This window comes from Phyllobacterium myrsinacearum (assembly GCF_014138285.1).
Lineage (GTDB): Bacteria > Pseudomonadota > Alphaproteobacteria > Rhizobiales > Rhizobiaceae > Phyllobacterium > Phyllobacterium myrsinacearum_A.
Window position 1 is genome coordinate 228,736 of the sequence record NZ_JACGXN010000007.1, and the last position, 47,190, is coordinate 275,925.

Sequence of the window (47,190 nt, forward strand, 5' to 3'; positions counted from 1 at the left end):
CCTGACCGAAGCCAAGGCGAAAGCCGAGGGCTATGACATCCGTGTCGGCCGCTTCCCGTTTGTAGCCAATGGCAAGGCGATTGCTCTTGGTGAAGATCAGGGCATGGTCAAGACAATCTTCGACAAGAAGACCGGCCAGCTTCTTGGTGCCCATCTTGTGGGCGCGGAAGTGACCGAGTTGATCCAGGGTTTCGTGATTGCGATGAACCTTGAAACCACTGAAGAAGAACTGATGCACACGATCTTCCCGCATCCGACCATTTCGGAAACGATGAAGGAAAGCGTGCTCGACGCCTATGGACGTGTGTTGAACGCCTGATAGCGAGAGGATTTTCGTCCCGTTGGTCACGATCAAGGACAGCAAACCCTGGATTCGCCTGTCATGGGCAATCCTCAAATGGTCGACCCTGCTCGGCTTTGGGCTGGGGTTTGCTGCATCTGCCTTGAGTCTCGTTTCCGGCAACACCATATCCATCAATGGCACCGCTATTGGTGGATGGACCGGTGTCTGGATCGTGACGTTTGCCTGTGGGTTGGGTGGCTTCCTTTTCGGTGCTATATGGGCTCTGGTGTTTCGTGCCATAGCGATTGCGTCGGGACGATAGAGGCGAGCGAGGAAAAATGGATCAGCCAGTCGGTATCATGAGCATGCCCGGTGTCGGTTTCTTCGGAATGCTGCTGATCGGTTTTATTGCCGGTTATATCGCAGAAAAGGCAATGAGCCGGAATCATGGCTTGTTCACCAATATCCTTGTTGGTATTGCCGGGTCTTTCGTGGGTGGCACCCTTGCCGGATTGTTGAATTTCAACTTTTACGGCTTTTTTGGAAATCTGATCGTTGCGACGGCGGGCGCAATTGTCATTCTGTGGATTTTTGGCAAAGCCAGATCCTCGAATTAAACTAGGAAGTCCTGATGGTAACGGTTCTCGATACGATCGATCAAAAGCAGCGCCTGCGGCACCCTGAAAAGGCGCATCGTCCGGATACGGAAATTCTGAAGAAGCCGGACTGGATTCGCGTCAAGGCACCTGTTTCGAAGGGTTATGCGGAAACGCGCGAGATCGTGCGTTCGCACAGCCTTGTGACGGTTTGCGAAGAGGCCGGTTGTCCAAATATCGGCGAGTGCTGGGACAAGAAGCACGCAACATTCATGATCATGGGCGAGATCTGTACCCGTGCCTGCGCGTTCTGCAATGTCGCGACCGGATTGCCGACCGCGCTGGACCCGAACGAACCGGAAAATGTCGGCAAGGCCGTCAAGAAGATGGGCCTGACCCACGTGGTGATCACGTCGGTTGATCGGGATGATCTTCCCGATGGCGGTGCCCAGCATTTCGCTGACGTGATCAACGCGATCCGCGAGATTTCACCCGGTACGACAGTCGAAATCCTTACGCCTGATTTCCTGCGCAAGGACGGTGCGCTTGAAATCGTTGTTGCCGCACGCCCCGATGTGTTCAACCACAATCTGGAAACCGTACCTTCCAATTATCTGAAGGTGCGTCCGGGTGCCCGTTATTTCCATTCCATCCGCCTGCTGCAGCGGGTGAAGGAACTCGATCCGACAATCTTCACCAAATCCGGCATCATGGTTGGCCTGGGCGAAGAGCGGAACGAAGTTCTGCAGCTTATGGATGATCTGCGCACCGCAAACGTGGACTTCATGACCATCGGCCAGTATCTGCAGCCGACGCGCAAGCATCATCCGGTTCTCAATTACGTCACACCGGACGAGTTCAAATCCTATGCGACGATTGCCAAGACCAAGGGTTTCCTTGTGGTCGCATCGAGCCCGCTGACACGCTCTTCGCACCATGCGGGTGATGATTTCGCCAAGCTGAAGGCTGCACGCGAGGCGCTGCACGCCAACAGAAGCTAACTGAATGCCGAAATTCGATACGACACGCCCCGTAGTGCATCGGGCCGAGCAGATGTTTGATCTGGTGGCGGATGTGGAAACCTATCCGCAGTTCCTGCCCATGTGCGAGAGCCTGAAAGTGCGCTCGCGCAAGGAGCGGGATGGCAAGACCCTTCTCATCGCCGATATGACAGTCGGTTACAAGCTGATCCGCGAAACGTTCACCAGCCAGGTTCTGCTCAAGCCAGACGAGAAGGTGATCGAGACCAAATATGTCGATGGCCCGTTCCGTTATCTCGACAACAAATGGCAGTTTGTCCCATCGGCCAACCCGGAGCATTCCGAGGTCAAATTCTATATCGATTACGAATTCAAAAGCCGTACGCTCGGCTTTTTGATGGGATCGATGTTTGACATCGCCTTCCGGAAATTCACGGAAGCCTTTGAGAAACGCGCCGACCAGATTTACGGCCGGAATAGTTGAAGTTGATTTTCTGGCTAAGTAAATAAGTTCTGTTTTGAATCTGCGTTTTCGATGTGTGCTTAGGTTGGTCGCATGGGCACCGTGCGCGGTTCGACAAGCTCACCATGAGGGAGAGTGGTGCCGTCATGCCAATCGGAAAGATTGCAGAATAGAGCCCCTGCCATTTACGCTCCCTCATGAAGAGCCTCACTCTCCCTCATGGTGAGTTTGTCGAACCACGGACCACGCACAGCGGCAAACGCAATGCGTGGTCTCCACTCTATCTGAAACTGACCAAACTCAATCCTTCAGCGTTGTGCTGAAACCAGCAGGAACATCGGGCGTTCCAGTTCTTCGACAAGCTCGGGTCTCGCAAAAATCTGTTCGTTCGTTGGCTTCCATTCCTCCACATGGGAGATGGAAAAACCAGCAGCGATCAACAGATTAAGAATAGTCCCGATCGTCCGGTGCTGCTTGACGACACCTTTGGCGAGCCAGTCCGTTGTGCGCGCGCCCTCAACCAGATAACCATCAATGGGCCATGACTTGCGACCGTCCGTGTCAACGGACCAGCCGGGACGGGATGGCGCCATGAAGATCGGATGCTCCATCGAGAATATGAATTTCGCACCCGGAACAAGGGCGCTGTGAACTGTCTTGAACAGCTCAGCCAGATTTTCGATGTAATGCAGGGTGAGTGAGCTGTAGGCAAGGTCGAACGCTGCTTTAGGCAAATCTAGAACTTCAAGATCGGCCTGATCATAGCGAATGGCCGCGTCTTGTGTCATTGACCGCGCCCGAGCCAGCATGTTTTCCGAAACATCAAGGCCGAGTACCTCAGCAGCCTTGTTCTCGCGCGCCCAACGGGCAAACCAGCCAAAGCCACAGCCGAGGTCCACTACGCGCAGGCCATCGAGGTCGGGCATCAAGGCTTGCAGGGAGGGCCATTCGGCAGCGCCAGCAAGGCCGTCGACCGAGCGGCCCAACTGGCTGTAACCCTCGAAAAAGGCGGGGGTATCATAAATATTCTGTGTCATTTCATTCTCCATCTTCATGCGGATGGACGGCGCGCACCATAAAAAAGCCCCGTCCGTTGCCGGCGGGGTTTGCTGGTGACGAGGTACGCTTTTCGATCAGCGTGCACGAAGTCCCTGCATCCCGCCTGTTGGGATGCCGGCAACCCGGGCAACAATCAAAACGTCATTCTCGATCATGGGACCGGTATCCCATAATGCCGGTGACGATGTCAAGAATGGCAATTTTCCCGCTTGGGATGATTGATCGGAGCGCGTGGATTCAGCTAAAGCTGAGCCGCAACCAGCACGGGAGATAATGATGAGCGACGCTGAAACGGAATATACGCTTCATATGGAAACACCATCTGTTGAGGATTATTGCCTGTTGCGTGTGATCTCCGGTTTGAGCCCGAAGAGCAAGGAGGCGGCTACCATTGGTCTTCCGAACACAGTTTGTGGCGTAACGATCACGCTGGACGGCAAGGCCGTCGGCATGGGTCGGATCGTCGGGGATCGCGGGTGTTTCTATCAGGTGGTGGACATGGCGGTTGATCCCGTGCATCAGGCGCGTGGGCTTGGCAAGCAAATCATGTCAGCGCTGATGAATTATGTGGAAGCGGAAGCACCCGATGGCGCCTATGTCAGTCTGGTCGCTGATGGTCCGGCCAAGCATCTCTATGCAAAGTTTGGCTTTGAACCGGTCACACCGAAATCCATCGGCATGGCGTTCCGGGTATCGCGAACCTGATTTTCAGGCCAGCGTTTCCAGCACCAGATCGAGCGCTGTTTCAACGGCATTCTGCCGGATATGCGCGCGGCCATGATCCGAAAAGATATGACGTACAGCCCGTGGTGCCTGTCCTTTGAGCGCCACGCCGAACCAGACGAGACCCACGGGCTTTGCTTCTGATCCGCCGCCGGGGCCCGCAACACCCGTCACCGACACGGCAATACCGGCGCGTGAGTGCTCTAAAGCACCCGCTGCCATGGCGAGAGCCACTTCCTCCGATACGGCGCCATGGACGGCAATCAACTCCATGGGAACGCAGAGCATGTCGTGCTTGGCTTCATTGGAATAGGTGACAAAGCCGCGATCCACCACATCGGATGAACCGCCAATGTCAGTCAGGGACGCAGCAATCAACCCGCCGGTGCAGGATTCGGCCGTTGCCAGCAGAATGCCTCTGGCACGGCAGGCATCCAGAACCGCGATGGCCTTTGCCTCGGCGATCAGCCCGCTCATTCCGGCAATCCGCCGGGATAGATCACGGACGCCGTTGCAATGGCTGCAATGCCTTCCCCACGGCCGATAAAGCCCATCTTCTCATTGGTCGTCGCCTTGACCGACACGCGATCAGGCGTAATCCCAAGCATTTTCGATAACGCTGCGGTCATTGCCTCGCGGTGCGGCCCGATCTTCGGTTCTTCGCAGATCAAGGTGATATCGGCATTGGCGATGCGCCCGCCCGCCGCTTTGACGATCCTGACCGCGTGTTCGACGAAAATATACGAGGCCGCGCCTTTCCATTGCGGATCGGATGGCGGGAAATGCGTTCCGATATCGCCAGCACCGCGCGTAGCCAGAAGGGCATCAGTCAGCGCATGCAGCGCTACGTCCGCATCGGAATGACCGTTGAGCTTGCGGTCGTGTTCGATAAAGACACCGGCCAGCGTCACGCCATTGCCGGGTTCGAAAGAATGCACATCATAGCCGTTACCGGTGCGCACATCCGGGAAGGCGGCATGTTTCTGTGACAGGCGGTCATCAGCCATATCGATATCCTTTGCCCAGGTGAGTTTCGTATTATCAGCCGACCCCTCGACGATCCGCACCGGCAGGCCCTGCCACTCGGCAATGGCGGAATCATCGGTGAAATCGGCACGCCCGATGGCGAACGCCGCATCGTGTGCCGCCATGATCGGTCCATAGGGAAATGCTTGCGGTGTTTGTGCCGCATAGAGCCCGGCTCGCGGCACCGTGGCGCTGACCATGGCGTCGTGTCCCGCAGCTTTGAGCGTATCCGAAACCGCAAGCACCGGCAAAACGCCGATATGCGGTGTCAGATTGAAAATCACCCGCTCAAGCAGATCAGCTGATATGAATGGCCGTACACCATCATGGATCAATACATGGTCGGGCGCGTGGTCTTTCAGGGCGAGCAGCCCAAGCCGGGTTGATTCCTGCCGTGTCGGCCCGCCGGTGACGCATGTGACCTGCGCCGCATAGTCTCCGGCTGCCTGAGAAAAGAGGGTTTCGTCTTCCTTATGGATGACCACAACGACGTGATCGATGAAAGGGCAGCCGAGAAAAGCCCGCAGCGTATGCGCCAGAACCGCTTCACCGCCGATCTTGCGATATTGCTTTGGTCCCTCAACGCTTTGGCCCGCGCGTTCTCCGCGACCAGCCGCCACAATGACGGCTGCTACCCGCATCTGCTTGTCGTCTGTACCTGCCGCCACACTTCTCTCCGTAACTCCAAACTGCGTTACCTGTTGCCGAGGCGAAAGACCAGAGCTTTAAAAGAGAACAACGTCGAAATCTCGTCACGAGAAGGCGCTCTTTGCCTTGCCTAGTCGGGTGTTCCTGTCTAAAGGATAGGCGATTGGAAAATTGCATACGAAACAGGCAATGCTGACGTGACTGATCTGAATCAACCACTCGAGATAGGCGGCGTGCGCCTGCGTAACCGGGTGTTCCTTGCGCCGATGTCCGGTGTTTCCGACCTACCGTTCCGTCAACTGGCGTGGAAGGCCGGTGCTGGCATGGTCGTGTCCGAAATGGTTGCGAGTGCAGAGCTGTGCACGCGCGAGCGCAGCAATCTGTTGCGGCTGCGCGGAGATGGTCTTGGCACGCATGTGGTGCAAATTGCCGGGCGTGAAACCAGATGGATGGCGGAAGCTGCGCGCATTGCCGAAGGCGAGGGCGCACACATTATTGATATCAATATGGGCTGCCCGGCCAAGAAGGTAACCGGCGGCTTTTCCGGTTCAGCCCTGATGCGCGATCTCGATCATGCCTTGACGCTGATCGAGGCGACCATTGCCGCCGTCAAGGTTCCCGTGACGCTCAAAATGCGCCTGGGATGGGATGACGACACCATCAATGCACCGGAACTTGCCTTGCGGGCCGAACAGGCCGGTGTGCAGATGGTGACGGTGCACGGACGCACGCGCTGCCAGTTTTATGAGGGCAAGGCGGATTGGCGTGCCATCCGTGCCGTCAAAGCAGCCGTTTCCATCCCGCTCGTTGCCAACGGTGACGTACTGAACCGCGATGATGCCCATCGCATCCTCGAAGCATCCGGTGCCGATGCCGTCATGGTCGGGCGTGGCTCCTATGGGCAACCCTGGCTGCCCGGGACAATCGTGCATGGTATGCAGAACGGACAGGGCGGAAGCGTGATTGCCGATTATGCCGTCGCCCATTACGAAGCGATGCTGGCGCATTATGGCGAGCAAACCGGTATTCGCCATTCGCGCAAGCATCTCGGCTGGTATCTGGAAAAGCATGGCGTTGATGTCAGTGCGGCCGAACGCGCTTCGATCATGACTGAAACAAATCCGCGTCTCGTGGCAGGCCGCCTGCATGCCGCACTCTCTCGCACGGAAGAACACGACATGAAGAAGGTTGCATGATGACATCGGCAGACAATGTTGCAATGGACGACAAGCTGGCCGGGATCGTTCTCAATGCGATCCGTCATCCGGTAATCATGCTCGATGAAACCGGGCATATTTCCTATGCCAATGCCGATGCGGAAGCGTTTTTCCGCTCCAGTGCCAGCATATTGAGCCGCAATACGCTGGAAATGCTGCTGCCGTTCGGCAGCCCGTTGCTGGCTCTGGTCAAGCAGGTGCGGGAAAGTCCGTCACCCATCAATGAATATCGCGTCGATGTCTCATCGCCGCGGCTCGGGCAGGACCGGATTGTCGATCTCTATGTCACGCCCGTCAGCGAAGCCCCGGGATCGATCGTCATCCTGTTCAAGGAACGGTCAATGGCGGAAAAGCTCGACCGGCAGATGACTCATCGCGGCGCTGCCCGTTCGGTGACCGGTCTTGCTTCCATGCTGGCACATGAAATCAAGAACCCGCTATCGGGTATTCGCGGTGCGGCGCAGTTGCTGGAAACGGGTCTCAATGATGATGATCGCGCACTGACGCGGCTCATCACCGACGAGACAGACCGGATTGTCTCGCTTGTCGACCGCATGGAAGTGTTTTCCGACGAGCGCCCGATCGAGCGCGAGGCGGTAAACATCCACGTTGTGCTGGATCACGTCAAAGCGATTGCCAGGAACGGCTTTGCAAGCCACATCAAGTTCCACGAGGATTACGATCCGTCGCTGCCCTACGTTTTCGCCAACCGCGACCAGCTGGTGCAGGTGTTTCTCAATCTTGTGAAGAACGCAGCAGAATCCATCGGGACAAGCGAACCCGGCGAGATCACGCTCTCGACGGCCTTCCGTCCCGGTATCCGCCTGTCCATCCCGGGTATCCGCAATCGCGTATCGCTGCCACTGGAATTCTGTGTGCAGGATACCGGTTCAGGCGTTTCGTCTGATATCATGCCGCATCTCTTTGATCCCTTCATCACGACAAAGCCGAATGGTTCTGGCCTGGGCCTTGCGCTTGTTGCCAAGATTGTCGGCGATCATGGTGGGGTTATCGAATGCGATTCCGTACCACGCAAGACCACATTTCGCATTCTGATGCCCGCATGGCAGAGCGATCCTTCGGACGACGACCATGCGGATGAAATGATTATATCGAAAAAGACAGGATTCTGATCATGAGCTTGGGCAGCATTCTCGTTGCGGATGACGACGCAGCAATCAGAACGGTCCTCAATCAGGCGCTTTCGCGCGCCGGTTATGATGTGCGCATCACATCCAATGCAGCCACCCTGTGGCGCTGGATTTCCGCCGGTGACGGCGATCTTGTGATCACCGATGTGGTGATGCCGGATGAAAACGCCTTTGACCTTCTGCCGCGCATCAAGAAATCGCGCCCTGATCTGCCGGTTATCGTCATGAGCGCGCAGAACACCTTCATGACGGCAATCCGTGCTTCGGAGGCAGGCGCCTATGAATATCTGCCAAAGCCATTTGATCTGACTGAACTTGTCAGCATTGTCGGCCGCGCATTGGCCGAACCGAAGAAAAAGCCGGAAAAATGGGTTAACGAAGAACAGCCGGATACCATGCCTCTGGTCGGCCGTTCGCCTGCCATGCAGGATATCTACCGTGTTCTTGCCCGCATGATGCAGACCGACCTGACCGTGATGATTTCGGGCGAATCCGGCACCGGCAAGGAATTGGTTGCAAGCGCGTTGCATGAATATGGCCGCCGCCGCAAGGGGCCGTTCGTTGCCATCAACATGGCCGCGATTCCACGCGACCTGATCGAATCTGAACTGTTTGGTCATGAACGGGGTGCATTCACCGGTGCGCAGAATCGTTCGAGCGGCCGGTTCGAACAGGCCGATGGCGGCACGCTGTTCCTTGATGAAATTGGCGATATGCCGATGGAAGCACAGACACGTTTGCTGCGTGTCCTGCAGCAGGGTGAATATATGACCGTGGGTGGACGCACCCCGATCAAGACAGATGTGCGTATCGTTGCGGCAACCAACAAGGATCTGCGGACGCTGATCAATCAGGGCATGTTCCGTGAAGATCTCTATTACCGCCTGAATGTCGTGCCGCTACGCCTGCCGCCGCTGCGTGAGCGCGGCGAGGATATTCCTGATCTCGTCCGTCACTTCTTCAAGATGGCGGCAAAGGACGGACTGCCGGAGAAACGCATCACTGCCGATGGCCTCGACTTGATGCGCCGCTATCCCTGGGCCGGCAATGTGCGCGAACTGGAAAATCTGGTGCGCCGCCTTGCAGCGCTTTATCCGCAGGAAGAAATCAATGCGGATGTGATCGAGGCGGAGCTCAAGGCTGACTTGCGGCCGACCGAGCCATCCTCCTCGTCGATGTCCAATGAAGACATCACCATCGCGCAGGCGGTGGAGCTGAACATGCAGCGCTATTTCCTCTCCTATGGCGATGATCTGCCGCCGGTTGGGCTTTACCAGCGTGTGCTTGAGGAAGTGGAATATCCGCTCATCCTGTCATGCCTGACGGCCACCCATGGCAACCAGATCAAGGCGGCTGAACTGCTCGGCCTCAACCGCAATACGCTGCGCAAGAAGATCCGCGAGTTGGGCGTGAATATCTATAAAAACACCAAGAGCGATATGGGGCGGTGAATTATCCGCATGCTGAATGAGCGGCGGATTTAAGAGCTGGTTTTCTCAGAAATTGCTATTTTGTACAAACGGGACCGTACGCGCACACGATCCCGTTTTAGTTTCATTCAGCCTTGAATGTCTGATCAACTGAAAGCTCTACTCTTTGATCGCAGGCCATTGTGGCGAAGTATCGTCCTAAACTCTTGCCATTACTTTTAACGTAAACTGTGACTTCCCAGCCGTGGATGCCCGAATTGTATCCAAAATCCTCGTCGAGCTCGAGGTCGTCATACTGAAAGTCATTTTTTGCAATTTTAGTGACGTAAGAAAGTATGCCGTACTTAACTGTTGCGGTTGGCATCTCCGGGCATTGCGTTGTTCTGTCTCGGAGCAATGGGATGCCGTAGACGACAAACACTGCAAACAGGAACAACACCACCACAATGGTTACTGTCACGCCAAGGACCCATTTCAATAGTTTCCACATTAATGGCCCTCCCAGGAGATGGGAATGGAACCTGGCATTGCTATGTCATACTTCGTGCCCGGTAAGAGATTTACTGTTCTTGTGAACAGTTCCTGCATCATTCCACGGTGATCGCTCGGATTGAAATCATAATGATCATCATAGGCGCGAATTTCGCCTTTGAAGTTCCATGTTCCGTCTTGATGACGGGTCATGTCACCTTCTACCTTCAACGAGATGTTCCCTAGGTACGCCGCTGCAATTGCATTATCTTCTGCTGTGTTGTGATTAAATTTCTCGACTACAATGTGTTTCGTTCCGATAAACTTTGAGTCATTAGTGTACTGACTTAACTGATTAGTTTCTCCTATTTTTACTTGATCTGGCCGAAGGTTGAGCCCGATCTGGTTTAACGGGACGCTCAATGCTTCTCCATGGCCTTGAAGATAATGCGCCATGGCCTTGAAGGGTGATGCTATTCCGCCGGATAATGTGGTGTCATTTTTATCATAAGTCTTCGCGCGTTCCGGCTCTGACTCCACACCATTTATCAAGTCCAGAGGCGTGTTCCGTTTGCTGAGGACATTATCGAGAAATGAAAGGCCATTAAGCCAGGTGATGAAATCCCCAGGCGTATCCAGCAGCGCATTCAGACCACTTACAATCCATTTGAGCCCGGGCAGACTGTTGAGAGAATCCCAGAACGCTTTTTGCATATATTCCTGATACTGATCCCACAATCGCTCCATTTCCGTATGCGGATCGTATAATCGGCCCCCGGCCCAACCGGTGAATGAATTACCGGGACTACTGTCTTCCCAAGATTTAATGATGATTGGTCTCAAGACTATTGTTTCAGGCATGCTCAAATCTCCTTATTAAAAACAAAAAACATCAAAATGAAAATCCGACTTTCCAGCCTTTATGAGAGCTGGCTCAATCAGTAAGCGGCACTGGCGAATTTGAATCGGGACAGGAGCGTTAGGATTCTCGGAAAATAAATGTTCTAAATAGGCACATTATTGGTAAATATGATAATTTTAGTCAAGAATTAATTGCATGGATTTATCGCGTAGGTCATTGTCGAAGTCACTTCTTCGGGCCAGCGCCCCCACCAGCCGCTCAAAAATCCAGCGGCGCGTCGTCGATGACTTCCTTCATGACAAAGAATGTTCTTGTCTGGCGAACGCCGGGCAGGGCAATCAACTGGCTGCCATGGATTCGGTTGAAATCGGCCATGTCCTTGACACGGATTTTGAGAAAATAGTCGAAATCTCCTGCAACCAAATTGCAGTCGAGAACAAAGCTCAACTTGGTCACTGCCTGTTCGAACTGCGCAAAGCTTTCCGGCGTTGAGCGGTCCAGCACCACGCCAACCATCACCAGTGCGCCCCGGTCTAACATTTGCGGTTGCACCATCGCTCGCACGGTCCTGATATAGCCTTCGTCGAACAGGCGTTGCGTGCGCCGGTGACAGGTGGCCGGGCTCACATCCACCAGGGTTGCCAGCTCGGCATTGGTCAATCGCCCGTTCTTTTGCAGGAGCCGCAGCATCTTCATATCAATACGATCGAGATCTGCAGGCATGAAAGAACCTTCCGTATATGGTTTAATTTGTAAAATTATAACGCAATTTTTGAACTTGGAAATGAGCTTATAGTAATGTGAGAGCCCAACTATGAGAGCACCTTTCTTTTGAAGGATGATAGCGTTTTGCCAGCAACAACCGCTTTTCAAGGGGAAAACAATGCTGAAAAAATTCGAACGCTATCCGCTCACATTCGGGCCGACACCCATAGAAAAACTGAGTCGATTGTCTGAGCATCTCGGCGGCAAAGTCGAGCTTTATGCCAAGCGTGACGATTGCAATTCTGGTCTCGCCTTTGGTGGAAACAAGCTGCGCAAGCTTGAGTATATCATACCGGATGCCATCGCTTCAGGCGCGGACACGCTCGTATCCATTGGTGGCGTACAGTCGAATCACACGCGGATGGTCGCTGCAACAGCGGCAAAGATCGGCTTCAAATGCCGGCTTGTCCAGGAGAGCTGGGTCCCACACGAGGACGCCGTCTATGATCGCGTCGGCAATATCCTTCTGAGTCGGATCATGGGCGCTGATGTGGAAATGGTCGATGAGGGTTTCGACATTGGCATTCGCGAAAGCTGGGAAAACGCCATAGAGGACGTGAAGGCCAAGGGCGGCAAACCCTATGCAATCCCGGCAGGCGCATCGGTCCACAAATATGGCGGCTTGGGCTACGTCGGCTTTGCCGAAGAAGTCAGGGCGCAGGAAGCCGAACTCGGCTTCAAGTTTGACTACATCATCGTCTGCACCGTCACCGGTTCGACCCACGCCGGAATGCTCGTCGGCTTTGCGAGCGATGGGCGTCAACGCAACGTCATCGGCATTGACGCCTCGGCCACGCCGACGCAGACCAAGGCACAGGTGCTGGAGATCGCCCGCCGCACCGCGGACCTTGTTGAACTGGGCAAAGATCTGACCGAGGCAGATGTCATCCTCAATGAGGACTACGCCTATCCGATTTATGGCGTACCGTCAGAGGAAACCAAGCAGGCCATTCGCCTTTGTGCACGGCTGGAGGGTATGATTACGGACCCTGTTTATGAGGGAAAATCCATGCAAGGCATGATTGATCTCGTCGGCAAAGGCTTCTTCCCGGAAGGCTCAAAAGTGCTTTACGCCCATCTCGGCGGTGCTCCGGCGCTGAATGGTTACGCCTATACGTTCCGCAATGGCTAGTCATGTGTCCGGTGAGTTTATTGGGCGCGGGGGAATGGCAATAATGTTTCCCCGCGGTTACATTGTATAATTATCCGACTAAGTATTGTTGCTGCTCTCATCATGCGGGCGGGATTGAAGTTCAATTGCGGATAATTCGTCTTTCCATCCTGAATATGTATTGTGTTTTACATTATAATAATGCAATCGATGCCGTGATTTTACGACGGGAATCGAGGTATTGTCATTATGTGGAACTTCAGCATCTTCTGTAGCCTGATCACCTTGGCGCGAACATGGCCCTTTGTCTTGCTGCGATTGGTCGTGTATCTCGCTATACCCATCGCCTATTGCACTATTATCGCATGCGGAGCAGGGGTGGGGTATGGTATTGGCCATATCTTCATCCTGTCGGATGCAGATGCCCCTGCGCGATGCGCGGGTATTGGCGGCCTTATCGGCTTCATTACAGCCACAGCTCTGGTCTACGGCTTGCGCGAATACCTGCTCTATATACTCAAGGCAGGACATATCGCAGTGCTCGTGCATCTGATCGCGGGCGAAGCAGTTCCAGGCGGGCAGGGGCAGTTGACCTATGCGCGCAAGATGGTCACCGAACGGTTCCTTGAAGCCAATGTATTTTTCGTGTTCGATCAGCTTATCAAAGCTGTTCTGGGATCGATTAGCACGCTGACGACAGGTTTGGCTTCGCTTATACCGGTTCCGGGATTGATGGCTGCTGCAAACCTCATCAACAGCTTTATCCGCATGTCGATTACCTATGTCGATGAAATCATTCTCGGTTACAATATCCGCATGACAGGTGCCTCGCCGTTCGAGAACGGCATGCGCGGCGTCGTGCTTTATGCTCAGAACAGCAAGATCATGGTGAAAAATGCAATCTGGCTGTCATTCATTGTCTGGACCATGACTGCAGTCATTTTCGCAGCGACGCTGACGCCGGCGGCGGCCATGGTTTACTGGATACCAGGTCCCGGTGCTGGATACGCGGTTCTCTTCGCCCTGGCGCTGGCATGGGCGTTAAAACTGGCGCTGCTTGAGCCCTTTGCCATTACTGCTCTCATGACGGTCTATTTCAGCGCCATTGAAGGACAGGTTGCCGATCCGGAGCGGGAGCAACGGCTAAGCCAGACGTCCCAGGCCTTCCGCAACCTGAAGGACAAGGCGCTGGGTGGTCTTGCCGCCGTTTGATCCTACAGCGGCCCCTTGAAGACGAAGAACGCACCGGCGCAGATCATTGCAAAACCCACAAAGTGGTTGATCGTGATTTTTTCGCCCAGATACATCACGGAGAAGCCGGCAAAGACCAGAAGCGTGATCACTTCCTGAATAGTTTTCAACTGGGCGGCGGAATAGATCTCGTGGCCGTAGCGGTTTGCCGGAACAGCAAGGCAGTATTCGGCAAAGGCGATCATCCAGCTGACGAGGATGACGAGAAAAAGCGGCCGGTTCTCAAACTTGAGATGGCCATACCAGGCAAACGTCATGAAAACATTTGAACCAAGCAACAAGAGAATAGGGCGGATATAATCAAAGGAGGGCATGGAGTGTCCTTGGCTGTAGCGTACCAGAGTGCATGCAGTAACGTTCAATCGGTCAAAACGATCCAGACAGCAGGCTTAAGTCAAGTCATGCGCAGCGGAAAGCGGGATTTGCGGTTTGGCAACAAGACATAAGCGGTGTGACCGAAAGGCCATAGCCCCAATCAGGCGTTGACAGGCTGCCGTGGCGTGCGCGTCAGATACATGAAAGCAAAACCGGCCGAAACAAGCGCCATCGCAAAGCCCAGAAAAGAAAACAAACTGGTCAGATGCCCGGGGACATCGCCCCAGCGTGGCTTGATGATATCCGCAGTGTTGTACGGATCGCCGCTATACTGGCACATGACGAACGAACCGCCATTGCGCACCAGGTCGGCATCAAGATCAGAGATCAGCGCGCCAACCGCCTCCTTGTTGTCGGGCATATCGCGCATATACACGAGAGTAGCCTTCGCCGCGGCAAGATAGGCGTGCGAGCATTCATTGAACGGGCTTTGTTCATCACTGATGCTGCCGGGAACAATGCCCCAGAGGCAATAGCTGTATTGAATGTTGGTATAGTTCACCAGTCGCCGGAATGTTTCGTCCGTGCGGGTCATGCGCGCCGCCAGATCGAGGATCGGCTTGCGGTAACTGGCGATGATAGCCATTTCCCCGTGCGAGAGGCTTGGAATGGAAATGCCCGACGTATCGGTGCCAGTACTGCTGCGATGTGCCCATCCGCTTGTGGTCGACAACACGTACAGACACGCAGCCAAAGCCAGAAGCCAGCCTGCCGAGCGTCGCGTATGGGCGATGTGCTGCGATCTCATTGGACAATCCGGAGGCCTGAACGCCGCAAGACGGGCGTTCAGGCAAGTTTGATCAACGTGCCGTCTGCAGGCGATAACGCGGGCGGTTTTCGGCCAATACCCGTTCAGCCAGTCCACCGAACAGCAGTCCAAGAGTCGTCCAGATGATCAGATGTATGCCGAGCGAGGCAACACGGAAGTTCCACAGGACCGTCGGTGAGAACTGTTCAGGAACTTCATTGATTGCAGGCAGAAGGTACTGAACAAGCGCGATGAACACGACATAGGCTGCACCGGCAATCAGGGCCGCATTCCACGTGCCATGCTGGACACGCAGACGCTTTGCCAGACCGACGGCCGCGGCGAGAGCACCGAGAGAGACCACCAGCATGACGAAGAACAGTTCGGTTCTGGCGCCGATGGTATCCGGGTTGCCGACCGCCGGCGGATTCATCGGATATTTGATGGCAGGCACCAGGACAATGGCGACGAAACCGGCCAAAGCAAGCAGACCAGCCGTAGCGCGAGGGCTCAACGAACTGATACGGCCGTGCACAAAGGCAAATACCAGCGAGAACAGTCCGCCCAAGGCCGCACTATAGACGACGACACCCGTGAAAAGACCGATACCGGCCTGCGTGTCACGGGAGACGATTTCAGGTTCAGCCGCTTCTCCGGCCGCCTGACTCATCTTCTCCTCGAATGCGATAGCACTATCAACCTGCGGTTCGCCAAAGACGCGTGCAAAGCCAAAAGCCAGCAAGCCAGCAAGCAAACCCGCGATCATGCCGCGGATTAAAAGATTTCTTGTCATTGCATCATCTCCTTAATGGCAGGGAAAGCCGAGGAGATGACGACCGTCGTGAACGAATTCATGCACGTACATGCCCGAGAAGAGCGACATTGCACCTTCTTCCGCGCCGATGAAGTAAATGGCAAGCAGCAGGAGCAAGCCGCCGAAAATGGCCCAAGGCAACACTTCGCCGAGGGGAATGGGTGTGACGCCGGCTGCAGGCGCTAGAGTGATATCGGACATGGAACTTTCTCCCAGAATGACGCGTTCGATGACGGAATTGATAAGGTTACGGTTAGGGTCTGGCTTTCAATCAACGTATGAACGGCTGATTAATTACAGTGGCGCGACCGCTCCGGAATTTCACCGGCTTCCAAACCCGCAACTCCATCGTTATATCTGTGCGCGCGGCAAACTGTCAATGAACGGTCGCGCTGCTGTTTCGGCCTTTTTCTCAAGTGTTTGCGGGGAATATTTTGGCAAAAGCCACGCGATTGACCCTTGTCTGCCACGGCGCGACCTCTGCGACGCGGACGGGCGCTTTTCCGCTCGATGAACCAGTCGAACCAAGCGAAGTGCAACGTGCCAAGGATATTGCCGGTTATTTGCGCCATGCGCACCGTTTTGTGACCAGTCCCGCACAGCGCGCGCAACAGACAGCGCAAGCATTAGGGCTTGAAGCCGCGATTGAGGCCGTGATCTCGGACATGGATTATGGACGGTGGGCAGGAAGGTTGCTAGCTGATATCCACGCGACTGCTCCGGGTGACGTCGAGAATTGGATGAGCAACCCCGCTTCGGCTCCACACGGCGGCGAATCCTTCAACGACCTTCTTCACCGCGTCTCGGGTTGGCTCACCACACATATGGATGACGGCGGCCATACGATCGTCGTCACGCACGCCTTGGTCATCCGTGCCGCCATTATCCATACGCTGCAGGCACCTGTTTCGGCTTTCTGGCGGATTGATGTCGAGCCGCTGAGTTTCACCGAATTGAACAGTGACGGCCAGAGATGGATGATGCGGGCCTGTGCCAATTCGCCGCCGAGCAGCGCAGGCAGCGCGACATGATCCCGGCCAAAGTCGGGCGTAATTTCCATGCCTAACCCAACAATTGCGTTTCTCCCTTTACCCCCATCTACTCAAGGAGTTCTCATGTCGAAGCTGTCCCATGTATTTGTCATTGCAGCCATTCTCAGTGCTGGCATGGCGGGCGAAGCGTTTGCCCATGCCCATCTGAAATCCGCAACGCCGGCTGAAAATGCCGTTGTGACACCATCATTCGCCGAGCTCGACCTGACGTTCTCCGAGGGACTGGACATCAAATTCTCGGGAGCAACGATAACGCAGGAGGATAAATCTGCCGTTGCGACCGACAAGGCAAGATTGGCCGCTGGCGACAACAAGACCCTGATGATCCCGGTTCCAGCACCTCTTCAGGCAGGCGCTTACACCGTTGATTGGCACGTGCTGTCTATCGACGGTCACAAGACCAAGGGCAGCTATATGTTCACCGTCAAACCCTGATGGAGCCGGCAACTGCGCTCATTTTTTGCAGGCTCGTGCACTATGCGTCGACGATGTTCCTGTGGGGCGCGTTTGCCTATCTGACATTGCTTGTTCCCAAGACTCTGGCGTTGGATACGGGTCGGCGCCTTCATGCCGCACGCGTAGCGGCTATTCTCCTTGCTCTAACGTCGACATTCCTGGCGCTTCCGCTGCAAGCTGGCGCAATCGGGCAGGGGTGGAGCGACGCGGCCAACCTGACGACAATCCGGGATGTGCTTTTCGAGACCAGCGTCGGTCATAGCTGGCTCTTTCAGGCAGCCACTGCCTTGCTGCTCATTCCCGCTCTTTTCTTGCCGGTGCACAAAGCACACGCTGTTGCTGCGGCCGCATCCGGATTACTTCTAATGAGCCTGGCTTTGACGGGACACGCTGCGATGCAGGAGGGCTGGGCGGGCGTCGCCCATCAGATCAATGACATGGCGCATGTCCTCGCCGGTGGTGCATGGATTGGGGCGCTTGTCCCGGTCATGCTGGTTCTTGGAAAATTGTACCAGCCCACTCTGCATGCGAGTGCTCAACTCGCGCTGATGCGATTTTCCACGGCAGGCCACATCGCCGTCGCGCTTGTGATTGCTTCCGGTATCGTCAATACCCTGCTCATTCTCGGCCACATTCCGGCGGATTTGTCCTCGCCCTATCAGTTTCTGCTGCTGACGAAGATCGTTCTTGTCATTCTCCTCACGGCGCTCGCCATCATAAACCGTTACGTCTTCGTGCCGCGGATGCGGTTCGACGAGGCAAGCGCCGTACAGGCAATCTGGTATGGAACGCTTGTCGAGATCGTTTTGGGAATTGCCGTGCTCGGCCTTGTTGCCTGGTTCGGCATGCTGGAGCCGGCCTAGACAAAAATATATGTTTATCACGTCACGCCGGTTCGCTCTGTCGCGTTCCAGCGTACGGGCGACATCCGCATGATCCATATCCTGAAAGATTGGATGTCCCGGCGATTCCTGCATTGGGCCTCCCACAGAGTTGGGTAACCACAAAACGCAATCTGGTTCTAGGATAAGTGGCAGAACCGGAATCCAGTGCCTGCTTTTGCCGATGTTTTAACCGCGCTTTCGTTTCAGGCTCCGCGCCAATGCCCTATGCTCGGGCCAATCGTAAAAGAATGGCCCATGAAAAGCGTATCCGACTTGAACAGCAGATTTTCCGGACAATCCGGGAGTAAAGATCCGGTTGAACAAGGCCAGCAGGCATTGCTCTCCGGTTTGGTCGGACGTTCATCGAAATCGGCGAAGCGCACAATGAGCCAGTATTTCAAGACGTTGTCAGATGTTGATACAGCCAGAAATCAGGTCGAGAAGGCACGGCGGGCCGCTGATGAAAGCCTCAATCGTGCCAAGGCGGCGCCAAGACCCCACGAGGTGACCAACCCGGCCTTTGTCGCTTTGTTCGAAGCCCACCAGCACGATCGCGAAGTGCTTTTCGCAGCCATGCGTACGCTTGATCGGGCTCAGGAGGTCTTGCAGGTCGAATCCGAAAAAATCGATAATTCCACACGAGATGGCAATCTTTCGCCATGAGTTTGCGGGAATCTAAAGGTGCATAAACGATCGGCCTGATTGTATTTTGCAGACTTTTGCGTTTCGCCAGCCTATCAATCCGGTGTTCGATATCATCAACAACGGAAAATCTGCGTGAAAAAACTCATTTCCCTGATCCTGGCGGCTGGTTTTGTCTGCTTCAACCTTGCCGCAACAGCACGGGCGGATAATGCCGCAACCGAGCTGTTTCAGAAATATCTCGCCAACGGCCGTATTGGCGAAGCTGATGAGCAGTTGCTGGCTATGGCTGCCAAGGCCACCAATAACGCTGATGCCCAACTGGGTCTGGGTCTTGTCCGGTCGGCGCGGGCCTTCGAGAAATTGTCTCAGTCACTCTACAAATATGGATTTGGCTCCAAGTCCGATGGCTACGAGATGTTGCTGGGGCGCGGCTCCAGCGAGATTGCCAAAAACTACAATCCGGAACCCGTCACCTATGAACAGTTTCGCGGGATTCTTGCCACGTTCATCGCCGATCTGGATTCGGCCGACAAGGCGCTTGCAGCCGTTGGCGACAAGCCGGCAAAGCTGAAAGTGGACCTCTCCGTTGCCGGGTTCGACTGGAACGGCGACGGTACAGTCGGCCCGGAAGACCACATTGGCCGTGCCTTTGCCGATACGAACGAGAATGGCGAGCCCTTGCCGTTTATTGTTGGTTTTGACACCGCCGATGCGAAATGGCTGCAAGGTTATGACAATCTTCTGATGGCGGTCGCCAAAGCGTGGCTCTCCCACGATTTCTCGGAGAGCTGGAACAGCAGCTTCAGCGTCGTGTTCCCGCGGGCGGTCTCAACTATGTCGGAAGCCAACGGCAAGGGTGCTGAAGAAGAGACAATGTTTGGTCTCAACAAAGCGCAGGCCGACGATATCGCCGACGCGATAACGCTTCTCCACACCATCCGCTGGCCCGTTGCGGACAAGGCGATGTGGGGTGAAGTGCGAGATCATCTGAAGAAGGTCATCGTTCTCAACCGCGAGACCTGGGCGCTGATCGACAAGGAAACCGACGACGATCACGAATGGCTGCCTGGACCGAAGCAGAAGAGTGGCGTTCTGCCATCTTTTGATGTGACGCCGGAGCGCATCCAAGCATGGCTCGCGGTTCTGTCGCAGTTTGAAGCGGCGCTGGACGGCAAGATTCTTGTCCCTCATTGGCGTTTTGACAAGGGCATCAACCTTGCAAAGGTTTTCGACGATCCCAAACCCTTCGACCTTGTGCTGTGGATAACCGGCCCGGCAGCTGTGCCCTATCTTCAGGATGGTCCTGCCATGAGCAACGGCGAATGGCGCCAGATTACCAACATCTTCGAAGGAAACTTCGCCGCATACGCCTTTTATTTCAATTAAAGTAGAGGCAAAAGAGCCCAAAAATGGAGCTGTGGTAACGGGATTCAGGGGCAATCATGCCATTCCCTTGCTTCAGTTGCTCCGCAGGAGGGACTGGTCTCTTTACTGAAGTTCGATGTGAATCAGTTGAAATCGGCCCTCTTTTTCGGGCCTTTTTCTTTTGTTCCTTGTAAAGGAAATGGTGCCGTCTAAAAGTACGGCAAACAACAGGAGAAACGCCATGAAAATCAGTGCACGCAATCGGCTGAAGGGAACAATCATCGAAGTGACCAAGGGCGCGACCACCGCCCATGTCCGTATCGATGTGGGCGGTTCGATCGTTACCGCATCCATCACCAACGAGTCCGTTGATGAATTGCAGCTGAAGGTTGGAAACACTGCTTATGCCGTCGTCAAGGCGTCGGACGTCATGGTTGCCATCGATTGATCAATACAGAGCGCCGTGTGTCTGCACGCGGCGCTATTTTTTGGCGCGGCGCAACAATTCCAGCGCAACGTGCAGCACATCTTTCTCCTTGATGCCTACAGTGACATCCTCGACATCATCGATGGTTTCGCCATCAACGAGACGGATTGGATTGTGTCCCTTGGCAACGACCATCGTTCGAACTCGCCGCGGAATGGCCGGCAACAGAAAACGTTTGACGCACTCGACAAGGACTTCGCGCTTGTTGGGAGCCAGCCTGCCGAGCTTTTCGCGCAGCAGAGACCCGAACATGTTACCATCAGCAAAACCAAATTTGCTATCAAGATCAAAGGCATGCAGTTGGTATTCAATGTGAGCCATTTTGCTCTCCCATCGGCATCTGTCAAAATGACAATGTTGATGCCTTGATACTTCCAGAGATATGGGGATTACCCCACGGGTTTTCACGCTCTTTTTTATCGTTCGACACCAGATGTTACATTGAGCCTGAAATCTTGATAATTCAATTGCTCTTTAGTCAGAGCTTTCATTGTCACGGGGAGCCGGGTAGGTTACAGGAAGTACATCTGCAGTGCGCCTTGATACGGCGCGCGTCGCGTCAACGGCAAATGCCGGGGACGTCTCCAGCGGATCTCAAAAATGACCCATACAAGGACTACCCCGGTTTGAAACATCTCAATGAATTCGCCGATCGCCGCAAAGCGGCGGCCGAAGCCAAGCAACAGCTTCTCAAAAAGTTCGAAACAGCACCTAAGCCAACCGATCCTGAAATGTTGGCAAAGCGTGCAGAACGGGAAGCAATAGCCGCTGCACGGGCGGCCCGGCAGGCAGAGCGTGAGCGTACAAAGCAGGAAGAGCGTGATCGCAAGCTCGCCGAAGCAACTGCGGCAGCAGAGGCGGCAGCTGCGGCTGCCAACGCACTTCAGGCGGAGTCCAGCAACCGCATCGCCCGCGTCGTCGCCGACGAAGCAGAACGCAAGGCGGAACGTGATCGCCGCTACGCTGCCCGCAAGGCGAGGCAGCGCTAACGGGTCTTAACCGATTCAGTTAGTTGCTGTAGGCACCCAGATAATCAAGCTTACCGATGGGTACGCCATTGTGCCGCAAGATGTCGTGGGCGGTTGTGATGTGAAAGAAGAAGTTCGGTAATGCGAACTTCAGCATATAGTCATGTCCGCCCAGATGCGCCTTGTTCGGGCCAAAGCTTAGGATAACCTCCCGGGTATCACTGCTATCCAGCACAGACGCATCAAGACCTTCCAGGAACGCGACAGTATTGGCAATGCGTGCTTTCAGATCGGCAAAGCTCGTCTCCTCGTCGGGAAAGCTTGGTGTCTTGACATCTGTCAGCCGGCCGATGGTGGCTTTCGACGTGTCGCTTGCCCGTTGAATCTGCCCGGCGAACGGCAGCATGTCGGGTGCGAGACGTGCATTGACCAGCACCGAAGGGTCGATCTTCTTTTCCTGGGCATAAGCTTCGGCTTTTGCAATCAGTGCCGAGAGGATCGAGAAACCGCGGATAAAGACCGGGACTGAAATCTGGTACATAGAAAGTGACATGGGTGTTCCTTCCGGGAGCATGCTTGTTTGGGCGATCGCGTTTCCCGGCTTCGGGAACAACCATCGCGTCAGGCGAATATATGCGGCTCACCCAGGACTTCAATGCGCACATGATCCCCGGTTGCCGGAAGATTGACCGCGGAACACTTGATCTGCACCGGCGAAGTCGTCTGGCCGTGACGAGTGCCATGGTTACCGACGATTGCAAGGGCCACGGTGCACACGGCTCCACCGAATTCGATGTCGATTACCTTGCCATAACCAATATTGCTGTCAGGTGCTGCCGTGGCATCCTTTTCGGGCACGGCGACGAGTTTCAACTGTTCGGGACGCAACATTATTTCCGCTGTGCCACGACGCTTGTTCGTCGCCGATGACAACCGGCCAAAAACGCAATCAATCCATCCGTCGCCGAGCTCTGCAGGCAAAAGAATGGCATCACCAAGAAAGGACGCCGTTGTACGGTCTGCCGGGTTCAGGTAGAGCGTGCGCGGCGATCCGGCCTGCACCAGTTTTCCCTGTCGCATGACGGCAACCTGATCAGCGAAGGACAGGGCTTCCGCCTGATCATGGGTGACCAGAATGGTCGTGATGCCGGCTTGCTTCAAAACCGCGGCAACAGCCTTGCGCATATTCTCGCGCAGGCCCGTATCGAGCGCGGAGAACGGTTCGTCCAGCAGCATCAGCTTGGGTTGCCGCGCCAAGGCGCGAGCGAGAGAAACGCGTTGCTGTTGCCCGCCTGAAAGCTGATGCGGACGACGACCGAGCATGACGGTATCAAGTTCGACCATATCCATGAGTTCAAGAATACGCTGGGGTCGGTCAGGGTTGCGCTTGTCGAGCCCAAAGCCGATATTGTCAGCAATGGTTAGATGCGGAAACAGTGAACCATCCTGAGTCACAAATCCAACACTGCGGCGATGTGCAGGAACAATTGCCGGCCCATCGGCCAAGATCTCGCCATTCAACGTCATCTGACCGCTATCGGGAGCTTCGAAGCCACCGATGAGGCGGAGCAAGGTCGTCTTGCCTGATCCTGACGGACCGACAATCGCCGTGCGACTTCCTGCTGCAACCGAAAGTGTCACATCATCAACGGCAGTGGTTACACCGTATCGTTTGGTTACACCGCGAATGTCGAGGAAAGTCATCGTCCAATAATCCGTTTCGACTGGGCATGCAGCAGGAGCGTGAGGGGCAGGGACAGCACGACCATCATCAGTGCATAGGGCGCAGCAGCCACATAATCAATCTCACTGGTCAATGACCAGAATTCCGTGGCCAGTGTGCGTGTACCATTGGGTGCAAGCATCAGTGTGGCCGTCAATTCATTGGTAATGCCGAGCGCAACCAGCGCAATACTTGCCGCTGCGCCAGGCGCTGCCAGCCGCATTGTAATGCGCGTGACGGCCTGTGCAGGTGTGCGGCCGAGGGCCATGGCTGCCCGTTCCAGTTCGACCGGTGCCTGGGCAATGCTGGCGCGCAGGCCAACGAGCGCGCGCGGCAGGAAAAGCAGGCCGTAGGCGAGCAGTAGTGTCGCGGCTGTCTGATAAAGCGGCAGGACGGCGCGCACCGTTATCGTCACAAGCGCCAATGCAACCACGACGCCGGGCAGGGAGCCGACATAATAATGGCAGGCCTCAAGCGCGCGTTGAATCCGGCCGGGAGCCCGCACGGAAAGCCAAGCCATTGGGATGGCCGCGACGGTGGCAAGGAGCGCACCGGCAATAGCCAGAAGCACAGTGGTGCCGAAAGCAGTACCAATGGCACCGAGATCCCAGACCGCTGTGCCTCCGGCAATAAGCCAGCGGCCCAAGGTCACGAAAGGAACACCGAGTGCCAATGCGGTTGTGATCAGCGGGATCAGCAGGCAGGGCAGCGCAAGCCAGCCAAGCCGATGCCTCGTAGCGGGGCGGGCTGAGCCCGAGCCGACACGCGCATACCGTTCGTTGCCGCGGATCAGGGCCTCAAGTGCCAGCAAACCCGCGCAGCACAGTACAAGGACGCCTGCCAGCATATTGGCAGCCGGGCCATTGAAGGTCGACTGGAACTGGTCGACGATCGCCGTCGCAAATGTATCGAAGCGGATCATCACGAAAAGGCCGTACTCTGCTAAAAGATGGAGACCGATCAGCAGGGATCCGCCGCAGATCGCAAGGCGCAGTTGCGGCAGGAGCACGCGAAAAAAGACACGCCATGGGCCAAGGCCAAGCGATGCTCCGACATCTTCCATCGCAGGATCGACCCGCCGCATCTGCGCGGCAACAGGAAGATAGAGGAACGGGAAATAGGCGAGAACAGATACCAGTACACCGCCGAACAGACCGTGCAGGCTGGGAGCAATGCTGATCCACGCATAGCTGTGGACAAATGCAGGAACAGCCAAAGGCGCAACCGCAAGCCAAGCCCAGAGCCGGGCACCGGGTAGATCGGTACGCTCCGTCAGCCAAGCCAGACTGACTGCCAGAATGATCGAAAGCGGGATCGTCCAGACTTCCAGTAGAACCGTGTTGACCAGGAGTTCGCCAACCCGGGCGCGAAACACCAGTGCTACGACCGCATCCCATCCGGTTTGCATGGTAACCCAGATGACGAAACCGAGCGGCAGCAGACTGAAAAATGCGACAATCCCTGCAAAGCCGAAAACAGACAGAGACGGCAAGCGGCGTCGGGCTTTCAGGAACCGCGCGACATCAGCGTCGGGATCTGCACCGTTTATTGATCCGGTTGATAACAATTCACATTTGCTTTCATAGGCATGGGCGCTTTGTCGCGACCTGATCAGTCTTCTTATCCGAAGCCAAATCGAACAACACCCCCCACAGGACCAAATGTCGCTGCAGGAGGTGCGAGCTGTTCTTTCCGTGCCGGATAACCGGCGCGGCGGTTAAAGCAATCCTGCTGCCGTCATCAGGTCTGTGACCTTCTTGCTGTTCAACTTGGAAGGTTCGACCTTTGGAGCCTGCAGGTCAGCCAGAGGAACAAGCGCTGCATTGGATGCCGCATCCTTGCCAACCGCATACTCGAAAGAATCTCCGTCCTTCAGTACAGTCTGGCCACTCTTGCCTGTAACCCATTTCAGAAATGCCTGCGCATCTTCCTTGTGCTTGCTGGAAGCCAGAACGCCACCGCCTGAGATGCTTACGAATGCACCCGGATCTTCATGCTTGAAGTAGTGCAGCGAAACGTTCTTGCTGTTCTCGCCGGTTTTGGCCTGATCGCCGAAATAGTAATAGTGATAGATCACCGCGCCTTCGATCTCGCCAGCATTAACGGCCTTCATGGCAACGCTGTTGCCTTTGTATGCCTTGGAATTTTCTTTGAGTGCCTTCAACCACTTGGCCGTTGTTTCCTCACCTTTCAGTTCCAGAAGGGCGCTGACGATGGCCTGGAAGTCTGCACCAGCAGGCGCTGCGCCCCAGCGACCCTTCCAGTTCGCATCGGCAAGGTCGAGAAGTGACTTTGGCAGCTTGTCTTCGGTCAGCTTGGTCTTGTCATAGGCGAATACGGTCGAGCGGGCGGCGACTCCGGTCCAGCGTCCATGCTCAGGACGGAAGTTGGCTGGAACCTGGTCAAGTACCGCCTTGTCGAGCGGTGCGAAGAGCTTGGCATTGTCAACGAGAACCATTCCGGGCGAGTTTTCCGTCAGAAACGCGTCAGCCGGGGAGGCCGTACCTTCCTGAACGATCTGGTTGGCAAGTTCCATGTCCTTGCCGTTGCGGATCGTCACCTTGATACCGGTTTCCTTGGTGAAGCCATCAGCCCACTCTTTCGTGAGGCTCTCGTGCTGGGCATTGTACACAACGATGCCATCGGCGCTCTGCGCCATCGCCGGAGTGGTGATTAAAGCAACGACAAGCGCCGCAGCACTCGCAAAAGTCGGAAAGTTGATTTTCATGAAAACCTCTTTAGTTTGTATGGCTTGCAGAGCAAATTTCGGTCGTGCCAACAAGGACCCGGAACACCTCAGCCATACAAAACATGAGATATTTGGTCAACAAAAATACCCCCTGTTTATACCCGTGGAACCACCATCACGAAATAGTTATCGCTGTCATCACCGAGTGTGATTTGCGTTAGGGACAAAAGAGGAATTTACTTCCTTCTCATCTGCGGTTTTCATGCACCATGACGGGGTGACAACGCAGGTACTGTCAAAGCCTTAGCCATCTCAGGGAGTGTGTCATGCCTTTTACAAGCAGGGACCAACGTATTCACTCCACAACCGACTGGGAGATCATGCAGCAGGCCCACAATCAGGCATCCAAGATGCTTGATCGCTGCCCGAAAACCCATGCGCGTTGTAACCATCTCGCCAAGATCGTGATCGCCATTTATGAAAGCGGCGTTCAGAATATTGACGAGCTGGCCGTGATGGCGGCAAACCGTGAACTGAATGTCCTGGCCGAGAAGGGATATTTTCAACAGCCGTTTCGTGTTGCATCAATCAACCAACGGCCTGACGCGCGTCACTCATAAAGATTTATGCTGGCAGTGCTGATAACTGGAGGCTGGCTTTTATGCTTCCGCCAATCTGATATCATCGTTCGCGCCGTATCCGATCGGATTCGCCTGCGGAGAGATACTCATGAACATGCAATATCACTGGCTCAATGAGCCAGAATCCCACCACGGCGATGCCCGTCAGCTTGCGCTTTCAACAGCTGAGAACACCGATTTCTGGCAACAGACATTTTACGGCTTCGAGCGCGACAACGGCCACGCCTATCTGACGCCCGTCAGTGGCGATTTCAGCGCCAGCGTGACTGTGCGGGGGTATTACAAGGAATTGTACGATCAGGCGGGATTGATGCTTCGGATCAATCCCCAGAACTGGATCAAGACCGGCATCGAATATACCGATGGTCTCATGCATTTCAGTGTTGTGGTCACCAATCGCATTTCCGATTGGTCGGTTATCCCCTTGCACACAGCTGGAACTGAAGACGATGTGCATATCAGGCTCACCCGCCATGATGACGCGGTGCGCGTTCAGTTTGCGGTCAATGACGCGCCGTGGCAGCTGGCGCGGCTTGCGCCTTTCTCCAATGCGGACGCATCAGTGGGCATCATGGCCTGTTCACCGCAACGGGGTGGATTTGAAGCACAATTCCGGGATCTGAACGTGGGGCCGGCAATCCCGCGTGACCTGCACGCGGATTAGACGTGGCGGCGAGGAGTGTTTCTAGCTCGCGAAAAGTTCGGGTCGCTTGGTTTGCAACTGCAGCAGCATTTTGCCCATTTTGGAAATATGATCTTCCATTGTTGCAACTGCCCGCTCAACGCTGTTGTCCGCGATGGCCGCAACAATCGCTTCATGCTCTTTCAGCGTTTCAACCATGCGTGTTTCGTAGTGCAGGAGCAGCCGTCGCACGCGGTCGATCTGGCTGCGCTCTTTCGAGGCAATCTCGCGCAATCCGACCAGACCGGCAGCATCGCAGATCATATCGTGAAGTTCTTCATCAAGCGCGTAAAAACCCTCGAAATCCCTGATCTCTGCTGCCTTGCGCTGCCGATCCAAATTGTTGCGCAGGCTATGCACGGTGTCTGCTGAACTTCGCTCCGCTGCACGCCGGATCGCCGCCGTTTCAAGCGCAATGCGGACAAACTGCGCGGTCTCGATCTTGTCCAGCCGCAACCGCGCAACGAAGGTTCCGGTCTGCGGGTAAATCTCCACCAGCCCTTCATCAGCAAGACGGTTGATGGCATCGCTGACCGGGGTACGTGATACGCCGAGTTGCAGTGCCACCAGTTCCTTGCGGATGGCTTCGCCCGGTGCGAGCTGCGATGAAATGATGGCTTGGCGCAGGATGGAATACACCTGATCCTTGCGTGTGACCGCGACGACTTTTTGTTCTCTGTAACTTTTGCCGCCTGTCCCCAATTGCACGTTCCATGCTCCCCGAAATGCCCAATTTCGCGAAATCGTCATGACCTCATTAGATGGAATGAAGCATTTGACTCCTGTTCAATAACATCTAACATGTTACATATTAGCTTGAAAGAATGTTTTGGGAGGAACATTTTGGATAGTCGGCTGCCGATCGTATCGATGCGCGGCATCAGCAAGTCGTTTGCCCATATTGTTGCTCTCCGCAGCGTTGATCTCGACATCTATCCGGGCGAGATTCATGCTGTCATGGGAGAAAACGGTGCGGGGAAGTCGACACTGGTGAAGATCCTCAGCGGCGTTCACCGTCGCAGCGGCGGTGATATGCATGTGCGGGGACGGGAGGTTGATTTCGCGTCTCCCAAGGAGGCAGAGCGCAATGGCATTGCCATCATCCATCAGGAACTCAATCTCATTCCGAGCCTGACCGTATCTGAGAATATCTTTCTTGGCCGAGAGCCGCTGATCGGCGGCTTGTTCATTGATCGCGGCAGCATCGAGAAAAAGAGCGCCGAACTTCTCAACCGGTTCGGCATCGACATTGATCCGCGCACCGATGTCGAGAATTTGCGCGTCGGGGAGCAGCAGCTTGTCGAGATTGCCCGTGCGTTGTCCCTGAATGCCGATGTACTGGTTCTTGATGAGCCGACGTCGGCGCTCTCGGAAGCCGAGGCGCAGAGACTTGCGAGTTTCGTACGGGAGCTGGCCCGTGACGGCGTTGCCATTGTCTACATTTCCCACCGCATGAATGAGATTTTTGCTCTGGCTGACAAGATTACTGTTCTGCGTGATGGAAACTTTATCGCCACGCGCAAAGCGCAAGACGTAAGCGAACGCGATCTCATCCGCATGATGGTTGGTCGCGACCTGGCAGCGCCGGAACCGAAGGTAGACGTATCAGACAGAGCTGTGGTGCTTTCTGCGCGCAATCTCGGCCTGCGTCGCCCCAACTCACGCGGAAGCATGCATAACGTGGTCAATGATGTGAGTTTTGAGGTTCATGCGGGTGAGATTCTCGGCATTGGCGGTTTGCTTGGTTCAGGTCGTACAGAAGTGCTCGAACTGATTTTCGGAGCGGCGACCGGAGAACGCTCCGGTACGATCATGCGTGGCGGCGTTGTTCTTGATGCACGCGCGCTAACACCCAGGCGATCGGTGGCAAAAGGAATCGCCTTCCTCACGGAAGACCGAAAGGGCACCGGGCTTCTTATGGATGCCGATATCCGCTCCAACGCCGTGCTGCCCTCGTTACCCTGGCTTGCACCGTTTGGCTGGATCAATCGACGCCGTGAAAATCCTGTCGCCAGTCGCGTCATCAAATCGATGCGTGTGCGCTGCGATGGCCCGGATCAGAGGATCGACCAACTGAGCGGCGGTAACCAGCAAAAGGTGGTGCTCGGCAAATGGCTGGAAACCCGGCCAAGCGTCGTGCTTCTGGACGAGCCGACGCGCGGCATCGATGTGGGCGCAAAAGACGAAATCTACGACCTTCTTAAAAAACTCGCACATGCCGGTGTCGCCGTCATCATGGTGAGTTCAGAGTTACCCGAGCTTCTTGCGCTCTCCAGCCGTATTCTCGTGATGTGTGAGGGCAAGGCATCAGGCATTCTCGAAAACGCCGAGTTTTCCGAAGAGCGTGTCATGGAATTGGCGACGCCCACGGGAACAGCCCTTTCGAGGGACGCGGCATGACACAAACAAGCGAGCAGACCATGCAGTCATCCCGAGGCAATCTCGGCCGAATCCGAACCCTATTGAACGCGACCAAACTCTATTGGGGACTGGTGCTGCTGTTTCTGGTCGGCATCCTGTCTTCACCCGTCTCGTCCAAAGGACACAATATCTTCCTGTCCTACGGCAACATCTCTGATGTTTTCCGGCAGATTTCCGTCACGGGCATCACGGCGGTGGGTATGACGCTGGTCATTCTTATCGCCGGAATCGACCTGTCCGTTGGATCTGTCCTCGCGCTCGGTTCCGTCGTTTGCGCCATGCTTTTGACCAATGAAGGCTGGTCGGCCGCCTATTCCATCGGTGTTCCCGCCATTTTTGTCTTGGTATTTCTCGTCGTTCTGGGCGCTGGATTGTTTATAACCAGAGCGCAAAGCCGGCCTGCCGGCGAACAGGCGAATGATCAAACACGGTTGAACCGTATTATCGCCTTTGTGGCGATCGTGGTCGCGGCCGCTATTGCCTGGTGGGTTGCATCAGGCGCAGACACAAAGGCGGGTGTGCTTCTGGTCCTCCTGGTGGTTCCGGCTGTCGGTTTTCTGCTCGGCATGGTCAACGGACTTGTCATCGTTGGCGGCCGGTTACAGCCCTTTATTGTAACGCTCGCCATGATGGTAGCCGGGCTTGGAATTGCGCGCCTGACGGCCGGTCAGAACACGGCTGTCTGGCCCGTTTACACCGGCAGCAACGCAACAGAGAATTTCGAGTTTCTACGCTCGCTGATATTTGGACTGGTTCCGGTGCCGGGGCTGATTTTCGCGGGCATCATCATCCTGTTCTGGGTAATTCTGAAATACACCAAGTTCGGGCGATACATCTATGCGATCGGCGGCAATGAAGAGGCCGCACGGCTGGCGGGCGTGCCGGTCTGGCGGGTAAAAATAACCGTCTATGCCATATCAGGTTATCTCGCGGCACTCGCGGGTATTCTCTATGTTGCGCAATACAGACAGGGAAAGCCCGACGCGGGCATGGGACTTGAGCTTGATGCCATCGCTGCCGTCGTCATTGGTGGCACCAGTTTGATGGGTGGGCGCGGTTCGATGATCGGCACCCTTGTGGGCGTGCTCATCTTTGGTTTTCTCAGCAATATCCTGCAACTCAACAATATCGACAGCAACACGCAACTGGTGCTCAAGGGCATCATCATTATTGTTGCCGTGCTGCTGCAGGAGCGGCGCTCCAGCGGATGGCTGTTTTTTATCTCCCAATTGATGACAGCCAGCTCACCTAAGAAATCCGTGCCCGACAAGCCAGATAAGCGGCAAGGGCAGGGTGAATGAACTGACAATAGAGAACATCAGGGAGGACAGCATGAATCTGACACGCAGACATTTTGCCAAATTGGCAATGGCAGCCGCCTTTATCGCGCCTTTGGCGCTTCACATGCCAAATGCGCTGGCCAAGGACAAATATATCATCGGTTTCAGCCAGACCACGACCGTTGAACCTTGGCGCGTCCAGTTCAACAAGGATCTGGTGGCCGAAGCCAAGAACCATCCCAATGTTGAACTGCTGGTCGCCGACGGTCAGGACAAGACCGAAAAACAGGTGGCCGACGTTGAAAATTTCATCCGGCAGGAGGTGGATGCAATCCTGATTTCACCCAAGGAATCTGCTGGTCTGACGGGCGTCGTGGAAAAAGCCATGGATGCCGGCATTCCCGTGATTGTGCTTGATCGTAACGTTGACACCGACAAGTTCACCCAATGGATTGGCGGCGACAATGTGGTGATCGGCGAAGCGGCAGGACAACACGCGGTGGAACTCCTCGGCGGCAAGGGCAAGGCCAAGGGCACCGTTGTTGAAATCTGGGGTGGCCTCGGTACACAGGCGAGCCACGACCGCAGCGATGGTTTCCACAAGTATACCGATGCGGAGAAGGGCATCACCTATCTTCTGGACAAACAGTCCGGCGACTGGAAGCAGGATCAGGCTTACAACATCATGGCGACCGCCTTGCGCAATCATGAAGACATAAAGCTGGTCTACGGCCACAATGATCCGATGGCCTATGGCGCCTATCTTGCCGCCAAGGATGCGGGCCGGGAAAAGGACATTCTGTTTCTCGGTGTCGACGGCTTGCCGAATGAAGGCGTTCAATGGGTCAACAAGGGTGAACTCGCCGCAACATTCCTCTATCCGACACCAGGAGCGGAAGGATTGCGCCAAGCTCTGAAAGTGCTGGCTGGCGAAAAGGTCGAAAAGAAAATCGTTCTTGGGACCGAAACCATCACGAAAGAGAACGCGCCGGAGATTCTCAAGAAGAACGGCCTCTGAGCATTCATCGGGATACAAAGCGCGTAACCGCCTTCGACCATGGCGGTTACGCTTTCATTTCCATCAGCAACCTACTTCCTGAACTCTGAACGCACACTGTCGTCTTGAATACAGAAGCCGGCAGCAGGCCCGGCTTGACGTCACTATTGGCCAGAAGATCATTGAGAGTCACAAAAAAACGGGAACGATGTCGGATGCCGACCCGTTCAATCGTCCTAGGGCAGTTGAAACAAGTGAGGACCAAACAATGTCTTATGTTGATGGATTTGTACTTGCGGTGCCAAAAGAAAAGATCGACGCCTACAAAGCGATGGCCAGTGCCGCCGGTGATGTCTGGAAAGAATATGGAGCGCTAGCCTATGTGGAATGCATTGGAGACGATGTTCCCTATGGCGAACTGACATCGTTTCCGCGTGCAGTGCAGGCAAAGGACGACGAAGTCGTGGTCTTTTCATGGATTGTCTATACATCAAAACAAGAGCGTGATGAGATCAACAAGAAGGTCATGGCTGATCCCCGCCTTGCCAGTGATAAATGGGGAATGCCGTTCGACGGCAAGCGCATGATCTACGGTGGGTTCGAGCCTTTCATGGAACTCTGACAACCTTTGGCGATCAGCGGGCAAAAACGTCGAGTCCGAAAATAGCCACCGCATAGGCCAAGCACGGAACGAACCACAGCAGGGCCCACGCGCCGATACGGCGCTGGGTCAACGCCGCGCCAATGGGTCCACCGAGTGCGCTGACCGGCCAGCCGCACATTACATAAAAAATCATCCGCGCTTCGGGCGTAATCCCGCCATCGGATGCCATGACCGAAATCCCGGCGAAAAACACGGCAAGCGGGAAAATCAGAAGGCAAATGATTGACCCAAGGATGAGAAGCACTTTCAAACGCATCGACGCACCTATGTCATTGAACGCTTATGCATGAGGCGGTACTCATGCCAGATAAGGATCATGATGAAGAGATCAAAAACGGTGAGGATGAGAAGCGGAATACTCTGTGTGTAGGAGTACCGGTACAGCTGGTAGGCAATGAAAAGGCCGAGAACGAATAGCGAAAGCGGATAAGCCCAGAGTTTATTGCGAAGCAACGCTATCACCAGCAAGGCTTTTATCACACCATGGCTGAGAAGATAAAAGGCGTAGAAATGCTGGCTGCCGACGGAGAAATCGCCCGCGAACTTCAGGAGGTGATTTGCGATGAAATCGTCGGGATCGTTGATGAGGCGTGTCTGAGTGAACGTATCGACCATCGATCGGATGTGAGCCGTATTCACGAAAACCAGCACCAGCCCGCCAATGCATTCGATCAGGGCATGGGCGCCCTTGAACACAATGCTGATCTGGAAAATCCGGTGAATGCGGTCTTCGTTCATGGGAGCACCCGGTGGGGCCGCTGGTGGAACGAATTTGACATTCGCATCCCAATCAAAGGGTAGCAATTGTCAGAATCGGACCGCCAGGGTGGGAGATCGACTGCACATACGGCAGCAAAGCCGGATGTGCCCTCATGAACATATCCTAGTCGACGCGGCGCCACACCGAGTTCTTGCAGAGCAATCCGCCAAGGACGCAACCTGATAATTCGATACCATTATCGGAAAGCTTTGCTTTGCCCGAATAGGTCTTGCCATTTTCCGTGTTGTACAGAGAACCCGCGTAGGTTCCTGAACCTGTGGGTTTCAGCGTAACGGCCTGCAACCCCACAACCGGACGATCCCGCTTCGACGCATCAGGATTGTTGACGTCATTGACGGGATTGCTCATCCAGATGACCGTCCCGCAAACGCCGCTACCGCAATCGACCAAGCGTACCTTCGTGCGCCCGGTATCGTTGACGTAAGTTCCTGTGATGTCGGGTGCCTGTGCCATAGCAGGCACAGTCATCATGGATGCAGCAAGCAAAGGCAAAATCAGATTATGAATCTTAAACAATGAGTATCTCCTGTATACAAAATGATATTTCCTGCTGACTACATTAATACTCCGGCTAAATTTTGACGCCAGCATTACCGCTGTTTCTTTTACGTTGAAAACCCAAGCATTTCGGCTTGCGCCAACAGATTTCCAAGCCGATTTCTTACGGATTTATCCGGTTTTTCACCTGAATTTCTTGAGCACGCCGCATGTCAAATCGGTTCACTAGTGAATTTACAAGTAATTTCTGCACAACTTTCCACGATAGGGCGTTGCATTTCCGCCACAATGTGTTGCATGAGTGCAACGTAGTTGGGATGGCATAAGCGATGCTCATATCAAATTCGGTCAATCAATTCGGGAATTCGCTCGCGGCTGCCTCCGGCGGCAACACGCAGCGCTTTTACTCCCGTATTGGCGTTGTCACCGTTGTTCTGGCGCTTTTGACCACAGGCATTACGTTTTTCATCCTGACGGGCATGACTCCCCTTCGCCCCGACAGCAACATCTCCTTCTTCCTGACCAGCATCAACGCTCTGCTGATTCTGGCTCTGATTGTCCTGATCGGCCGGGAAATTTATCGTATCAGCCAAGCCAGAAACCGGGGAAAGGCCGCTGCGCGCCTGCATGTACGCCTGGTTGTATTGTTTTCGCTGGTTGCAGCAGTTCCCGCCATGCTTGTTGCCATCGTCGCCTCGGTCACTCTCGACCTTGGGCTGGATCGCTGGTTCGAAATGCGAACGACGACCATCGTCAATTCCTCGATCAGCCTCGCAAATTCCTATATTCAGGAAAGCGCCCGCAATTTGCAGGGAACGACGTTGGAGATGGTCAGCGATGTGGATTCGCAGCGCTCGCTGTACAATCTTGATCGAAGCAATTTTAACCGGTTCCTTACCCAGCAGGCGAATGGCCGCGGCCTTATCGGTGCTTTGCTGATCCGCCCCAATGGCGACGTGGCCGTTCGTGCGGATATACGTACAAGCATAACAATCCCGCCTGTTGCAAAATCCATTCTCAAAACGGCGGAGGATGGCAGGCCGGTCCTTATACCGCCAGAACAGACCAATCTGTTGAGCGCTGTCGTGAAGCTGCAGCAAATACCCGACATGTTCCTTTATACGGTGCGCCCCGTTGACGGCGATATTCTGAACTCCATGCGGGCGATAGAGAGCAATACACCGGAAGCGCGCCAACTCGCGGCCAATGGGGTGAACACGCAAATTCTGTTTGCACTGCTCTATTTCGGGCTCACGCTGACGTTGCTCCTCTCGGCAATCTGGACGGGTATTGCCGTTGCGGACCGGCTTGTCCGTCCCATTCGCCTGCTGATCGGTGCTGCGGATGATGTCGCGACCGGCAATCTTGATGTTGCTGTACCGGTGCGCCGGTCCGACGGTGACGTCGGGTCGCTTTCGCAAACCTTCAACACAATGGTACGCCAGCTTGGAACGCAACGCCGCGATCTCGTTGCCGCCAAGGATCAGATCGACGAACGCCGACGCTTCTCGGAAGCTGTGCTCTCAGGCGTCACCGCAGGCGTGATCAGCGTAGACGGCGATGGCATTATCGGCATCATGAACCGCTCCGCAGAAGCCATGTTCGACCTTGATCCCGTCGCGGCCATTGGCAAGAATCTCACCGCGCTGGTGCCGGAGATAGGGCTGGTCTTTGAAGTTGCCCACGCTACAGGTCGTCCTGTGTATCGTGAGCAGGTTTCCATGTCGCGGCGCGGCAGTGCGCGCACCTTCAATGTCCAGATCACCGTCGAAGATGCCGAATCCGTCGAGCATTCCTATGTCGTGACTGTGGATGACATCACCGATCTTGTGGAGGCGCAACGCTCGTCTGCCTGGGCGGACGTGGCGCGGCGCATCGCCCATGAAATCAAGAATCCACTGACGCCCATCCAGCTTTCCGCAGAGCGTATCCGCCGGCGTTACGGCAAGGTGATCACCGAGGACCGTGAGGTTTTTGACCAGTGTACGGAAACAATCATCCGGCAGGTGGGTGACATTGGTCGCATGGTCGATGAATTTTCATCCTTTGCCCGCATGCCCAAGCCTGAAATCAAGGCAATGGATATACGTGAAGCGTTGCGCGAGGCTTCGTTCCTGGTGGAAGTCAGCCGCAGCGATATTCGCTTCGAGCGGGATTTCGGCAACATTCCCCTGATTGGCCAGTTTGACGGTCGCTTGATCGGACAAGCCTTTGGAAACGTGATAAAGAACGCAGCAGAAGCTATTGAATCTGTTGTAAAAGAAGGATTAGGGGAGGGGCATATCCGCATCCGGTCTAAGCAAGACGGCGATGCTTTGATTGTCGAGGTTACCGACAATGGCAAGGGTTTGCCACGGGAACATCGGCAGCGATTGCTTGAACCCTATATGACAACGCGCGAGAAAGGCACCGGCCTTGGCCTCGCAATTGTCAAAAAGATCGTCGAAGAACATGGCGGTCAAATAGAATTGCATGACGCACCCGAGGATTTTTACGGTGGGCGTGGTGCAATGATCCGCATGGTATTTCCAACTACCCCTACCGATACACAGACAGCCGAAATCACAAATCAATCGGCGAAACAGGTGAATTCAAATGGCATCTGACATTCTTGTTGTCGACGATGAGGTCGACATCCGCGAGCTTGTTGCAGGAATATTGAGCGATGAAGGGCACGAGACGCGTGTGGCTTCTGATGCAGACAGCGCATTGGCGGCGATCGATGATCGCATTCCGCGTCTGATTTTTCTGGATATATGGATGCAGGGCAGCCGTCTTGACGGACTTGCTCTGCTTGATGAAATCAAGAGCCGCCATCCTGAAATTCCGGTGGTGATGATCTCCGGTCACGGCAATATTGAGACAGCCGTCTCCGCCATTCGCCGCGGCGCCTATGATTTCATTGAAAAGCCTTTCAAGGCCGACCGGTTGATTCTCATTGCCGAGCGTGCACTGGAAACGTCCAAGCTGCGCCGGGAGGTTTCAGATCTGCGCAAGCGCTCGACGGAAAGTTTTGAATTGCTCGGTACGTCGCTGTCGATGAACCATCTGCGCCAGACGATCGAACGCGTGGCGCCAACAAACAGCCGTATCATGATTACCGGACCGTCCGGTGCGGGCAAGGAACTAACAGCACGCGCCATTCATGCTCTGTCTGCACGCTCAAAAGGACCGTTCGTCAATCTGAACGCCGCGACCATCACGCCGGAACGGATGGAAGTCGAGCTTTTCGGCACAGAATCCGATGGCGGCGAACGCAAGGTAGGCGCACTGGAAGAAGCGCATGGCGGAATTCTCTACCTCAATGAAATTGCCGACATGCCACGCGAAACGCAGAACAAGATTCTGCGCGTCCTCGTCGACCAGCAGTTCGAGCGGGTGGGGGGAACCAAACGGATCAAGGTGGATGTGCGCATTATTTCGTCCACTGCACAGAACCTTGAAGCCATGATTGCCGAAGGTCGGTTCCGTGAGGATCTGTTCCACCGGCTGGCCGTTGTTCCAGTCATTGTTCCGCCGCTGGCCGACCGCCGCGATGACATTCCAGCGCTGGTTGAATTCTTCATGACGCAGATTGCCGAACAGGCGGGTATCAAGCCGCGCAAGATCGGCCCCGATGCCATGGCCGTTCTGCAGTCCCACTCGTGGCCGGGCAATATCCGTCAGTTGCGCAATAATATCGAGCGGCTGATTATTCTGGCGCGTGGTGATGATCCTGAAGCAGTCATAACCGCTGATCTGCTACCCGCGGAAATCGGTGATACCTTGCCCAAGGCTCCGACCGAATCCGATCAGCACATCATGGCTTTGCCGCTGCGCGAGGCGCGCGAGCGCTTCGAGAAGGAATATCTCATCGCGCAGATCAACCGGTTTGGCGGCAACATCTCCCGTACAGCTGAATTTGTCGGCATGGAACGCTCGGCACTGCACAGGAAGCTCAAATCCCTCGGGGTTTGACGCTTCATTCTATCGCCAAGGCGTCGGCGGAGTACTTTGCGGGCTGATAGTATTCGGTTGCGACTCTCCCGTTTTTGCGGGACAGTCGACCGCCTTTGCTCTTCGGCATCGGTCCTTCATCATGGGAGTGAGGAATGTTTCGTCCTGTCAATCCGTCCGGTCCGTCCATACCGGGCCTGTCTCAGGCCATGCTGATTGAAGGCGGCAAATTGCTTGTCCTGTCAGGACACGTTCCCTTCGATTCGGAAGGAAAAATTCCGGCGAAAGATGTGGGCGCGCAGCTTGATCTTGTATTTTCGAACATTCAGTCCACGCTCAAGGCGGCAGGCACCGATTTTGCCAGCGTTGTCCGCCTGACCTATTACATCAGGGATTTCGATCAGAGCATGCTTCCCGAGATTCGGACGGTGAGGGATCGCTGGGTGAATACCGACTGCCCGCCTGCCAGCAGCCTGATCGGTGTGGCAGCGTTGTTCCATCCCGACGTTCTCATTGAGGTGGATGCAACGGCCGTTATCACTGAGGGTGATGCAGGCTGATGCGTGTAATCATCTGCGGAGCAGGGCAAGTCGGATATGGTATCGCTGAACGGTTGGCCGCCGAAGACAACGATATTTCAGTGATCGATACATCGGCCGAGCTCATTCAGGTAATACGCGATACGCTCGATGTGCGTGGCTTTGTCGGCCACGGCGCCCATCCGGATGTGCTGGCCGCGGCAGGAGCCGCGCAGGCGGACATGATCATTGCCGCCACGCTCTATGACGAGGTCAATATCGTCGCCTGCGAAGTGGCCCACGCGCTGTTCAACGTGCCAACCAAAATTGCCCGTATCCGTGCGCAGGCCTATCTGCAGCCGCACTATCAGGACCTGTTTTCCCGCGATCACATGCCGATCGATGTAATCATTTCGCCCGAGCTCGAAGTCGGCGAGATGGTGCTGCGCCGCATTGCCTTGCCGGGGGTTAGCGATGTCGTCCGTTTTGCCGATGAGAATATTACGGTGATGGCAATCGAATGTCTGGAAGATTGTCCCGTCATCAACACACCGCTGATCCAGCTGAGCGACCTTTTTCCCGACCTCCCGTCGACTGTCATGGCCATCATCCGCAATGACAAATTGTTCATTCCGCGCTCAGCTGACCAGCTTTTTGCCGGTGATATTGCCTATGTGGCGACGACGAAACCGCAGGTGCGCCGCACGCTGGCGCTGTTCGGCCATGAAGAACCTGAAGCGACGCGCATCGTTATTGCCGGTGGCGGTAATGTCGGTCTGTACGTTGCCCAGACGATCGAGGCAAAGCAGCCGCGAACCAAGGTCAAGCTGATCGAACCCAACCTGATCCGCGCCAATGCTATTGCCGATGGTTTGCGGCGTTCCATGGTGCTGCACGGCAGTGCGCTGGATCAGAAATTGTTGCTGGAAGCCGAAATCCAGGATGCGGACCTTCTGGTTGCACTCACCAATGATGATCAGGTCAATATGCTCGCGGGTGTCATGGCCAAGCGTCTTGGCTGTAAATCCAGTCTCGTCCTTATCAACAATCCGGACTATCTGGATCTCAGCAAATCGCTGGGAATCGACGCCCATATCAGCCCGCGAAGCGTCACGATTTCGCGTGTGCTGCAACATGTACGCCGTGGCCGTATCCGGGCTGTACACAGCGTCCAGAAGGGCCGGGCGGAGATTATCGAGGCCGAGGCGCTTGAAACATCGCCGCTCGTTGGTGCCCCGCTGCGTGACCTCGACCTGCCTGACGGTTTGCGTATCGGAGCGATCTATCGCAATGGCGAGGTTATCCGTCCGGATGGTTCGGTTCGTATAAAACCGCAGGACCGGGTGGTTATCTTCGCCACGGCCGAGGCGGTCAAACAGGTCGAGCAGATGTTCCGCGTCAGCCTCGAATTCTTCTGATCAGCAGAGGGACAGATCCGATCATGCAAATGCAACTTATACGGAATGCAACGCTGAAACTTGACTATGCCGGTTCGACAATCCTGATCGATCCGTTCTTTGCGCTCAAACACAGCCAGCGATCCATCACCGGCCGCTCACCCAATCCGATGACGGATCTCCCGGCTTCAACCGATGAGATTCTGGCAGGCGTTGAGTTGGTGCTCGTATCGCATTTGCACGCGGACCATTTCGATCCGGTCGCTCAGGAACTCACGCCCAAACACTTGCCGTTGATCTGCCAGCCGGGTGATGAAGAAACAATCCGTTCCTTCGGATTTACCGATGTCACGCCACTGACCCAAGATCTGACCTGGAAGAATATCCGCCTGACCCGCCGCGACGGTAATCACGGTACTGGAGCTGTGCTCCAACTGATGGGCAATGTCATCGGCTTCACAATTGAAGCAGACAATGAACCATCCATCTATTGGGCAGGCGATACTATCCTCTATCCCCCGGTGATCGAGACAATCGAAGCGACACAGCCAGATATCATCATCACTCATTCCTGCGGGGCCAAATGGGACGGGGTTCTCATCGTCATGGATGCAGAGCAGACTGTCGAGGTTTGCCGCATTGCTCCGCAGAAGACAAAAATCATCGCGACGCACATGGAAGCACTTGACCACGCAACGGTCACCCGCAACGATCTCAAGGCCCATGCGCAGGCAGCGGCTATCGATTCCCACAAGCTGATCATTCCCTCCGATGGAGAAATCCTCCATCTCACAGCCCCCAACTCATGAGACCAACCATGCCAAAGACCTATGCTTTCGTCGGCAATCTGAATCGCAATGCTTTGCCCGGTGAGGGAAAGGGGATCAGCGTATTCCGGTTCGACGAGCAGACCGGTGATCTGACACTTGTCAGCGAATATCTCGCAATCGACAATCCGGGCTATATTGCGATTGATGAAAAGCGTAAGCGCCTTTACGCGGCGGTGGAAATTCCCAGCTGGAATGAAGGCTTGGCTGTCGCCTTCGATATCGATCCGGCCACAGGCGCGCTGTCCTATATCAACATGCAGCCAACGCTCGGCAACACCACGTGTCATCTGGGATTTGATCAGTCCGGCGACACCATTTTCGCCTCCAACTACACCGTTGCCGACCTTGGCGAGCGCCCCGGCAATGCGGTTGCTGCTTTCTCAATCCGTGCCGATGGCGGACTGGAACCGGCTTTTGCCGCCGCTGCTCATGAGGGCAAAGATGCGATCCTGGCGACGGACAAGCGGCAGCATGGTCACTGCGCCGTCGTCAGCCCTGACAATCGCACCGTCTTCGTGTGTGACCTTGGACTTGACCGTATCATGGCCTACAGGCTGCCGCCCGCAGGCGGGAAACTTGAACTGGCCGCAACCCCATTTACTCAGTTTCCTGATGGCGCTGGCCCACGCCATATGACATTCCATCAAAATGGCAATATTGCCTATGTTATCAATGAATTGAACAGCACTGTTTCAGTACTTCATTATAATCCAGACACAGCTGAATTGAAACTTGGTCAGACACTTCCATCCATCCCGGCGGATTTCACCGATACCAATACCTGCGCAGAGATTGCTGTCAGTGCCGATGGCAGGTTCCTCTATGGATCAAACCGTGGGCACAACAGCATTGTCAGCTACGCCATTGCTGCTGACGGCAGTATTTCCCTGATCGGCTGGACACCGTCGCAGGGCCTTGGGCCGCGCAATTTCGTCATCGACCCCACGGGTAAGTTCATGTTCGTTGCCAATCAGAAAGGCGGCGGCATCGCTGTGTTCAAACGTGATATCGAAACCGGGGCATTGGAAGATACCGGCAAGCGTGTGGACCTGCCAACACCCATGCGCATGGTCTTCGGCCAGTTCGAATAGGAGTTTTTACCGATGTCCCGCATCGCTTATGTCAATGGCCAGTACATTCCGCACGCCAATGCTGGTGTCCACATCGAAGACCGCGGCTATCAGTTTGCCGATGGCGTCTACGAGGTATGTGAGGTTGCGCGCGGCAATATCATGGACATGACGCGCCATCTCGATCGCCTTGGCCGCTCTCTCTCGGAGCTGCGGATTGGCTGGCCGATGAACCGAAAGGCGCTCCAGAGTGTGATTGCTGAAGTTGTCAGGCGAAACCGCGTGTATAATGGCCTGGTGTATCTGCAGGTGACGCGCGGCGTCGCCAAACGCGACCATATATTTCCTTCGGCTGATACGCCGCCTTCCATTGTGATTACGGCCAAACGCACCGACCCTGTTGTTTCCGCTGCCCGCGCATCAAAGGGCATCAAGGTCATCACGGTACCGGAGAACCGCTGGGAGCGGGTGGACATCAAATCTATCGGTCTTTTACCAAATGTTATGGCACGCCAGCAGGCCAAGGAGCAGGGCGCGCAGGAGGCCTGGTTTATTGATCCGGATGGAACCGTAAAAGAGGGCGCAGCGACAAATGCATGGATTGTCACCATGGACGGTATCCTGGTGACCAGACAGGCGGAAACGGGCATTTTGCGCGGTATTACCCGTACAACGATCTTCGATGTGGCCAAAAAACTGGGATTGAAGATCGAGGAACGCGGCTTTTCTGTCGAGGAAGCCAAGCGCGCGCGCGAAGTTTTTATGACCGCAGCCACAACTGTTGTCATGCCAATCGTTGCGATTGACGGCGAATCGGTGGCAAATGGACACCCGGGAACGATCGCACTTTCGTTACGGGAAGCGTTTTTTGACATTGCGGAAAAAACGCCATCCTGTTAACCGGAGTATGAGGGGACTAACAGAAGCTATTTTTCACCTCCTGCAGGAGTAGGATTTTCTGCTCCCGTTGCCGAATTTTGTATGAGACACGTTTGCTGATCGCATAAAAGGACAAAAACAATGGCTGAACGATCGCAGAATCTTCAGGACCTTTTTCTGAATTCAGTCAGAAAACAGAAGATTTCTCTGACAATTTTCCTCATCAATGGCGTCAAACTGACCGGTATTGTCACATCTTTCGACAATTTCTGCGTGCTGTTGCGCCGCGACGGCCATTCTCAGCTCGTCTACAAACATGCCATCTCGACCATCATGCCGAGTCAGCCTGTCCAGATGTTCGAAGCTGAAGCCGAAGACAGCGACTGAGATAACATTTGACCAAAGAAACAAGGCGTAACGCGCAAATTCCTGGCGGATCAACCGATAATGGTGAGACCGCCAGAGAACCCACGCGCGCAATCGTCATTGTGCCTGTTTTGCCGCCGCGCTTTTCCGATGGCGGCAAGGCCGACGACCATGGCCGCATGAAGCATCAGCCCGAATTCCAGCGCAGCAACGACGCGCGACTGGAAGAGGCCGAAGGTTTGGCCCGCGCCATCGATCTGGACATTGTCCATTCCGATATCGTGCAGGTCTCGGCACCGCGCCCGGCAACCTTGCTGGGCACAGGCAAGGTTGAGACCATCCACGAGCTCATCGAGGCTTCCCATGCGGAACTCGTGATCGTGGATCATTCCCTGACGCCGGTACAACAGCGCAATCTCGAAAAGGCATGGAATGCCAAGGTTCTCGACAGGACCGGGCTTATTCTCGAGATTTTTGGACGGCGTGCCCAGACGAAAGAGGGCGCCTTGCAGGTGGAGCTCGCGCACCTCACCTATCAGAAGGGGCGTCTGGTCCGCAGTTGGACGCACCTTGAGCGCCAGCGCGGCGGCGGCGGCTTCCTCGGCGGCCCCGGTGAAACGCAGATCGAAGCGGACAGGCGTGCACTGCAGGAAAAGATCCTGCGCATCAAACGCGAGCTGGAAACAGTGGTGCGCACCCGCACGCTGCACCGGAGCAAACGCAAGAAAGTGCCGCATCCGGTCGTGGCGCTTGTGGGCTATACCAATGCGGGTAAATCAACGCTGTTCAACCGTTTGACAGGAGCAGGGGTCGTCGCCGAAGACATGCTCTTCGCCACGCTCGATCCCACGTTGCGCCGTATCCGGCTGGAACACGGTGAGACCATCATTCTGTCCGACACCGTGGGTTTCATCTCTAACCTGCCCACGCATCTTGTTGCAGCCTTCCGGGCAACACTGGAAGAAGTGGTAGAAGCCGATCTTATCCTGCATATCCGCGATATTTCCGATCCGGATACTGCAGCCCAATCCGAAGATGTTCATGCGATCATGACCAGTCTTGGCATTGAGCGCGGTGATACGAAACGCATTCTCGAAGTTTGGAACAAGATCGACAAGCTTGACGATGCAGGACGCGAGTCGGCACAGCGTCTCAGTGCGGCTGCTAAGGGCAATGAGCACCCAATTCCGGTGTCGGCAATCACGGGCGAGGGCGTGGAAGCCTTGCTCAAGGAAATCGAGAACCGCATTGCCGGCAAGCTGAAGCACGTCAAAATTACCTTGCGCCCGGACCAGATGCGATTGATGGACTGGATTTACCAGCATTCCAGCAATGTGAAACGCAAGGATCTCGACGATGGGTCGGTGTCTCTCACCATGGATATGACCGTCGCATCGCATGCCAATCTCGATGAGAAATTGTTGCGCCGGAACAACGGCTAAGGCGCGTTACTTCGCAGTTTTTGCTTCCTGCCAGAGCGCTTCCATTTCCTCAAGCGTTGCCGCATCAAGCGTCTGTTTTTGCTCGTTTAGCTTGTGCTCGATATAGTGGAAGCGCGACCGGAATTTTTCATTGGTACCGCGCAGGGCGCTTTCCGGTTCTAACTTCAGATGCCGGCCGAGATTGACTATGGCAAACAGCAGATCACCATACTCTTCTTCGGTGTTTTCCTGATCACCGTTGGCAATGGCCTGTTTCAGTTCGCCGATTTCTTCCTCAATCTTGTCGAGAATGGGTGCTGCTTCTGACCAGTCAAAGCCAACCTTGGCTGCCTTCTGCTGGAGTTTGAGCGCGCGCATCAGGGCCGGAAACCCATGCGGGATGTCGTCGAGAAAGCCGTTCGGCTCGATTGCTCCAAGGTTGAGCGTAGCGCGGCGCTCGCGCCGTTCTGCCTTTTCCTCGGCCTTGATCTTGTCCCACATACCCTTGGCCATGCCGGCACCACGGGCAGAGTCTTCGCCAAACACATGCGGATGGCGGCGGATCATCTTGTGCGTGATCGCCTGAACCACATCGCCGAAATCGAATGCCTTCATCTCTTCCGCCATCCGCGCGTGAAACACGACCTGCAATAGCAGATCACCGAGCTCTTCGCGCAGATCGTCGATATCATTACGTTCGATGGCATCAATAACCTCGAACGCTTCCTCAAGCGTATAAGGGGCGATCGATTTGAAATCCTGTTCGAGATCCCACGGGCACCCAGTGACGGGCGTGCGCAAGGCTTGCATGATAGCGAGGAGGCGGGTGATGTCGCGTGATGGTTTCATGCCAGACACACTAAGACAGGAGCGAGGCGGCTGATACGACCGAGCCCAAATGCCCGGCGCTTGTCCACAGGATCGGCTACGGTTTTCCAACCGCCTGCAGGGATATCGGCCCGATCACGTCATAAACGACCTTGACGCCATCCACCGTTTTCGGAAGATCCGCGGTTTCAGGCACATGATCACGCAGATTGATCTTGATGGCATAGGAGTCACCAATCCGGATCAAGCCGACACCAATAACGGTGCCGCAGGATCCGGCAATTTCTTTCGCTTTCGGCTTGGCGAGCCGCGCCTGTTCGATGGAAGTGCTCATGGCTCTAATTTAGTGCATCGTAGTGGCTACGGCTAGGGGCAACACTCAAACAGGCATTGTCAGCCCTAATTGCTCCAGAACGATCGAAAGATCATTGGCAAAGGTCACTCCCTTGCCGTTCGTGCCACCCTGATCACTGCCGGCAAACAGCAGGGCGCAGGCATAGCCTTTTTCGTCCATGATAACAGATCCGCTGTCGCCGCCGGAGCTGAAAGGACCGCTGCTGGATGTCTCGATTTCGATCTGGCTGTCGAAGCCAATGTCGCCAAACTCATAGCTAACCACGACATCATCAACTTCAATTGCCGTCACAATGCCCTGGGTTACGCCCGTTGTCCTGCCGACCTTGAAGACTTTGTCACCGGGGCGGAGCGGCGTTTTGCGCAGCCCCTTGAGCTTGCCTGCACCCGTTAAGGTAACCGCGTCAAACTCGACATCCGCGTCGATGGAAGCAATGGCAGCATCGACCAGATTGTTCATGCCTGACTCCACCGGTATAAAAGCCAGCAATTCTCCCACCTTGTCCTTGCTTTTCTTGCCGCCGTCATAGGCCCCGGGCTGCAGGATCGCATCACCGATTTTCGCCTTGTTTTCATTGGCCAGCACATGATTATTGCTGAGAATGACCGCTTTGCCGCTCGCCGTATGCTGTGCAAAGCCGCCAAGCGTGCCCGCCGTAATGGAATAGTGCCCGATTGATGATCCGATCAGCAGCGGCCTCTGGCGCAGTTGATGCCAGGGCAACGCCGCAGGTTCGGCCGCCACGCCGCCTTTGAACACGGTTCCGATATAGGTAATGTCGGCCTTATTGCGCGCGGCTTCTTCGATCTGCTGGCGCAGATAGGCGTTTGTTTCAAGCGCACGGCGTTGCACGCGGACTGCGAGCCGGTAATCGTTCGTTCCATCACCGGCAGCGATACCAAGGGCGATACCGCCTTCAACGCCGGTCAGACGCCGTGTTGCGGTGGACCGGATAATCCGGCGCTCAGCGCGAATTTCGGTGACAAGGGGTCGAATGATCTGTTCTGCGATTTCGGTTTTCAGTGCGCGTACAGTTTTCAAATCCACGGTGGTCATCCTTCTTGTGTCTACAAGTTCAGGGCACGTGTGCGACTCGTGACGAGCTTAACGACGCATGATTCATTTGGCGAGTGATGAAGCAGATCAATTGAAGCGAAAGCCCCGGGTCTCACAGCCGGAAAAGGGGCCGCCGCAAAAGCCTTGCAAATGTAGGACTGCAGGCCATTGCATCCTCCTGAAAACAAAGAGGGTCTCGTATCTGTTGCAGTTGAAAATAGAATGTGCCCAGCTGTGAGTTCACGCTGAAGCGCGACTTGCGCGCTTTTGAAGCTAACCCGCACGCCGTCTCTGTGCGAGCAGTTTTTGCCGGAAGACTTCTGCTGGC

The 47,190-nt window shown here is 55.2% G+C and carries 55 protein-coding genes and 1 riboswitch (1 of these 56 only partly in view); of the genes, 33 read left to right on the plus strand and 22 right to left on the minus strand.

What is annotated here, in order from left to right:
- The 5 genes in view from lpdA to FHW16_RS20065 are tightly spaced (at most 22 nt apart) and all read left to right on the plus strand, a layout consistent with a single transcriptional unit that may run on beyond the window.
- Positions 1 to 319: the end of a dihydrolipoyl dehydrogenase gene (gene lpdA / locus FHW16_RS20045; RefSeq protein ID WP_182551052.1), read on the plus strand. It extends 1,127 nt beyond the left edge of the window; the window shows 319 of its 1,446 coding nt (coding positions 1,128-1,446); its start codon lies off the left edge, out of view; it ends in the stop codon at positions 317 to 319.
- Positions 320 to 341: 22 nt separating this feature from the next.
- On the plus strand, positions 342 to 605 hold the full coding sequence (locus FHW16_RS20050; protein ID WP_432652058.1) for a hypothetical protein: 264 nt from the start codon (positions 342 to 344) through the stop codon (positions 603 to 605).
- A gap of 16 nt (positions 606 to 621) precedes the next feature.
- Positions 622 to 900: a GlsB/YeaQ/YmgE family stress response membrane protein gene (locus FHW16_RS20055; protein WP_182551053.1), complete on the plus strand. Its 279-nt coding sequence runs from the start codon at positions 622 to 624 to the stop codon at positions 898 to 900.
- A 14-nt stretch (positions 901 to 914) separates the two neighbouring features.
- Positions 915 to 1,880: a lipoyl synthase gene (gene lipA, locus FHW16_RS20060; RefSeq protein WP_182551054.1), complete on the plus strand. Its 966-nt coding sequence runs from the start codon at positions 915 to 917 to the stop codon at positions 1,878 to 1,880.
- 4 nt (positions 1,881 to 1,884) lie between these two features.
- Positions 1,885 to 2,343, plus strand: coding sequence for a type II toxin-antitoxin system RatA family toxin (locus FHW16_RS20065; RefSeq protein WP_182551055.1), 459 nt, complete (start codon positions 1,885 to 1,887; stop codon positions 2,341 to 2,343).
- A gap of 287 nt (positions 2,344 to 2,630) precedes the next feature.
- Here the strand turns inward: FHW16_RS20065 and FHW16_RS20070 are convergent, their stop codons facing one another.
- Positions 2,631 to 3,359, minus strand: coding sequence for a class I SAM-dependent methyltransferase (locus FHW16_RS20070; RefSeq protein ID WP_182551056.1), 729 nt, complete (start codon positions 3,357 to 3,359; stop codon positions 2,631 to 2,633).
- A gap of 298 nt (positions 3,360 to 3,657) precedes the next feature.
- Here FHW16_RS20070 and FHW16_RS20075 point away from each other — a divergent pair, with 298 nt between their 5' ends.
- Positions 3,658 to 4,086: a GNAT family N-acetyltransferase gene (locus tag FHW16_RS20075; RefSeq protein WP_182551057.1), complete on the plus strand. Its 429-nt coding sequence runs from the start codon at positions 3,658 to 3,660 to the stop codon at positions 4,084 to 4,086.
- 3 nt (positions 4,087 to 4,089) lie between these two features.
- Here FHW16_RS20075 and FHW16_RS20080 read toward each other — a convergent pair whose 3' ends face one another.
- Together FHW16_RS20080 and FHW16_RS20085 are read right to left on the minus strand one after the other, a co-directional pair.
- Positions 4,090 to 4,581, minus strand: coding sequence for a CinA family protein (locus FHW16_RS20080; RefSeq protein ID WP_182551058.1), 492 nt, complete (start codon positions 4,579 to 4,581; stop codon positions 4,090 to 4,092).
- Complete coding sequence (locus FHW16_RS20085; RefSeq protein WP_182551117.1) at positions 4,578 to 5,771, minus strand: bifunctional 2-C-methyl-D-erythritol 4-phosphate cytidylyltransferase/2-C-methyl-D-erythritol 2,4-cyclodiphosphate synthase; 1,194 nt, start codon at positions 5,769 to 5,771, stop codon at positions 4,578 to 4,580. Before FHW16_RS20085 ends, FHW16_RS20080 begins: the two co-directional genes overlap by 4 nt.
- Positions 5,772 to 5,975: 204 nt before the next feature.
- Here FHW16_RS20085 and dusB point away from each other — a divergent pair, with 204 nt between their 5' ends.
- The 3 genes from dusB to ntrC are packed head-to-tail and all read left to right on the plus strand — an operon-like array spanning position 5,976 to position 9,597.
- Positions 5,976 to 6,974, plus strand: a complete 999-nt coding sequence (gene dusB, locus FHW16_RS20090) for a tRNA dihydrouridine synthase DusB (protein ID WP_182551059.1) — start codon at positions 5,976 to 5,978, stop codon at positions 6,972 to 6,974.
- Entirely contained in the window at positions 6,971 to 8,128 is a 1,158-nt protein-coding gene (locus tag FHW16_RS20095; protein ID WP_432652059.1) for a two-component system sensor histidine kinase NtrB, read from the plus strand. Before dusB ends, FHW16_RS20095 begins: the two co-directional genes overlap by 4 nt.
- Positions 8,129 to 8,130: 2 nt before the next feature.
- Positions 8,131 to 9,597, plus strand: coding sequence for a nitrogen regulation protein NR(I) (ntrC, locus tag FHW16_RS20100; RefSeq protein ID WP_182551060.1), 1,467 nt, complete (start codon positions 8,131 to 8,133; stop codon positions 9,595 to 9,597).
- A 103-nt stretch (positions 9,598 to 9,700) separates the two neighbouring features.
- Here the strand turns inward: ntrC and FHW16_RS20105 are convergent, their stop codons facing one another.
- From FHW16_RS20105 to FHW16_RS20115, 3 genes are all read right to left on the minus strand, one after another.
- Positions 9,701 to 10,066 (minus strand): hypothetical protein, encoded by a 366-nt coding sequence (locus FHW16_RS20105; RefSeq protein WP_182551061.1) that lies wholly within the window; start codon positions 10,064 to 10,066, stop codon positions 9,701 to 9,703.
- On the minus strand, positions 10,066 to 10,908 hold the full coding sequence (locus FHW16_RS20110) for a lipid II-degrading bacteriocin (protein WP_182551062.1): 843 nt from the start codon (positions 10,906 to 10,908) through the stop codon (positions 10,066 to 10,068). Before FHW16_RS20110 ends, FHW16_RS20105 begins: the two co-directional genes overlap by 1 nt.
- Before the next feature lie 259 nt (positions 10,909 to 11,167).
- Positions 11,168 to 11,632, minus strand: a complete 465-nt coding sequence (locus FHW16_RS20115; protein ID WP_182551063.1) for an Lrp/AsnC family transcriptional regulator — start codon at positions 11,630 to 11,632, stop codon at positions 11,168 to 11,170.
- A 160-nt stretch (positions 11,633 to 11,792) separates the two neighbouring features.
- Here FHW16_RS20115 and FHW16_RS20120 point away from each other — a divergent pair, with 160 nt between their 5' ends.
- Entirely contained in the window at positions 11,793 to 12,806 is a 1,014-nt protein-coding gene (locus tag FHW16_RS20120) for a 1-aminocyclopropane-1-carboxylate deaminase (RefSeq protein WP_182551064.1), read from the plus strand.
- A 228-nt stretch (positions 12,807 to 13,034) separates the two neighbouring features.
- A complete protein-coding gene (locus FHW16_RS20125) occupies positions 13,035 to 13,997 on the plus strand; it encodes a hypothetical protein (protein WP_182551065.1) in 963 nt (320 codons plus the stop codon).
- Positions 13,998 to 13,999: 2 nt separating this feature from the next.
- Here the strand turns inward: FHW16_RS20125 and FHW16_RS20130 are convergent, their stop codons facing one another.
- From FHW16_RS20130 to FHW16_RS20145, 4 genes are all read right to left on the minus strand, one after another.
- The gene (locus FHW16_RS20130) at positions 14,000 to 14,350 is read right to left on the minus strand and encodes a DMT family protein (protein WP_182551066.1); all 351 of its coding nucleotides are present in this window, start codon (positions 14,348 to 14,350) and stop codon (positions 14,000 to 14,002) included.
- 161 nt (positions 14,351 to 14,511) lie between these two features.
- Complete coding sequence (locus FHW16_RS20135) at positions 14,512 to 15,159, minus strand: hypothetical protein (protein WP_182551067.1); 648 nt, start codon at positions 15,157 to 15,159, stop codon at positions 14,512 to 14,514.
- A gap of 52 nt (positions 15,160 to 15,211) precedes the next feature.
- A complete protein-coding gene (locus tag FHW16_RS20140; RefSeq protein ID WP_182551068.1) occupies positions 15,212 to 15,952 on the minus strand; it encodes a CbtA family protein in 741 nt (246 codons plus the stop codon).
- 12 nt (positions 15,953 to 15,964) lie between these two features.
- Positions 15,965 to 16,174, minus strand: coding sequence for a CbtB domain-containing protein (locus FHW16_RS20145; protein WP_091885989.1), 210 nt, complete (start codon positions 16,172 to 16,174; stop codon positions 15,965 to 15,967).
- A 33-nt stretch (positions 16,175 to 16,207) separates the two neighbouring features.
- Positions 16,208 to 16,330: riboswitch (cobalamin riboswitch) on the minus strand.
- 77 nt (positions 16,331 to 16,407) lie between these two features.
- On the opposite strand from FHW16_RS20145, the gene FHW16_RS20150 reads away from it, so the two are divergent.
- The 6 genes from FHW16_RS20150 to FHW16_RS20175 all read left to right on the plus strand — a co-directional run bounded on the left by FHW16_RS20150 (position 16,408) and on the right by FHW16_RS20175 (position 20,823).
- On the plus strand, positions 16,408 to 17,004 hold the full coding sequence (locus tag FHW16_RS20150; protein WP_182551069.1) for a histidine phosphatase family protein: 597 nt from the start codon (positions 16,408 to 16,410) through the stop codon (positions 17,002 to 17,004).
- Between the two features lie 84 nt (positions 17,005 to 17,088).
- Positions 17,089 to 17,460, plus strand: coding sequence for a copper homeostasis periplasmic binding protein CopC (gene copC / locus FHW16_RS20155; protein WP_182551070.1), 372 nt, complete (start codon positions 17,089 to 17,091; stop codon positions 17,458 to 17,460).
- Positions 17,460 to 18,344 carry a copper homeostasis membrane protein CopD gene (gene copD, locus FHW16_RS20160; RefSeq protein ID WP_182551071.1) on the plus strand — a complete coding sequence of 295 codons (885 nt, stop codon included), beginning with the start codon at positions 17,460 to 17,462 and terminating at the stop codon, positions 18,342 to 18,344. The genes copC and copD overlap by 1 nt, the downstream gene beginning before the upstream one ends.
- 276 nt (positions 18,345 to 18,620) lie before the next feature.
- Entirely contained in the window at positions 18,621 to 19,028 is a 408-nt protein-coding gene (locus tag FHW16_RS20165; protein ID WP_182551072.1) for a hypothetical protein, read from the plus strand.
- A 114-nt stretch (positions 19,029 to 19,142) separates the two neighbouring features.
- Positions 19,143 to 20,396 carry a hypothetical protein gene (locus tag FHW16_RS20170; protein ID WP_348643908.1) on the plus strand — a complete coding sequence of 418 codons (1,254 nt, stop codon included), beginning with the start codon at positions 19,143 to 19,145 and terminating at the stop codon, positions 20,394 to 20,396.
- Positions 20,397 to 20,616: 220 nt separating this feature from the next.
- The gene (locus tag FHW16_RS20175) at positions 20,617 to 20,823 is read left to right on the plus strand and encodes a TOBE domain-containing protein (RefSeq protein ID WP_182551073.1); all 207 of its coding nucleotides are present in this window, start codon (positions 20,617 to 20,619) and stop codon (positions 20,821 to 20,823) included.
- Positions 20,824 to 20,856: 33 nt separating this feature from the next.
- On the opposite strand, the gene FHW16_RS20180 is transcribed toward FHW16_RS20175, so the two are convergent.
- Entirely contained in the window at positions 20,857 to 21,183 is a 327-nt protein-coding gene (locus FHW16_RS20180) for a hypothetical protein (RefSeq protein ID WP_182551074.1), read from the minus strand.
- Between the two features lie 305 nt (positions 21,184 to 21,488).
- Between FHW16_RS20180 and FHW16_RS20185 the strand changes: the two genes are divergently transcribed.
- Positions 21,489 to 21,851: a DUF6481 family protein gene (locus tag FHW16_RS20185; protein WP_182551075.1), complete on the plus strand. Its 363-nt coding sequence runs from the start codon at positions 21,489 to 21,491 to the stop codon at positions 21,849 to 21,851.
- Between the two features lie 19 nt (positions 21,852 to 21,870).
- Here the strand turns inward: FHW16_RS20185 and FHW16_RS20190 are convergent, their stop codons facing one another.
- The 4 genes from FHW16_RS20190 to FHW16_RS20205 all read right to left on the minus strand — a co-directional run bounded on the left by FHW16_RS20190 (position 21,871) and on the right by FHW16_RS20205 (position 26,281).
- Positions 21,871 to 22,383, minus strand: coding sequence for a DUF1993 domain-containing protein (locus FHW16_RS20190; protein ID WP_182551076.1), 513 nt, complete (start codon positions 22,381 to 22,383; stop codon positions 21,871 to 21,873).
- A 68-nt stretch (positions 22,384 to 22,451) separates the two neighbouring features.
- Positions 22,452 to 23,534 (minus strand): ABC transporter ATP-binding protein, encoded by a 1,083-nt coding sequence (locus tag FHW16_RS20195; protein ID WP_182551077.1) that lies wholly within the window; start codon positions 23,532 to 23,534, stop codon positions 22,452 to 22,454.
- Complete coding sequence (locus tag FHW16_RS20200; RefSeq protein ID WP_432652063.1) at positions 23,531 to 25,102, minus strand: ABC transporter permease; 1,572 nt, start codon at positions 25,100 to 25,102, stop codon at positions 23,531 to 23,533. The genes FHW16_RS20195 and FHW16_RS20200 overlap by 4 nt, the downstream gene beginning before the upstream one ends.
- Positions 25,103 to 25,270: 168 nt before the next feature.
- Positions 25,271 to 26,281, minus strand: coding sequence for an iron ABC transporter substrate-binding protein (locus FHW16_RS20205; RefSeq protein ID WP_182551078.1), 1,011 nt, complete (start codon positions 26,279 to 26,281; stop codon positions 25,271 to 25,273).
- Between the two features lie 287 nt (positions 26,282 to 26,568).
- On the opposite strand from FHW16_RS20205, the gene FHW16_RS20210 reads away from it, so the two are divergent.
- Together FHW16_RS20210 and FHW16_RS20215 are read left to right on the plus strand one after the other, a co-directional pair.
- Entirely contained in the window at positions 26,569 to 26,862 is a 294-nt protein-coding gene (locus tag FHW16_RS20210) for a hypothetical protein (RefSeq protein ID WP_182551079.1), read from the plus strand.
- A 109-nt stretch (positions 26,863 to 26,971) separates the two neighbouring features.
- Complete coding sequence (locus tag FHW16_RS20215) at positions 26,972 to 27,547, plus strand: DUF1349 domain-containing protein (protein WP_182551080.1); 576 nt, start codon at positions 26,972 to 26,974, stop codon at positions 27,545 to 27,547.
- 21 nt (positions 27,548 to 27,568) lie between these two features.
- Here FHW16_RS20215 and FHW16_RS20220 read toward each other — a convergent pair whose 3' ends face one another.
- Complete coding sequence (locus FHW16_RS20220) at positions 27,569 to 28,273, minus strand: FCD domain-containing protein (RefSeq protein ID WP_182551081.1); 705 nt, start codon at positions 28,271 to 28,273, stop codon at positions 27,569 to 27,571.
- 135 nt (positions 28,274 to 28,408) lie between these two features.
- Between FHW16_RS20220 and FHW16_RS20225 the strand changes: the two genes are divergently transcribed.
- The 4 genes from FHW16_RS20225 to FHW16_RS20240 all read left to right on the plus strand — a co-directional run bounded on the left by FHW16_RS20225 (position 28,409) and on the right by FHW16_RS20240 (position 32,885).
- Positions 28,409 to 29,965, plus strand: a complete 1,557-nt coding sequence (locus FHW16_RS20225; RefSeq protein ID WP_348643909.1) for a sugar ABC transporter ATP-binding protein — start codon at positions 28,409 to 28,411, stop codon at positions 29,963 to 29,965.
- Between the two features lie 20 nt (positions 29,966 to 29,985).
- Complete coding sequence (locus FHW16_RS20230) at positions 29,986 to 31,287, plus strand: ABC transporter permease (RefSeq protein WP_246711872.1); 1,302 nt, start codon at positions 29,986 to 29,988, stop codon at positions 31,285 to 31,287.
- Positions 31,288 to 31,324: 37 nt separating this feature from the next.
- The gene (locus tag FHW16_RS20235; RefSeq protein WP_432652064.1) at positions 31,325 to 32,284 is read left to right on the plus strand and encodes a substrate-binding domain-containing protein; all 960 of its coding nucleotides are present in this window, start codon (positions 31,325 to 31,327) and stop codon (positions 32,282 to 32,284) included.
- 247 nt (positions 32,285 to 32,531) lie between these two features.
- Positions 32,532 to 32,885: a DUF1428 domain-containing protein gene (locus tag FHW16_RS20240; RefSeq protein WP_182551085.1), complete on the plus strand. Its 354-nt coding sequence runs from the start codon at positions 32,532 to 32,534 to the stop codon at positions 32,883 to 32,885.
- A 13-nt stretch (positions 32,886 to 32,898) separates the two neighbouring features.
- On the opposite strand, the gene FHW16_RS20245 is transcribed toward FHW16_RS20240, so the two are convergent.
- From FHW16_RS20245 to FHW16_RS20255, 3 genes are all read right to left on the minus strand, one after another.
- On the minus strand, positions 32,899 to 33,183 hold the full coding sequence (locus tag FHW16_RS20245; RefSeq protein WP_182551086.1) for a hypothetical protein: 285 nt from the start codon (positions 33,181 to 33,183) through the stop codon (positions 32,899 to 32,901).
- A gap of 8 nt (positions 33,184 to 33,191) precedes the next feature.
- Positions 33,192 to 33,665: a DUF2127 domain-containing protein gene (locus FHW16_RS20250; RefSeq protein ID WP_182551087.1), complete on the minus strand. Its 474-nt coding sequence runs from the start codon at positions 33,663 to 33,665 to the stop codon at positions 33,192 to 33,194.
- A gap of 145 nt (positions 33,666 to 33,810) precedes the next feature.
- Complete coding sequence (locus FHW16_RS20255) at positions 33,811 to 34,224, minus strand: DUF2147 domain-containing protein (RefSeq protein ID WP_246711865.1); 414 nt, start codon at positions 34,222 to 34,224, stop codon at positions 33,811 to 33,813.
- 311 nt (positions 34,225 to 34,535) lie between these two features.
- Here FHW16_RS20255 and FHW16_RS20260 point away from each other — a divergent pair, with 311 nt between their 5' ends.
- The 9 genes from FHW16_RS20260 to hflX all read left to right on the plus strand — a co-directional run bounded on the left by FHW16_RS20260 (position 34,536) and on the right by hflX (position 44,644).
- The gene (locus tag FHW16_RS20260) at positions 34,536 to 36,812 is read left to right on the plus strand and encodes a sensor histidine kinase NtrY-like (protein WP_182551089.1); all 2,277 of its coding nucleotides are present in this window, start codon (positions 34,536 to 34,538) and stop codon (positions 36,810 to 36,812) included.
- Entirely contained in the window at positions 36,802 to 38,163 is a 1,362-nt protein-coding gene (locus FHW16_RS20265) for a sigma-54-dependent transcriptional regulator (RefSeq protein WP_182551090.1), read from the plus strand. Before FHW16_RS20260 ends, FHW16_RS20265 begins: the two co-directional genes overlap by 11 nt.
- 134 nt (positions 38,164 to 38,297) lie before the next feature.
- A complete protein-coding gene (locus tag FHW16_RS20270) occupies positions 38,298 to 38,702 on the plus strand; it encodes a RidA family protein (protein WP_182551091.1) in 405 nt (134 codons plus the stop codon).
- The gene (gene trkA / locus FHW16_RS20275) at positions 38,702 to 40,078 is read left to right on the plus strand and encodes a Trk system potassium transporter TrkA (protein ID WP_182551092.1); all 1,377 of its coding nucleotides are present in this window, start codon (positions 38,702 to 38,704) and stop codon (positions 40,076 to 40,078) included. Before FHW16_RS20270 ends, trkA begins: the two co-directional genes overlap by 1 nt.
- Positions 40,079 to 40,101: 23 nt before the next feature.
- Positions 40,102 to 40,866: an MBL fold metallo-hydrolase gene (locus tag FHW16_RS20280; RefSeq protein ID WP_182551093.1), complete on the plus strand. Its 765-nt coding sequence runs from the start codon at positions 40,102 to 40,104 to the stop codon at positions 40,864 to 40,866.
- An 8-nt stretch (positions 40,867 to 40,874) separates the two neighbouring features.
- A complete protein-coding gene (locus FHW16_RS20285) occupies positions 40,875 to 41,978 on the plus strand; it encodes a lactonase family protein (protein WP_182551094.1) in 1,104 nt (367 codons plus the stop codon).
- Positions 41,979 to 41,990: 12 nt separating this feature from the next.
- Complete coding sequence (locus tag FHW16_RS20290; protein WP_182551095.1) at positions 41,991 to 42,857, plus strand: D-amino-acid transaminase; 867 nt, start codon at positions 41,991 to 41,993, stop codon at positions 42,855 to 42,857.
- A gap of 120 nt (positions 42,858 to 42,977) precedes the next feature.
- Positions 42,978 to 43,223: an RNA chaperone Hfq gene (gene hfq, locus FHW16_RS20295; RefSeq protein WP_091885912.1), complete on the plus strand. Its 246-nt coding sequence runs from the start codon at positions 42,978 to 42,980 to the stop codon at positions 43,221 to 43,223.
- An 8-nt stretch (positions 43,224 to 43,231) separates the two neighbouring features.
- Entirely contained in the window at positions 43,232 to 44,644 is a 1,413-nt protein-coding gene (gene hflX / locus FHW16_RS20300) for a GTPase HflX (protein ID WP_182551096.1), read from the plus strand.
- Between the two features lie 6 nt (positions 44,645 to 44,650).
- On the opposite strand, the gene mazG is transcribed toward hflX, so the two are convergent.
- The 3 genes from mazG to FHW16_RS20315 form a co-directional block, all read right to left on the minus strand.
- On the minus strand, positions 44,651 to 45,472 hold the full coding sequence (mazG, locus tag FHW16_RS20305) for a nucleoside triphosphate pyrophosphohydrolase (protein ID WP_182551097.1): 822 nt from the start codon (positions 45,470 to 45,472) through the stop codon (positions 44,651 to 44,653).
- A gap of 76 nt (positions 45,473 to 45,548) precedes the next feature.
- Positions 45,549 to 45,785, minus strand: coding sequence for a hypothetical protein (locus FHW16_RS20310; protein WP_182551098.1), 237 nt, complete (start codon positions 45,783 to 45,785; stop codon positions 45,549 to 45,551).
- Between the two features lie 45 nt (positions 45,786 to 45,830).
- Positions 45,831 to 46,853, minus strand: coding sequence for a hypothetical protein (locus FHW16_RS20315; RefSeq protein ID WP_182551099.1), 1,023 nt, complete (start codon positions 46,851 to 46,853; stop codon positions 45,831 to 45,833).
- Positions 46,854 to 47,190 lie beyond the last annotated feature (337 nt).

Bases quoted from the DNA above. Each gene is read 5' to 3' on its own strand.
- FHW16_RS20055 (WP_182551053.1), top strand. From the start codon at position 622: ATGGATCAGCCAGTCGGTATCATGAGCATGCCCGGTGTCGGTTTCTTC.
- lipA (WP_182551054.1), top strand. From the start codon at position 915: ATGGTAACGGTTCTCGATACGATCGATCAAAAGCAGCGCCTGCGGCAC.
- FHW16_RS20065 (WP_182551055.1), top strand. From the start codon at position 1,885: ATGCCGAAATTCGATACGACACGCCCCGTAGTGCATCGGGCCGAGCAG.
- FHW16_RS20070 (WP_182551056.1), bottom strand. From the start codon at position 3,359: ATGACACAGAATATTTATGATACCCCCGCCTTTTTCGAGGGTTACAGC.
- FHW16_RS20075 (WP_182551057.1), top strand. From the start codon at position 3,658: ATGAGCGACGCTGAAACGGAATATACGCTTCATATGGAAACACCATCT.
- FHW16_RS20080 (WP_182551058.1), bottom strand. From the start codon at position 4,581: ATGAGCGGGCTGATCGCCGAGGCAAAGGCCATCGCGGTTCTGGATGCC.
- FHW16_RS20085 (WP_182551117.1), bottom strand. From the start codon at position 5,771: ATGCGGGTAGCAGCCGTCATTGTGGCGGCTGGTCGCGGAGAACGCGCG.
- FHW16_RS20095 (WP_432652059.1), top strand. From the start codon at position 6,971: ATGATGACATCGGCAGACAATGTTGCAATGGACGACAAGCTGGCCGGG.
- ntrC (WP_182551060.1), top strand. From the start codon at position 8,131: ATGAGCTTGGGCAGCATTCTCGTTGCGGATGACGACGCAGCAATCAGA.
- FHW16_RS20105 (WP_182551061.1), bottom strand. From the start codon at position 10,066: ATGTGGAAACTATTGAAATGGGTCCTTGGCGTGACAGTAACCATTGTG.
- FHW16_RS20110 (WP_182551062.1), bottom strand. From the start codon at position 10,908: ATGCCTGAAACAATAGTCTTGAGACCAATCATCATTAAATCTTGGGAA.
- FHW16_RS20115 (WP_182551063.1), bottom strand. From the start codon at position 11,632: ATGCCTGCAGATCTCGATCGTATTGATATGAAGATGCTGCGGCTCCTG.
- FHW16_RS20120 (WP_182551064.1), top strand. From the start codon at position 11,793: ATGCTGAAAAAATTCGAACGCTATCCGCTCACATTCGGGCCGACACCC.
- FHW16_RS20125 (WP_182551065.1), top strand. From the start codon at position 13,035: ATGTGGAACTTCAGCATCTTCTGTAGCCTGATCACCTTGGCGCGAACA.
- FHW16_RS20130 (WP_182551066.1), bottom strand. From the start codon at position 14,350: ATGCCCTCCTTTGATTATATCCGCCCTATTCTCTTGTTGCTTGGTTCA.
- FHW16_RS20135 (WP_182551067.1), bottom strand. From the start codon at position 15,159: ATGAGATCGCAGCACATCGCCCATACGCGACGCTCGGCAGGCTGGCTT.
- FHW16_RS20140 (WP_182551068.1), bottom strand. From the start codon at position 15,952: ATGACAAGAAATCTTTTAATCCGCGGCATGATCGCGGGTTTGCTTGCT.
- FHW16_RS20145 (WP_091885989.1), bottom strand. From the start codon at position 16,174: ATGTCCGATATCACTCTAGCGCCTGCAGCCGGCGTCACACCCATTCCC.
- copC (WP_182551070.1), top strand. From the start codon at position 17,089: ATGTCGAAGCTGTCCCATGTATTTGTCATTGCAGCCATTCTCAGTGCT.
- copD (WP_182551071.1), top strand. From the start codon at position 17,460: ATGGAGCCGGCAACTGCGCTCATTTTTTGCAGGCTCGTGCACTATGCG.
- FHW16_RS20165 (WP_182551072.1), top strand. From the start codon at position 18,621: ATGAAAAGCGTATCCGACTTGAACAGCAGATTTTCCGGACAATCCGGG.
- FHW16_RS20175 (WP_182551073.1), top strand. From the start codon at position 20,617: ATGAAAATCAGTGCACGCAATCGGCTGAAGGGAACAATCATCGAAGTG.
- FHW16_RS20180 (WP_182551074.1), bottom strand. From the start codon at position 21,183: ATGGCTCACATTGAATACCAACTGCATGCCTTTGATCTTGATAGCAAA.
- FHW16_RS20190 (WP_182551076.1), bottom strand. From the start codon at position 22,383: ATGTCACTTTCTATGTACCAGATTTCAGTCCCGGTCTTTATCCGCGGT.
- FHW16_RS20195 (WP_182551077.1), bottom strand. From the start codon at position 23,534: ATGACTTTCCTCGACATTCGCGGTGTAACCAAACGATACGGTGTAACC.
- FHW16_RS20205 (WP_182551078.1), bottom strand. From the start codon at position 26,281: ATGAAAATCAACTTTCCGACTTTTGCGAGTGCTGCGGCGCTTGTCGTT.
- FHW16_RS20210 (WP_182551079.1), top strand. From the start codon at position 26,569: ATGCCTTTTACAAGCAGGGACCAACGTATTCACTCCACAACCGACTGG.
- FHW16_RS20215 (WP_182551080.1), top strand. From the start codon at position 26,972: ATGAACATGCAATATCACTGGCTCAATGAGCCAGAATCCCACCACGGC.
- FHW16_RS20230 (WP_246711872.1), top strand. From the start codon at position 29,986: ATGCAGTCATCCCGAGGCAATCTCGGCCGAATCCGAACCCTATTGAAC.
- FHW16_RS20240 (WP_182551085.1), top strand. From the start codon at position 32,532: ATGTCTTATGTTGATGGATTTGTACTTGCGGTGCCAAAAGAAAAGATC.
- FHW16_RS20245 (WP_182551086.1), bottom strand. From the start codon at position 33,183: ATGCGTTTGAAAGTGCTTCTCATCCTTGGGTCAATCATTTGCCTTCTG.
- FHW16_RS20250 (WP_182551087.1), bottom strand. From the start codon at position 33,665: ATGAACGAAGACCGCATTCACCGGATTTTCCAGATCAGCATTGTGTTC.
- FHW16_RS20260 (WP_182551089.1), top strand. From the start codon at position 34,536: ATGCTCATATCAAATTCGGTCAATCAATTCGGGAATTCGCTCGCGGCT.
- FHW16_RS20265 (WP_182551090.1), top strand. From the start codon at position 36,802: ATGGCATCTGACATTCTTGTTGTCGACGATGAGGTCGACATCCGCGAG.
- FHW16_RS20270 (WP_182551091.1), top strand. From the start codon at position 38,298: ATGTTTCGTCCTGTCAATCCGTCCGGTCCGTCCATACCGGGCCTGTCT.
- trkA (WP_182551092.1), top strand. From the start codon at position 38,702: ATGCGTGTAATCATCTGCGGAGCAGGGCAAGTCGGATATGGTATCGCT.
- FHW16_RS20280 (WP_182551093.1), top strand. From the start codon at position 40,102: ATGCAAATGCAACTTATACGGAATGCAACGCTGAAACTTGACTATGCC.
- FHW16_RS20285 (WP_182551094.1), top strand. From the start codon at position 40,875: ATGCCAAAGACCTATGCTTTCGTCGGCAATCTGAATCGCAATGCTTTG.
- FHW16_RS20290 (WP_182551095.1), top strand. From the start codon at position 41,991: ATGTCCCGCATCGCTTATGTCAATGGCCAGTACATTCCGCACGCCAAT.
- hfq (WP_091885912.1), top strand. From the start codon at position 42,978: ATGGCTGAACGATCGCAGAATCTTCAGGACCTTTTTCTGAATTCAGTC.
- mazG (WP_182551097.1), bottom strand. From the start codon at position 45,472: ATGAAACCATCACGCGACATCACCCGCCTCCTCGCTATCATGCAAGCC.
- FHW16_RS20310 (WP_182551098.1), bottom strand. From the start codon at position 45,785: ATGAGCACTTCCATCGAACAGGCGCGGCTCGCCAAGCCGAAAGCGAAA.